This is a genomic window from Ruegeria sp. CDSC045 (genome assembly GCF_059610725.1).
Genome location: NZ_JBXWOE010000012.1, coordinates 1 through 57671 on the forward strand (window position 1 = coordinate 1; position 57671 = coordinate 57671).

The window sequence follows — 57671 nt, forward strand, 5'->3', positions numbered from 1 at the left end:
CCAATCTCCTGAATCGGCTTCTTCTTCGCCTCACGCGCAATTTCGATGTCAGATTTATAGCTCATTGGGTTTCGGTCCCTGATTGAATTCCGTGCAAACCCGACGCAGAACGCCGGCGCTGCTCACTCCATACCGTTGTGTACCAAATTGGTGGCTATGGATTCCGACATAATTGCGCCTTGAAACGTCGTAGCGTCACATCGGCGCCTTCCGATCGGAAATTGCGGTCCCTTATGGTGTCCAGGCTCTCTGATCGGGGACAAACAGTGTAAGCTCATCGGCTAGCTTCAGCTCTCCGGGTCTTTCGACCCAAGCCGTGACTCCCCGCCGTCCTTGCGCTGCAGGCTTGAAGGCCGCACCATATCCGGGCAAGTCAGCCTCGATCTCGCGCCCTGGCAGGATACAGGGCCGGTTTTCCATGTCGATCGTCAGCGTCAGGCCATTTTCCACCTGCAAACGAGACGAGGGCGGAATATGGGTGAAATCCGGAATGCCGCGCAAGACAATGCTGACACCCAGATGGGACGGGTCCAGCTTACCCAAGCCCATTTCCTGCGCGATGGCATCAAGTTCTTCTGCGGACAGGATCGATAACTGTCGCACATTGCGAATTTCGGTGCCCACCGGGTACAGGTTTTTGACCCGCACGCAAGAGGTACGATTCACGCCTTCGTGACGCGCGCCTTGATCACCCGAGAAACCCAAATCCAGACTGTCCACGGAATTGGCCCGGAGAGTTTTACCTGCTGGTACGTGGCCCAACCAAACAACTTCGCCCGTGAATTCGGTTTCGCGCAATACCGGCATATTTATCCCTTTTTCAGAACTGACATCTGATGCGGAATAAAGGGCAAACCTTCGCGATTGAAAAGAAAAAAGACCCGGGACAGGCCCGGGTCTTTGAAAGTTTAAGCCGTTGGTTCCGGCTCCATCCCGCCATCGGGCGGAGTTTTCTTAACCTTGGTTTTCGGAATGGCTGTCACGCTGGGGGCGCTGCCCTCATCAGGTTTGTCGCCCTCGTCATCGCTTTCGCTGGGCGGCTCGCCATTCATGACGCGTTTGATCTCGTCACCGGTCAGGGTTTCATATTCCAGCAGCCCCTGGGCCAGACGTTCCCATTGCTCGTTCTGTTCTGACAGGATCTGATGCGCACGCTCATATCCTTGCTGGATCAGGCGCTTGACCTCTTCCTCGATCAGTTCCTTGGTATGGGCCGAGACCGAGAACCCGGCAGTGTTGCCCGAATAGCCATCATGCGCTTCGGCATAGTCGATATTGCCGACCTTGTCCGACATGCCCCAGCGCATCACCATCGCCCGCGACAGTTGGCTGGCCTGCATGATATCGCCCGCCGGACCGTTCGAGACATGGTCCTCGCCATATTTGATCACCTCAGCCGCCTTACCGGCCATGGTCATGGCCAGCTTTTGCTCACACTCATCGCGGTGATAGTTCAGGCGGTCCATTTCTGGCAGTGACACCACCATGCCCAGCGCACCACCACGCGGAATGATCGTTGCCTTATAGACCGGATCACACAACGGCAGCGTCATACCAACTACGGCATGCCCTGATTCGTGATAGGCAGTCTTTTCCTTCTGGTCCTGGGTCAGCACCATCGAGCGGCGCTCGGCACCCATCATCACCTTGTCCTTGGCATTCTCGAAATCTTCCATGGTAACAAAGCGGCGACCGACGCGGGCGGCCATCAGCGCGGCCTCATTCACGAGGTTGGCCAGATCAGCACCCGAGAAGCCCGGAGTCCCGCGCGCGATGATGCGCAGATCGACATCAGGTCCGAGGGGCGTCTTGCGTGCGTGAACGCCCAAGATCTTCTCGCGGCCTTTGATGTCGGGGTTGCCGACAGTCACGTTGCGGTCGAAACGGCCCGGACGCAGCAGCGCAGGGTCCAAAACGTCCTTACGGTTGGTGGCCGCCAGGATAATCACGCCCTCATTGGCCTCGAACCCGTCCATCTCGACGAGCAACTGGTTGAGCGTTTGTTCACGTTCGTCATTACCCCCGCCATAACCGGCACCACGATGGCGGCCAACGGCGTCAATCTCGTCAATAAAGACGATACAGGGAGCGTTTTTCTTGGCCTGTTCGAACATGTCGCGGACACGGGATGCACCGACACCGACGAACATCTCAACAAAGTCTGAACCCGAAATGGTGAAGAAGGGCACACCCGCCTCACCCGCAATGGCGCGGGCCAGCAGCGTTTTACCTGTCCCCGGAGGGCCCACCAACAAAGCGCCTTTTGGGATCTTGCCACCCAGACGACTGAATTTCTGCGGATTGCGCAGGAATTCTACGATCTCTTCCAGTTCTTCCTTGGCCTCGTCGATGCCAGCGACATCATCAAAGGTTACACGGCCATGCTTTTCGGTCAGCATCTTGGCCTTGGACTTGCCAAAGCCCATCGCGCCACCTTTGCCGCCACCCTGCATCCGGTTCATGAAGTAGACCCAGACACCGATCAGCAGCAGGAAAGGAAGAAGAGTGACCAGGAAAGACTGAATGCCCGATTGCTGTTGTTTCACAGCCTGAACCGGGATGCTTTCATCGATCAGCAGTTTGGTCACCTCGGCATCGCCGGGCTTGATCGTGACATAGCTTGCGCCGCTTTGCGTGGTATAGCGAATTTGCTCGCCATCCAATGTCACGTTTTTGACTTCGCCGCCTTCAACAGCGGTCACGAAATCAGAATAGGTTCTTTCATTGCTCTGAAGCGTTCCACCTGGTCCGCTGAACAGATTGAACAGTGCAAGGATCAGCAAAAACAGAACGACCCAAAAGGCGATGTTACGAGCGTTGCCCAAGAAAAATCTCCCAAAAGATTTCGGCAGATGGGGATCTGCCGGGTTGCTCTTTAAAATAGAGATGATTCAAGCAGGTTCAATGCGATAAAACCGAAGAGTGAAACTCGGGCTCTTCTGGCGTCAGTTCTGCAAGCCAACCATTTGAGAAACCCACCATAGGTGCAGATACCAAGACCTCTCCACTCCAGACGGACGGAGACGCCAGAAGCGCGGCGCGCGGTTTTCCAAGTGCACGCCAATCTGGCACGGCCTGCAAACCAGCCGCACCTAACGGGTGAACCTGCGCGTCGGGAATCGCCGGGCCAGACAGGATCCACCGTCCATCCCAAATCTGACCGGGTGCGCCGGTTTCGCTCTCAACGGCATTTAGCTCTCTGCAAATCCACATTTTATCGGCTTTTGGGATCAAGAGGCATCCACCAATCGTTGCCGCCTCACCCTGATCAATCGCCAGCAGCGCCCGGTCTGTTGCAGCCTGACGCGGTGGATATCCGCGGCCCGCAATCCAGCGGACACAACCTGTAAGAAGACGACGTCGGATTTCCGCAGGCAGAGTGGAAAATTGCGCGCGATCGACACAGATATCGCCGCCATCGACATTCAGGACCTGACGGGCGGATTCCTGCGTAATCTGCTCTAATGCTTCACGGGCTTGAGCAAGGTTTTCAGCAACGCGGGACAGAGAATGCGCCGAAATCCCAATTTCGGACAAGCCGGTCAACGCGTCGCGCGCCTTGATACGATCAAACCGCCGGTCGTGATTCGATGGATCCTCTATCCAATCTGCCCCAATCTCGGCAAGATAATCGCGCAGTTGTTGCCGGGTAATCCCCAACATCGGTCGCAGCAGCATGATCCCTTGATAGCTCCGCATTGCGGGCATGCCGGACAATCCCGTCACACCAGCAGCGCGCGCCAATCGCATCAGCATGGTTTCGGCTTGATCATCGGCGGTGTGTCCCAGGGCAATCGCGCCGATCTGCTTGTCACGCGCCCAGTCTGACAGCAACTGGTACCGGGCCTGCCGCGCCCTATCCTGCAGGTTACCTGTCTGGTCCCACCCCTGCCAGTGCAACGTCTCATGTGGAAGGCCCAGACCCTGGGCAAGCTGCGCCACCCAATTTGCCTCCGCAACCGCTTCGGGGCGCAGATTGTGGTTCACCGTGGCGACAAACAGCTCAACCTGTTCCTCTTGGGCGATGTGCTTCAACAAACTCAGCAAAGCAACCGAGTCACCGCCACCGGATACCGCAACGCCTAGACGGCGCGGAAGGTTTTCCGGCAATCGCGCGCGGAGTTCGGATTTCAAGAGTGTGCCTTGTGTGGTCAAGTACAACCTAGTGACGTCATTTCCTGCGTAGCGCTGGAGACCAATGCCGAAGCCGGGAACCGGACGCTGACCTCGCTCAGTGTTACACACGCCTGTTCGGTCTGTCCCAGACGACCCAGCGCAGCACCCAGTTCGAACAAAGCCTCAGGCGCATAGGCGCCTTCGGAATCACCCGTGAAGCTGGCCAGAAAAGCCCTTGCAGCTTCGCGGGTGTCGCCAATGCCTTCCAACGCCTGCCCGCGCTTTAGGTGTGCTTCGGGCGCAAGCGGGCTTCCGGGATATGATGTATCGAATACTGCGAACTGATCCGCGGCGGCCTGGAAGTTTCCATCGGCCAGCGCCTGAGCAGCAGCATTGAAATCCGCTTGCTCGCCTACTGCCAACTCACCCAGGTCGGAATCGGTTGGCGCTTTCGGAGCAGCAGGGGCTGCGGATGTGATGTCCGTTTCTCCGCCCAGAGTTGTTGTATCACCGAGCGTACTCAGGTCGCCGCCTTCCAGTTCGACCAATCGAAACTCAAGATCACCGATCCTGTTGGTGCCGTCGGTAACAATATTCTGTACACGCTGGTTCAACTGCTCGGTCTGGCGCGTCAGGCGCTGCAATTCGGCCTCTATGGCATCAACGCGTTCAAGTATCGAACTGCCGGACAGGTTCGGGGCCGGAGAGCCGGTTGTTGAAAACTCACGCTTGAGCCGCTGAATTTCCACATGCAGCACCGTCAGTTCCTGCCGGATATCCGCCAAGGTTTGCTGATCCTGTGCTTGTGCCAAACCGGCGGTCGCCAAAACTGCGGCCAGAACCCATCCTGCTAGTTTCATCGTCTTATCCCAACGTTGATCCGGTCAGCACCGTCACTGCACGACGGTTTTTCGAATAGCAGTCCTCGGTGCTGCAAATCTCGATCGGACGCTCTTTGCCAAAGCTGACAGTTGTCAGCCGGTTGCCTGCTACTCCGCGGGAAATCAGGAACTCGCGGGCGGCATTTGCCCGGCGCGCACCCAGTGCGAGGTTATACTCACGCGTGCCCTGCTCATCCGCATGGCCTTCGATCGTTGCCACAAAGTCGGGGTTGGCCATCAGCCAGTCGGCCTGCCCCTGCAGCACTGACTGCGCCTGCGGAGTAAGCGTCGACTGATCGACCGAAAACAGAACCCGGTCACCAACAGTTTGCTGGAAATATGCAGGCGAGCGCGGATCACTTGGAGAGCCCGCGGCCAGCCCGCCATTTGCGCCATTGCCAAAGCCGCCGCCCAGCGCAGACGGATCGTTATTGGTGCAGGCCGCCAACGCGCCAAACACACCTAGTGCTAGGATTTTGCCCAATACGTTCATCTCAGGTGCCTCGTTGTTTTTTCTCTTTATTGCCGTCTCTGTAGCATAGTGCAGGTTCCTTGTGAACTTTTCCTGCCAGCAGCCGTGATCAATTCTGCAGTGGGCCCCATGACGGATCGCTGCCCCCATCCGGGGTGCGGATCGGGCGCAGGTTGCGTCCCGAGATATCAACCGAATACAGCGTCGCCCGGCCACTTGCGCCCTGGGTTTCTCGGGTGAACATGATCACGCGACCATTAGGGGACCATGTCGGTCCTTCGTCCAGAAACGACGAGGTCAGCAAACGCTCTTCGCTGCCATCTGTTCGCATGACACCGATATGAAATCGGCCTTTGTTCTGCTTGGTAAACGCAACCAGATCGCCACGGGGGGACCAGACCGGCGTTCCATAACGGCCCTGACCAAAGCTGATCCGCGTCGCCTCGCCCCCGTTTGCGGGCATGATGTAAAGCTGTGGCGTGCCCGAACGGTCGCTTTCAAACACGATCTGGGAACCGTCCGGCGAATAGCTGGGGGCGGTTTCAATCGCGGGCGTATTGGTCAGCCGCACGCTTTGCCCGGAAGCCAGATCCATTTTCCACAGGTCCGTATTGCCGCCCTGAATAAGCGAATAGACGATCGACCGTCCATCCGGCGAAAACCGGGGCGAAAAGCTCATCGTGCCGCCCTGAGTGTTCAACTCAGTGCGCCTGACCCGTTCAATATCCAGAACATAGATGCGCGGCTGACCGGATTCGTAGCTGGTATAGAGCAATTGATCACCGGCAGGTGAAAAGCGTGGTGCCAGAACAATGGCGGCGCTGTCGGTCAGGTACTGCACATTCGCACCATCATAATCCATGATCGCCAGCCGTTTCAGGCGCTGGTTTTTGGGGCCGCTTTCCGAGACAAAGGCAACGCGACTGTCGAAATAGGCGCCCTCGCCCGTTACACGGCTATAGACTTGATCCGCCACTTTATGGGCCATGCGCCGCCACCCTTCAGTCGTCCCGGCAAACTGCAGACCGTTGCCCAGTTCCTGCCCCGAAAACACATCCCAGACCCTGAACCGCACCGTCAGGCGATTGCCCGACACATTCACAGCACCTGTCACCAAAGCCTCGGCATTGATGGCTTTCCAATCCGCGAACCGAACGGGATCTTCAAAGCTGGCCACTTGGCTGATGAAAGCATCAGACAGAATTTCGCGGAACAGCCCTGTTCCGGTTAGATCGGCGGCCACAACCCGCGAGATATCCTGGGCATATTGCGCAGCTGCTGTGCTGTCCGGCACAAAATTCGGAACCGAAAAGGGCAAGGGTTCGATAATCCCCTGATCCAATTCCAAGCGAAGCGGTCCACTTTGGGCGTGAACAGGTGCCGACACCAGTGTCAGGCCAAGCAACAGGCTGGTCAGAAATCTCATCATTTGATCCGCATCCTCTCGGGATTGAATGTAATCTCAATATCCTGCCAATGCTCGTATTTATCGGTTGGCAGGTCATAACCTTTGGCTCCACAGCGCAAAATGGCACGTCGAGCGGCCTCATAGGCTTGTCTGGCTGCGCCGTCGGAACCGCCTGAGCTGTCGATCATGCGCAAGCTGCCGCCAACCACCTTGCCATCAGGGGTCAACGAAAATCCGACAACAACAACTGTCTGCAGAGCATCCGTGGACAAGGACCCGACGTTCCAGCATTGGGAAACGGCCAATCGCATCGCGTCCTTTTCGCCGCTGGTCAAGGGCGGACCAGAGGGTTCACTCCCTTGTCCCAACGCCTCGGCCAGCGCATCGTTGATGGCTGTTTCCGTCTGCGCGGGCTCTGTGGGTTCGGGCTCGGGCGTCTCCGCCACTTCGGGCTCGACCGGTGGCGTCGGGCGGTTGGGACGGATCCGCGGGCGCGGCGATGTTCGGGGAGCGTTTTCTTTGGGCTCTTCCGCTTCGGTCACAATCTCGTCAGCCTTTTCCTCGGGGGCGGTCTGATCCTGCTGTTCCTGCGGGTTCTCGGCTCCCTCGTCCAAAGATACGGCCGGGGTTTCGATTTCATCAGGCGCGGCCTCGGGCGGAGGCGGCGCAACCGGCACCGGCGCAACATTCTCGGCCGGGCTGGGCTGTGCTTCTGGCCCAGAAGGCACCGTAAGGTCGACGATCTCGGGGGCGGGAGTGTCCAACACCGGTGGCTGTTCAATCACCACCGGCTCTGGCGGCGGCTCAACCGGTTCAGGCTCAGGATCCGGGTCCGGGTCGGATTCAGCAGGTTCCGCCTCTTGCAACGAAGGCTGCTCTTCCACTACCGGTTCCGACGCTGGATCCTCTTCTGTTGAGGCCTCAGGCGGCTGCAGCGCTGTTGGCGTCGGCACTTCGGGCGCATCCCGCTGAGCGGTCATTGCCGCAAATTGCTCAGCCGAAATGACCGAGACATCCTGCACAGCCATAGGTAATGGTTCGGACCGGAAGGTGCCGCCGAAAAATGCCCAACCAATCAGACTGACATGGGCAATCGCCGAGATCTTGGTGCCGGTATCCACCGTGCGGCCTCACTCTCCACCGTCGTCCAGTGTCGGGCCGCCCGTATCGGTCACCAGCCCCACATTGGAGAACCCACCCGCATTAAGCGCGCCCATTACCTGCATCACCTGCGCATAAGGGATCGCACCATCCGCGCGCAAAAACACTCGGTCGCTACTGCGTTCTGCTGCGATGGCGCGCAGTTTGCCAATCAGCTCTTCGCGCAGAATATCCGTGGTTTGGATTTGCACCCTGCCATCCGCGGTCAGCGTGACGGTCAAAGGTTCCTCGTTATCGCCGGGCAGCGCACTGGCCGCCGTTTTAGGCAGATCAACCGGGACACCAACAGTCAGCAAGGGCGCAGCCACCATGAAGATGATAAGCAGCACCAGCATAACGTCCACAAAGGGTGTGACGTTGATCTCAGCCATCGGCTGCGCGCGACCGCGACGCCGACCCCGCCGGCGTCCATTCCCGCCCGAGGATTGCTGAACCGCAGCCCCCATCTCAGCTGTCCAGTTGGCGCGACAGAATGGTGGCGAACTCATCGGCAAAGGCTTCATAGCCTCCAACGATCCGGTCACTATCTGCGCTGAGTTTGTTATAGAAAATCACCGCAGGAATCGCGGCCAACAGGCCCAGGCCGGTGGCCAGCAACGCCTCGGCAATACCGGGGGCGACAACAGCCAGGTTGGTGTTCTGCTGCTCGGCAATCTCGATGAACGCATTCATGATACCCCAAACCGTTCCGAACAGACCAATGAAGGGTGCAGTTGAGCCGACCGTGGCCAGAATGGGCAGGCCCTTTTGCAGCGCCTCGGCCTCTTTCGCGATGGCCACATCCATCGACCGATCAATGCGTGCGGTGGCACCAGCTATCAGACCGCCATCAGTGCGGTGCGAGCGGCGCCATTCGATCATGCCCGAGGCAAATATCTTCTCCGAACTGCCATCGGGTTGGGTACCGATCTGCTCGAACAGTTCATCCAGGGGGTTCCCGGACCAGAAAGCCTCATCAAAAACCTGAGCTTCACGCCTTGCAGCACGGTAATTGATCAGTTTCTGGATGATGATCCCCCAGGACCAGACTGATGCGCCAATCAGCATCAGCATTACCAGTTTAACGATAAAAGTCGCGCGGGCAAAAAGCCCCCACATGGAGAAATCGATCTCCTGCGCCAGCGCCAGCGTTTCAGCTTCCATGAACCTGCTCTTTGTTTTGCCTGACAGCCTTACGGCCTTGTTTTGTCAAACGCTAACGCAGATGGGGGCGAATTGCCAACAGAACCACCCGGGCCCTGCAAATTGTTACAACAATGCGCGAATCTCTGCCGGAAGGCGTACGGGCTTGCCCTGCGCATTCATACAGACGGCGGTAACGATGGCGCGAAAAATCTCCTCTTCGCCCCGTTTGACCACTTGCGCCATGATCAGACGGACACCGGACAGAGATTTGATTTCGGTCTCGATCTCCAGATTGTCGTCAAATTTGGCCGGGGCCAGGTATTCCGCCTCGATCCGGCGCACGACCCAAACGATACCTGCGTCACGCATGGCATTCTGGTCATTGCCCAGGCGCCGCACATAGTCCGACCGGGCGCGTTCGATGTATTTCAAATAGTTAGCGTGATAGACCACGCCGCCCATATCGGTGTCTTCGTAATATACTTTAGCGGAATAGACGTGCTTCATTGCGGTTGATCCAATCTGGCAAACAATCTCAGCGCATGAGAGGCATCTTGCGCCGCGCCCGGCAGGACAGGATCGTATGCCGCCCGGATCAACCCGGCAATGTCTGGTCGCAATATCGTCGCGTCACCCGCCACTGCCAAAGGCGACTGGTTGCGAAAAGCGGTATCGGACCAGAGCAGCACCGTTTGCACCACCTGGCTGAGCGCAAGCGTTTCAGCGGGGACTTGCGACAATTCATTGTCCATCCGCAAAAACACAAAGGCCGCACGAATGGCGCCGTCTTCTTCAAAACGGAATATCCGGTACTGGTTGGCATCGGCCGCGATCAACCGATCAACCAACGGCCCCAGATCAGGGACCAAACGGTCCAGATCGGGCACTTCTGTCAGTTCTTTCCAGTCGCGGAAGAAAAAGACCATGCAGTTGGCGCCAAGCTCGGGGTCGGTTTCTGCCATCTGATGCCCTGCCAGTGTTACCACTGCCTCGAACGCGCCTTTAACCGTGGCCAAACTTTCATCTTCGACCCCAAAGACGATCGGCACGATGGGGCGGCCCCAGCGCGCAAACAGGAACTCTCCGCTTTCGCGAGTGAACAAGGCTTGAATGTCTTCGGGTGTCACGCGCAATCCTCGGCAATCGGACATTGTTTGGCGGAACCCTTAAAAGCTCGCACGCGCGGCTTCAACCAAACAGATCATTTTGCCCCTTGGGTGCGGCCATGCCCAGATGCGTCCACGCCTTCTGCGCCAGCATCCGGCCACGCGGTGTGCGTTGGATCAGGCCTTGCTGCAAGAGGAAGGGTTCGATCACCTCCTCCAGCGAGTCCCGGCTTTCCGACAGAGCTGCCGACAAGGTTTCGATACCTACCGGCCCGCCCGCGTAATTCTCGGCGATCAGCTTCAGATACCGGCGGTCCGCGCCGTCCAGCCCCAGATGATCGACCCCCAGCCGCGTCAACGCCCCATCAGCCAAATCGCGGGTGATCCGTCCATCGCCTTCGACGATTGCGAAATCCACCACCCGCCGCAGCAGGCGCCCGGCGATCCGAGGTGTTCCGCGTGACCGGCGCGCGATCTCTCGGGCACCACTGTCATCAGCCGGTGCTCCAAGCTTGCGCGCGTTGCGGGTGACAATCTCGTGCAATTCATCAACGGTATAGAACTGCAGGCGTGTCGGGATGCCAAAGCGGTCGCGCAGCGGCGTGGTCAGCAGCCCCATCCGGGTTGTGGCCCCGACCAGAGTAAACGGCTGCAACTCGATCCTCACCGTGCGCGCGGCCGGGCCTTCACCAATCACCAGATCCAGCTCGAAATCCTCCATCGCCGGGTACAGGACCTCTTCGACCGCTGGATTCAATCGATGGATTTCGTCAATGAACAGCACATCGCGCGCTTCCAGATTGGTCAGGATCGCCGCCAGATCGCCCGCCTTTGCCAGAACCGGGCCAGATGTCATCCGAAAATTCACGCCCAACTCACGCGCGATGATCTGCGCCAGCGTGGTCTTGCCCAGACCGGGAGGGCCATGGAACAGCGTATGATCCATTGCCTCACCCCTTTGGCGAGCGGATTGGATAAAGATACGCAGATTGGCGCGCGCCTCGGCTTGACCGATGAATTCGTCCAGTCCCTGCGGGCGCAAGGCGCGGTCATTGTCTTCCGGCAACGGCTCGGGGCGCAGGGTGGGATCGGCATCTACCATTCAATCACCCTTTCGGAGCCAATAGTTTCAACGCAGCGCGGATCAGGTCCGCCTCACCCGCTTCGGGCAAGCTTGCCGCGGCTTCGGCCACGGCTGACGCGGCCTCGGACGGGCCGTAGCCCAGATTGGAGAGTGCCGACAATGCCCCGGCAGATGCTGCTGCATTACCTGATGCGCTTATGGTGGGCCGCTTTGGCACAGGTGTCGGTTCAGTCAGTTCCACCACATCCAGCGCGGGGCCATCCATTGCCTCGGTCACCGTGCCGCCCATGGCCATAACGCCGGGCGCCTTGTCTTTGAGGTCCAGCACGATCCGCTGCGCGGTTTTTGGGCCCACGCCCTTGGCTGCCTTGACCGCCCCCCAATCGCCCAGAGCAATCGCCCGGCTAACACCATCGGGGCCCAAGGCGCTGAGGATTGCTAGCGAAACCTTGGCCCCGACCCCTTGCACCGAGCACAGCAGGCGATGCCACTCCTTCTCGACCAGCGAAAGGAACCCGTAAAGCTGCATCAAATCCTCGCGCACCACCATGTCGGTGTAGATCGAGATCGCCTCACCCACGCCCGGCAGCGCAGCCATCGTACGGTCCGAGCAATAGACCAGATAGCCGACCCCACGCACGTCGATCAGCACGTGATCCGCCGCGCGGTAATCCAACCGGCCTGTCAGCTTGCCAATCATGCCCGCACCTGTTTCATCCGCGACTGTGGCGTTGCCCCATAAAAGGAATGACAGATCGCTATCGCCAGCGCATCCGCGGCATCCGCGCCCTTGGGCTGACAGCCCGGCAGTTGCAACTTGACCATATGAAGAACCTGTTCCTTTTCGGCATGGCCCACGCCCACAACCGTTTTCTTGACTCGATTGGGCGCATATTCCCCCACCGGCAACCCGGCCTGCGCCAGCGTCAACAGTGCCACACCTCGTGCCTGACCCAGCTTAAGCGTACCGGCTCCGTCCTTGTTCACAAAGGTCTGTTCGATGGCGGCCTGATCGGGCTGATGCTCGGCAATCACTTCGACGATCTGATTATGGAGCGATAGCAACCGCTCTCCCAGATCATCCCCGTCCGATTTACATAACCCATTGGCAACATGACTGAGACGGCTGCCATGTGATTCGATGACGCCCCATCCCAGGGTCCGTAGCCCCGGATCAATGCCCAGAATTCGCATATATAGCCTCGGCCTGCTCGGGTTTGTGTGTTCTTTTTTACCGACTAGCACGAAACAAGAACATTTTCCAAGCGAATTGACTGATGGTCAGATTGCGACACGGTCGTCCTGTCTCCGACAGAATGAGCTGATTGCGACTGAAAAATGTCGGGTTCCGACCAGCTTGATGAAGGCAAAATTGCCAATAAATTAAGGCGTTTCCATGTTTTTCGAGCATTGCAAAAAACGCATAGGACACATGCAATTTCTATGCTTGTGCAGTCAGAAAACCATCCCTAAATGCCCGTCAGATCGCAAGATCAGAGTTTAACACAAACCGGAAGGAAACAGGATATGGCTGCACTGGACACAACCCGCACCACCACTGGCTCATTTGGCCTCGTCGGCCGTATCGGCGCGACTTTCGCAATGGTCGTAAACGCCGTTGTCGAATGGAATGATGCCCGCGTTACACGCAACGCGCTGAGCGGTCTGTCGGACCGCGAGCTGGAAGATATCGGCCTGTGCCGTGGCGACATTGAAATCGTCGTGGAAGGCCGCCGCTAAGGCAAAGCAAACTTACCGTTGATTTTCCCCTTCTCCCTCGGGGCAAAGAAGAACGCCGCGTATCCCCGGATACGCGGCGTTTCTATTCAAAACGGAAGAAACTTAGCGGAGAACTTTGCTGAGTTGAGACGAGAGGGCCTGTGATACCGGGTCGATCTGCATGATCCATGCCCCCGCCTTCTCCACTTCGGTCCCTTGCGCAAGGCTATCGACACGATACTGGTAGGCCGACGACCCCAAGCTGGTCAGCAAAAGCGTTTTGAATGCGAACAGCCCAGCCAAGCAGATCAGCAGAGCCTTTGCAGGCACCGCGGACTGAACCCGCTGTGGTTTCATTACAACCAAGCCATCTTTGCGCATAGTCGCACGATAACCACGGGTCATCTTCGAATGTTTCTTGTTCAGCCGATGAACGCGCTGATCAAATTCAATTTGTTTTCCAGTCATGGCAGCCTCCAAATCAACCGCCCCCCAATTCCACGTCATTGACGGTAAAAACAGATTGCGACAAAAAAGAGGCGAAACTCCACAAAACTCCTGCAAATGGCCCGATTTTAGCCCTGTTTGGTTAAGACTAGCGACGTCCATTCACCAATTTGGTCATTTCTAGAGGCATTGAAACCATTTTGGAGATAAACGGAAACAACATCCTCGGCTTGCTCGTTAAGGATTCCCGATAGAATCGCCTTACCCCCAACCCGCAGATTCGCTGAAATTTCGGGCGCCAGGGCCACCAATGGGCCCTTGAGGATGTTGGCGAATACCAGGTCATAGGGCGCAAGAGATTTCAGCTCCGGATGATCGAACCCCGCAGCCTCGACACATTGAACCTTCCCTGACATGCCGTTTGCCTTCAGGTTGGCTTCAGCAACTTCGACAGCAACCTGATCAATATCGCTGGCGATGATGTCCCCCTCCCAAACACGAGCGGCGGCCATCGCAAGAACGGCGGTGCCGCAACCGATATCTGCAACTTTTGTCGCGGTAAAACCCTGATCGAGCAGAAAATCCAGAGCCTTGAGACACCCAAGGGTGGTGCCGTGATGCCCGGTACCGAAAGCCATTGCAGCCTCGATCAACAAAGGGATACGGCCTTCGGGCAGCTTGTCGGCATCGTGACAGCCAAAGACGAAAAAGCGGCCAGCCTCGACAGGCGCCAATTCACGGCGGACATGGGCGACCCAATCTGTCTCGGGCAGTTCCGAGATCACAAAGGGTTTGGATCCGAACGCAGCCGCCAGAACCGCCAGTGCCGTTTCATCCGGCGCTTCGGTGAAGTAACCGCCAATCTCCCACAGGCCCGAGCCATCTTCGACTTCGAATACGCCCACGCCCGTGGGTTCGGGATCAAGACGCTCCATGGCTTCGCCCAAACCATCGGCTGATTTTTTGCCGGTCAGGGTGGTAAGCGCGGTGAAAGTGGGCATGGGGGCCTCCTGTGTCAGCTGACACAGCGCCTAGGGTGCGGGCCCGCGAAGGTCAAGCATTGGCAGCTATTCCGCCGGAGCGGGTGCGTATTTCGACAGTATCGTCTCATTCCCAAGCTCTGGGTGGCGCGGGATCAGCAGCGACAGCGATAACGAAATCAACGCCATCGCTGCAGCCACTGCAAAGACCGCTCCGGGCGAGTACACCCAGAGCAGGCCCAGAAGCGCTGGTAGGAATACCGCGGCGATATGGTTGATCGTAAAGGCAACCGCTGCGGTTGGCGCAATATCTGCCGGATCGGCAATTTTCTGGAAATAGGTTTTAAGCGCCAGAGCCAGAGCGAAAAGCACATGGTCAATCACATAGAGAGTAGCGGCCAGAACAACGCCCCAACCGAACCAATAAATGCCGCCATAGGCTGCAAATACAACGGCCAGGCCTGCATATTCGAAAATCAAAGTGCGACGTTCACCGAATACGGACACAGCTTTGCCCAGCATCGGCGCAACCGAAATGTTGATAACCAGGTTGATCAAGAAAAGGCCGGTGAGTTCGTGGACCTCAAACCCGAATTTCTCGACCATCATGAAACCGGCGAAAACGACAAAGATCTGACGACGCGCGCCCGCCATGAACTGAAGCGCATAGTACAGCCAGTATCGGCGGCGCAGCACAATTTTTTTGGTTTGCGGAGTCGGCGCGTCGAACTGCGGATAGGCGACCAGACAGAACAACGCCAGCAAAGCCGTCAGCCCGCCCGCAGCCATGAATACAGTGTTATAGGACAGATCGAACCGATCCCACGTCAGGACAATCAACCCATAGATAACCAATGTCGAAGCTGATCCCATGGCGACCATCCAGCCCAGAAATTGCGGCGCTCGGTCCTTGGGCAACCACTGCAGCTGAAGGGATTGGTTCACGGTTTCATAATAGTGGAACCCGATCGAGCTCAGCAGTGTGACGAACAACAAGCCGCCAAGGCTTGGGAACCACGCTGTCACCGCAGTCGCAACACCCAGCATGATCAGCGAGATCATCGCCAGCACCTGCTCCCGAACAAACAAGATCACGGCAATTACGCCTACAGCCAGAAAGCCTGGGATCTCGCGCACGGTATGCAGCAGGCCGATGTCGGCACCGTCGAAATTCGCCACTTCAATAACGAAATTGTTCAACAACGCGCTCCATGCGTTGAAAGCAATGGGCATGGTCAGTGCCATCACGAATAAAAGCGTGATGGGACGGCGCCAGAACGGAAGGCTTTGCGCCTCGGAAAGTGGCATGGGTTTCAGCATGAGAGTCCCTCTACGCCCATTTTCAGGTTTTGGCGAGTGGGAAGAAGGGCACGCACATTAGCTCTGCATGAATGCAGAGGTCAGTAGAAATTTTGCGGGTCAATATCAACGGTCAGCCTGATGTCACCCTTCAGCCGCAGCGGTGCTATCCAACGGGCGATGGCATCCTGAATTGGTGCCCCTTTGGGGGCTTTGACCAGCAGCCGCACCCTGTGTCGCCCGCGGATACGCGCAATGGGCGCAGGCGCTGGACCAAAGACCTGGGCACCGATCTGCCGCAACGGGGCGTCGTTGCGGGCCATGGCGTTGCCGATGTCAAAAACGGGACCGACCTCGGGGCCAGACAGAACGATACCGGCCATGCGTCCATAGGGGGGAACACCGGCGGCCAGCCGCCCGGCGGCCTCGGCTTTCCAGAATCCTTCTTCATCGCCCGAAAGGATGGCGCGAATGACGGGATGTTCCGGTTGAAAGGTCTGCAACAGCGCCTGTCCGGGCTTATCCGCGCGCCCGGCGCGGCCAGCCACCTGCCGCATCAGCTGGAATGTGCGTTCGGCGGCGCGCAGGTCCGCCCCATGCAGGCTGAGATCGGCGTCAATGACACCCACCAATGTCAGTTTCGGAAAATTGTGCCCCTTGGCCACCAGCTGCGTACCAATGACGATATCGGCGTCACCGGCAGCAATCTCTTCGATCTTTGCTTTCAATGCGCGCGCCGATCCAAACAGATCGGATGACAGCATGGCAATATTTGCCTCGGGAAATGTTGCCTCAGCCTCTTCAGCCAGCCGTTCGATCCCCGGCCCGACCGGGGCCAGCTTGCCCTCGACCTGACAGGAGGGGCAGACCTCGGGCATGGGTTTGGTCTCACCGCATTGGTGGCACATCAGACGCTTGAGAAACCGGTGTTCAACCATGCGCGCATCGCAGTGATCACAGGCAATCTGCTCGCCACAAGCCCGGCACAGGGTGACCGGCGCATATCCCCGGCGGTTAATAAACAGAAGGGATTGTTCACCCCGCTCGATCCGCTGATGGACGGCCTGCCGCAGCGATGGAGAAATCCACGTCCCCGGCTGCATCTTCTCGGCCCGCATGTCGATGGGCTTCATCTCGGGCAACACCGCATCGCCAAAGCGCGAAGTCAAATCGAGCCGCTCATACTTGCCTGCTTCGGCATTGGCCCAGCTTTCCAGTGACGGCGTCGCACTTGCCAGAATAACGCGCGCGCCGCAAATGGCGGACCGCAGCACAGCCATGTCACGGGCGCTGTAATGCACACCATCTTCCTGTTTGTACGAAGTGTCATGTTCTTCATCGACCACGACCAACCCAAGATTGCGAAACGGCAGAAACAGGGCCGAGCGCGCGCCGACAACAAGCTGTGCATCGCCCTGCCCCACCATGCGCCAGACTCGTCGGCGTTCGGTCATCGTCGCGCCCGAATGCCACTCTGCCGGGCGCGCGCCGAAACGTGCCTCAACGCGCGTCAGGAATTCGGCGGTCAGGGCAATCTCGGGCAGCAGAACCAGCGCCTGCCGCCCCTGGCGCAACGCTTCGGCGACGGCCTCAAGATAAACCTCGGTCTTGCCCGACCCGGTGACGCCTTTCAGCAAGGTCGTGCCATAATCACCCGTTCGCAGACCAGATTGCAGGGTTTCCACTGCTGAGGCCTGATCATCGGTCAACGCCTTGCCCGGCAGATCCGGATCCAGATGTGGATAGGGCAGATCGCGCGGGCTGTCTTCTTCGCGAACCGCACCGAGTTTGACCAACCCCTTCACGACTGAAGAGGTCACACCCGCCTGTTCGGCCAGTTCCTTCAGCGTAAAGGCCAACCCGCCGTAGTCGCGCAGCAACTCCAACACACGGGTCCGCGCGTCGGTCACCCTGTCAGGGTCCCTGTCGCCAAGCCGATAGACCTTGCGCATCGAAGGCGGATCGCCCAATCCGGGTGCGCGCGTAGCCAATCGCAACATCGCAGGCATCGGAGTCAGCGTGTAATCGGCGACGCGCCCCAGAAACAGGCGCATCTCTTCGCGCATCGGCGCGACCTCCAGAACCCGGATCACCGAGCGGGCCTTGGCAAGGTCAAAGCCACCCTGCCCCGGCCCCCAGACCACGCCCAAGACCTTGCGCGGGCCCAGCGGCACCTCGACAAAAGCTCCCAGAAAGCACCCGCCCTCGGGCGCCTTATAGTCAAGCGTCCGGTCCAGCGGTTGAGCGGTCAGCACCGCCACCAGCTCACCTTGGTCGAAAAACTCCTGAGTGCTCAATGCATATCCTTGGCAAGGGGTTCCAGCATGGGTCTCTTTGAGGTAAAGCCATCCGCGACCAAGGCCAACCCATCAAAGGACTGCCCGCATGAAATTCTTCGTAGACACAGCCGAGATCGACGCAATCGCCGAACTGAACGATCTGGGCATGGTGGACGGTGTCACCACCAACCCTTCGCTGATCCTGAAATCGGGCCGCGACATTCTGGAAGTGACCAAGGAAATCTGTGATCTGGTTGACGGACCGGTCTCGGCCGAGGTCGTGGCAACCGAAGCCGACGACATGATCGCCGAAGGTCGCAAGCTGGCCAAGATCGCCCCGAATATCGCTGTCAAAGTGCCGCTGACATGGGCGGGCCTGAAAACCTGCAAAACGCTTAGTGACGAAGGCCAGATGGTCAATGTGACCCTCTGCTTCTCGACCAATCAGGCGATTCTGGCCGCCAAAGCCGGCGCAACTTTCATCTCGCCCTTCATCGGACGTCTGGATGACATCAACCTAGATGGCATGGACCTGATCGCTGATATCCGTCAGGTCTATGACAATTACGGATATGAGACCGAAATCCTCGCCGCCTCGATCCGCACCGTGAACCACGTGACCGACAGCGCCCGCATCGGTGCCGACGTGATCACCGCACCACCCGCCGTGATCAAAAAGCTGGCCGATCATCCGCTGACCGATAAAGGCCTTGAAACTTTCCTGTCCGATTGGGCCAAAACGGGTCAGAAAATCCTCTGATTCTGCGCGAACCCGCGCGGCGCCCCTGGCGCCGCGCTCGGCCCAGCTGCATTGAATCTGATCTCGGATCAGATCCCTGCAGACGGGAGTTTTCCCGACCACATTCCCCGCGAAATTCAAATTGACGCTCATTTTTCCCGAGGCAGATCCGGCAAGCCGTGCTATAAGGCCGAAAAATAAAAAAGACCGGACAGGACATGAGCAGCAACACCATACTCAAGGACACCTTGCGCGAGGCGATTCTGGCCGAACCAGATGCCATTCTGGATGACAAGGACCTGATGCAGGCCCTCGTCACCGCAAATGAGCAGGCGCGCGGGAATAACGTCATCGACCTGCGCGGCATAGCCATGCAACGGCTCGAGGCCCGGCTGGACCGGCTGGAGGATACGCACCGCTCGGTCATTGCGGCAGCCTATGAAAATCTGGCCGGCACAAATCAGGTTCATCGGGCCATTCTTCGGCTACTTGAACCGGTCGGATTTGAGGAATTCTTGCATATACTTGGTGCAGATGTGGCTGACATACTGCGTGTCGACCGCATTACGCTGGTTCTTGAAACGACGGCAGTCCAGAAAGACCCGGCAATCTCAAGACTGGCAGGCGTGCTGGCCATCGTCGAACCCGGTTTCGTCGACAACTATCTGACCTTTGACCACAGCGGCCCAGCACGCGAGGTCGTCTTGCGTGAAATCATCCACCCCGCACACAGGATATTCGGCAGTGATGCGGATCACCTGCGCTCCGAAGCTTGTCTGAGGCTGGATTTGGGCGAAGGCCGCCTGCCTGGCATGATCATAATGAGCGCAAAAGACCCCAGGCACTTTACGCCAAAGCTGGGCACGGATCTTCTGACTTTCTTTGCTGGTGTCTTCGAACGGTCGATGCGCCATTGGCTGTCGTGAGCCTTATTTCTCCGGCTTGTCGTGACGCACTGCAAAACTGGCTTGATGGCCTGGGGGCCTTGTCAGGCCGGTCCGAAAACACGCTTACCGCCTATCGGGGGGATGTGTCCGAATTTCTGTCCTTCATGACACTGCACCATAGCGAAAGTCAGGGGATGGCGACGATTGCACGGATTACAATCTCGGACATGCGGGCATGGATGGCCGATCAGCGCGCATCCGGCGTTGGCTCACGCTCGCTTGCGCGCAAACTTTCCGCCGTAAAAACCTTCTACCGTTGGCTTTCGGAGCGTGAAGGGTTTGAGCCGACCGCAGTTCTGTCGACCCGCGCCCCCAAATTTACCCAAAAACTCCCTCGTCCCATGGCCGAGGATGCCGCACGTGCGATGATTGAAACGGTCGAGATGCAATCCGCCAGCGACTGGGTTTCTGCCCGCGACGTTGCGGTCGTTACTCTTTTATATGGCTGCGGTTTGCGTATTTCCGAGGCTCTCTCACTGACCGGAGCGGATACCCCTTTGCCCAACTCGCTGCGGATCACCGGCAAGGGAAACAAGGAAAGGGTCGTCCCGGTGCTGCCGGTCGCGCAAACAGCTGTAGATCAATATGTAAAGCTGTGCCCCCACCCCCAATCCAGGGAGAAGGCACTGTTTCGCGGGGTTCGCGGAGGCCCCCTGAACCCCCGAGCCATTCAAGGTGTGATGGCCAAAGCGCGCCAGCAGCTTGGGCTGCCCTCCACTGTAACACCCCATGCCATGCGCCACAGTTTCGCGACCCACCTGCTGTCTGCGGGCGGTGATCTACGCACCATTCAGGAATTGCTGGGCCACGCATCGCTGTCCACCACCCAAGCATATACTGCGGTCGACACGGCGCGCCTGATGGAAGTTTACAACCGCACACACCCAAAAGCCTAAGCAAACGCTATCCATATTGACCGGGCTTTTGGTTTGCATCTGGCCCGCGCATCATTCAAGAGACACCATGACACACAGATTCAAAGCTCTTTCCGTACATCTATTCACCGCGACCGGCGCCGTATTTGCAATGCTCGCCATGCTGGCCGCCGTCGAAGAGAAGTGGAGCCTGATGTATCTGTGGCTGGTCGTCTCGTTTATTGTGGACGGTATCGACGGCCCCTTGGCGCGGCACTATCACGTCAAAAAGAACGCCCCGGAATTTGACGGCGTGCTTCTGGATCTGATCATTGATTACCTGACCTATGTGTTCATCCCGGCCTTTGCCCTGTTCAAATCGGGCTTGATGGACGGCTGGACCGGCTGGTTCGCCATCATTGTCATCACCTTTGCCAGCGCTATGTATTTTGCCGACACTAGGATGAAGACGAAGGACAATTCCTTTTCCGGCTTTCCGGGCTGCTGGAACATGTTCGTCATTGTGATCTTCGCGCTCGAGCCCAATTTCTGGGTTATCCTGCTGCTGGTGACGCTGCTTTCGCTGGCGATGTTCCTGCCATTGAAGTTCATCCACCCAGTGCGCACTGAACGCTGGCGCAACGTTTCATTGCCGATGGCATTTGCCTGGACCTTCTTCGCCGGATGGGCTGCCTGGGTCGATTTCCACCCCGAAAGCTGGGCCCATTGGGGTCTGGTGATCACCAGCTTGTATCTGGTGTTCGCAGGAATTGCCCAGCAGGTGATCCCGCCGCGCAAAGCTTAAGGTCATAGGACCTCCTGCACCTCGAACTCGGTTCCGTTATGGGCGAACACATCACCCTGTTGCAGGCCTGCCATCGCCAGGTAAATCGGGCTTTGGGTTGAGATGCCCATATAGGTTTTGCCGTCCACTTCGAACCGCGTGGTCGAGACGCAGACCACAAAGCGCCGGTTGTTGAACTTGACCACCGCACCCGGTTGCACCCTGTCGGTCAGATCAAAACCCGTATTCTCGATCACATCGATCTTGGCATGATGAGCATGAACCGGCGCATCGAAGGCTGCTGCCAGATCGGCATTCTCACGCGAGGCCGCGATGTCATCCTTGTCATGCCCTTCCCGGTCATCAAGCTGCGAATCTTTCAGGAAAGCGTCGTAATGCGCCTGTGCGGTCGCAAGCTCTTGCTCTTCAAGCGACATAAGGCGGTCGATGATGGCCTTTTTACGAGCTGCCAGGTCTGGTTGATCGGTCATACCATGCGATCCTTTGAAATCTCTATTTGAAACAAATTGGGCATCAACCAGCGGGATTGCAACAGAATTCCGCTTTCTAGATCAGCAGACCGGCGGCGCGTTCATGGCGCAACAGCGCGACTTTGGTTTCAATCCCGCCATCACCTGAAAACCCGCCCAGCCCGTTTGCGGCCAGCACCCGGTGGCAGGGGATAATCACCGGAATGGGATTGGCGCCACAGGCCTGCCCCACCGGTTGCGGGGGCTGACCGAGTTCCTTCGCGAGATCACCATAAGTTCTGGTTTCGCCCAGCGGAATGGCAAACATCAGGTCGCAAACCTGACGCAGGAATTCCGACCCCTCGATACGGTAAGGCAGATCGAACCTGTCCAACCGCCCCTGATCATAGGCGCGCAGCTGCGCGGCGGCCTCCTGCAACAGGGGCGTGACTTCGCCCTGATTGCCGCCATTCCAGATCAGACGCGTCACCGCGCCATCTGTTCCTTCAACACCCAAAGTCCCGAAACGGGTCTCAACCGCAATCATTCCCATGCGAACAGGCTGACAGAAACCGCGCGCATCACAACCCGAATTCTGCGGATCCGGATCTTCATCTGGCCAAAAATACCTCGGAGCGCGAGGCAGAGCCTCGCAAAAGACTCCGCCTCAGCCGCAGAACACTGATTAGCTCAGCGCGTCGTTACAACGCCCGCACACGCCGTCATGCGCATGGCGCCCAACATCAGGCAGGATTTTCCAGCAGCGCTGACATTTCTCGCCCTCAGCCTTTTCGAACACCACGGCCACGCCCTCGATTTCCGGCAGGCGGAACGCCTCGGCCGGGGCCGGATCTCCGGTGACGGTCAAACCGGACGTGATGCACATGTCATCGACGTCAAACGTTGCCAGAAGATCGCGGGTTTCACCATCTTCGACATGCACGATCGGTGCGGCCTCAAGGCTGGAACCGATGACCTTATCCTGTCTCTGAACTTCGAGCGCGGCAGTCACAGCGCGGCGGACCCGGCGGATCTTGGCCATGCCAGCCTCAAGCTCGGTATTGCGCCAGTCGGCAGGCGTCTCAGGGAAGTCCACCAGATGGACCGAGCTGTCGTCATCCGGGAAACGCTCCAGCCAGACCTCTTCCATAGTGAAGACCAGAACTGGGGCCAGCCATGTGGTCAGACGGTGGAACAGTATATCCAGCACGGTGCGCGCGGCACGACGGCGCAGATTGTCGCCGTCGCAATACAGCGCATCCTTGCGGACGTCGAAATAGAAGGACGACAGATCAACGGTTGCAAAGGTGAACACCGCACTGAACACGCCCTGGAAGTCGAAAGACGCATATCCTTTTCGCACCTGTTCATCCAAATCAGCCAGACGGCTGAGCACCCAGCGTTCCAGGCGCGGCATATCCGCAGGGTCCACCCGGTCGGCCTCAGAAAAATCAGCCAGCGAGCCCAGCATGAACCGCATGGTGTTGCGCAACCGACGATAGCTGTCGGCGGTGCCCTTCAGGATTTCAGGTCCGATCCGCTGGTCAGCGGTGTAATCGGTCTGAGCCACCCACAGGCGCAGGATATCGGCACCGTATTGCTTGATGACCTCTTCGGGCACGATGGTGTTGCCCAGCGATTTGGACATCTTGTTGCCCTTGGCATCGAGCGTAAAGCCATGGGTCACCACGTTGCGATAGGGCGCGCGGCCCTTGGTGCCGCAGGCCTGCAGCATCGACGAATGGAACCACCCACGATGCTGGTCGGTGCCTTCCATATATACATCGGCGATGCCGTCCTCGGTGCCGTCCTCACGGTCGCGCAGCACAAAGGCATGGGTCGAGCCCGAATCGAACCAAACATCCAGAACGTCGAACACCTGATCCCAGTCATCCGGGTTATAGTCATTGCCCAGGAAGCGCTCTTTCGCGCCGTCAAGATACCAGCAATCAGCCCCGTCCTGTTCAAACGCTTCTTTGACGCGCGCATTCACGCCAGGGTCGCGCAGCAGAAAATCGGGATCGGTCGGCAAAGCGCCCTTCTTGGTAAAGCAGGTCAACGGTACGCCCCAGGCGCGCTGGCGCGACAGAACCCAGTCTGGCCGGGCCTCGATCATGGAATACAGGCGGTTGCGGCCGGTCTGCGGGGTCCATTTCACCAACTCGTCGATCGAACGCAGGGCGCGTTCGCGGATGCTATCGCCCATTTCGCCCATGCCGTCGTCCAGTTTGCGGTCGACCGAGGCAAACCATTGCGGCGTGTTGCGATAGATGATCGGAGCCTTCGAGCGCCAGGAATGCGGATAGCTGTGCTTGATCTTTCCGCGCGCCAGCAACCCGCCAACCTCAACCAGCTTATCGATCACGGACTTGTTGGCATCACCCTCACCGCCCTTGCGGGACAGGATGTATTTGCCGCCAAAGAACGGCAGATCAGCGCGGAACGAACCATCGTCCATCACGTTATAGGTGATGACCTGCTCCAGCATGCCAAGATCACGGTAGAGCTCAAATTCCTCCATCCCGTGCGACGGCGCGCAGTGAACAAACCCCGTTCCTTCGGTGTCGGTCACGAACTCAGCCGCGCGGAAGTCACGGATGTCGTCCCATTCGCCATTGCCGCCCTTGGCCCCGGCCAGCGGGTGGGCCAGTTGGACAGATGACAGCACATCGGCTGTGACATCACGGACGCGGGTCCACTGGTCGTCGTTCAAGCGGGCGCGGCCCAGCACGTCAGCGGCCAGATTGTCCGCCAGCAGAAACTTGTCGCCAACAGCAGCCCAGCATTCCTCTGGCGCATCAGTGACTTCGTACAGCCCGTAGGAGATGTCCTTGCCATAGACCACAGCCTTGTTCGACGGCATGGTCCAAGGTGTCGTCGTCCAGATCACAACAAACGCGTCATCCAGATCGCCCGCATTCACAACCTTGAACTTCACCCAGATGGTGAAGCTTTCCTTGTCGTGATACTCGACCTCGGCTTCGGCCAGCGCGGTTTTTTCAACCGGCGACCACATGACTGGCTTGGACCCCTGATAGAGCGTTCCGTTCATCAGGAACTTCATGAACTCATCCGCGATCACAGCCTCGGCGTGATAGTCCATGGTGATGTAGGGATCGGCCCAGTTGCCGGTGATGCCCAGACGCTTGAACTCTTCACGCTGGATGTCGATCCAGCCCTCGGCGAACTTGCGGCATTCCTGACGGAAGTCGACAACGTTCACCTCGTCCTTGTTCTTGCCCTTCTTGCGGTACTGTTCCTCGATCTTCCATTCGATCGGCAGACCGTGACAATCCCATCCTGGCACATAGCGCGCGTCGTGGCCCATCATCTGATGGCTGCGCACGATCATGTCTTTGATCGTCTTGTTCAGCGCGTGACCGATATGAAGGTGACCGTTCGCATACGGAGGGCCATCGTGCAGGGTAAAGGGCGTGCGGCCCTGTTTTTCACGCAGGCGGTCATAGACACCGATCTCTTCCCAACGTTCCAGCCATGCGGGTTCGCGTTTGGGCAGGCCTGCGCGCATGGGGAAATCGGTTTTCGGCAGGTTCAGCGTGTCTTTGTAATCAGGTGTTTGGGTCGTGTCGGCGCACATTGGGGGCGTCCTTTGGATGATCTGGTCGTATTGGGATCGAAGCGGTCGGTGCGAGTTCTCAAACACCTTTGCCCGGCGTCTCAGTGGTCAGAGCGCCGGGGAAATAATTCGAATAATGATGGCCAGACGGGCATACATGGCCGCGCTTATAGGACGCCCACAGCTAATGGTCCAGAGGTTCCGCCCCTTGTGGCGATTGGCGCAGCTTTGCCCAGCGATTCAGCCACGCCAAACCGGCCAGTGCAAGCCCCAGCGCCAGCAGCGAAAAGACCCGGATCAGGCCGCCCAGCCCGGCGATGTCGATCAGAAATACCTTAGCCACGGCCAGTCCGATCACAGCCAGCCCCACTTTGCGCAACAGGTCGGACCGACGGGCCAAAGATTGATAAAATAGCGCCGCGCCTGCAATCAAAAGGGCCAAGGTATAGGTGTAAAGCTCTGGTTGGCTGACCCCAGCCCCGACATACATGCCACCGGGACCCTGCCAGAAATGACGAATAGAAGCACCCAGCCAATATGCTGCAAGCGCACCCGCAAGACCGAAACAGCCCTGCCGCAACCAAACCGGCATCGGTTCAACGCGCCAGGCTGACATGGCAAGGACCCCGGCAGGAAGAAGGTAGGCTATGGCAAGCGTGTTCATCAGCGCAGGCCCCAACACGGGATCACTGTGCAAATAAAGAACCGGATTTGCCTCGGTCAGCGCTTGCGCAAGTCGGAACAGGGCATGGGCGGCAAAGAACGCCGCCAGCCCATAGCGGACATAGTTCAACGGCCCGCCCAAAGCGAACCGCCGTATCTGTGCCGCCGCCAACAGCAGCCAGATCACCGCCATCAGGCCCAACCCCCAATGGCTGTCCTCCATCCCTCCTTGACCGAACCCTTCCAGCCAGCGCAGCAGCAGCAATGACAGCAATATCCCCGCGGTTGCCCAGGATGCACTTTCCAGCAGCAAGATAGCCACGGGGCGGTTCAATCCCCGGATCAGGCCCCAGGCGAGAACATATCCAAGGGTGGCGGCGCCATAGACCAACGTCATTTCACCGACCGGCACCGTATTGGCCCAGTACAGGCCCGGGTTCAGGATCAGCCGCACAGTCACTGTGAAGACCCCGGCCCAGATAAACCAACTGAGCTGAGGCAGGTTGAACCGACGATCCAGCGCGGCAGCGGCTACAACGGTCACAACCAGCGCAATCGTCAAGGCGCCAGAACTCAGCACGATGACACAGGCAAATGCAAGACAGGACAGCGCGGATAACGTGGCCAGCGCAGGACGTATACGTTGTTCACCATCCACGCGCGCATAGCGTTCGGCAAAGACCACCATCAAGGCACCCAGAGCCATAGCGTGCAGCCCCCAGAAATACGCGCCCAAAACCTCGGCCGGGCGCCAAGCGATCTCAAGAGCGATGGCAAGTATAGGTGCGGTTATTACCGCCCCAGCCGCCCAGACCACGCCATGGCGCCCCTGCTGAATCGACCGCCACGCCGCCGCAACCGAAAGGGCTGCACTCAGTGCCACAAGCAATGTCACGACAAAGGGAAAATCCGCCTCAGGGGTTTCGGCATAGGTCTCAGCAAAACGCTGTGCGACTTTGCCCCGATCCCACCCCTGGAGAAATACAAGCCAGACAAGGCCAACAATCGGGAAAACACTGATGTCCTGAAGTGCCCTCGCCCCGCTTGTCCAAACGATCATCGCAAAGGCCAGACCAGCCAAAAGCGTCAGGCTCAACCAGAACTCACCGGCGGAATCCGGCCAGTGCAGCGCCAGGATGGCCGAGCTGACCGCAACCGCACCGAATGCCAGACGCGTCGGAAACTCGGGCCATGCCTCGCCGCTTTGGCGTCGGATCATTTCGCTGACCATCGGGCCGGTGTGATCAGGCCAAATTCGCCGGACCGGAATCGCAATAGTGATGAGCGCAAAGGCGGTGATGCAGGTCAGATAGCCCGGCTCTGTCATCGGTTCCGACAGGACCAGCAGCAGACACGAAGAATAACCTCCGACCAGTGTCAGAACCGAAATCCAGGCCCATCGGCGGACGGTGTCTATGCCCAGGCCCAGAACCGTTATGGTTAGGAAGTAGCCATATAACCAGGTCGGATCATCCGAAGAGCCACCGACCAAGAATGGGGCGGCAAAGGCACCTGTCAGTCCGACAGCTGCCAATAGCGGACCATGGAACCAGCCCAAAACCAGCCCGACAGATGCAACGCCAATCATGGCGACAAGCGCAAATTCAGGGCCGATCAAGCCATATAGTTGCCGCGCCGCCAGAACGCCGCCAAACAGTGTGACCAGCCCCGCGCCTGAGAACACCGAGGGCAAATAGGCGCTCGCGGAGTCCACGCCATCGCCATAGCGCCTGCGAATGACCTCTCCGCTGACAATCAGCGCCGCGCCAAACAGCAATGCGGCAACGACACGTGCCGACGGCGGCAGCAACCCGTTCTCGACGCCGTATTGCACCAAGAAAATTCCGGCCAGTGCCAGCGACAGTGCCGAAACGACATAGAACCAGTTTTCCTGCAGCCATTCCTGCAGCAACGCGAAACGGTAAGAGCTGAAAACCAGTGCTTCTTGAGGAGATTGCGGGGGGATTGGCTGTTCGGTCTCAGGTTGGTCGGCTATCGGCCACACTGGAGGCGCTTTGGTCGGAATATCCTGCGCCTTGGGCTCGGGCTCTGTCGCGGGTTCTGGTTCAGTATTGGTGCCTTGTTTCAGTGACAGGATGTCCGCCTCTAACCGGACGACCCGCCGCCGCAACCGAACCTGACTGACAAGCAGCAGCACAATGGCCAAAGGAATAGCCAGCGCAACCAACGCAAGAAGGACCAGAAGGGATTCCAACCTGTTTCTCCTATCAAATTCTCTGCAGGCTAACCTGATGCATCAGGTAGAAACAGTCCGGAATACCGTCCTGCATACCGCGACATGGCCTGAAATCAAAACAGGTCTATCGAAGGGCGGGAAATCATGAGCCAGACTATGGCCAAAACGGCCAGAAATGCGGGGATCCCACATGCAAACCAAAGCCGGAACAATATGAAATACGAACGCGGCAGAGCAGTATCGCGATCTGCCGCCTCTTGCGCGAGGTTCCGCATCTTTATCTGCATCCAGACGACCGGCAGCCAGAAAGCTCCGGTCAGGACATACAGCAATAGGGACAGCAGCACCCACCCCTCGGTCAGTGACCAACCCAACCTATAAGCCAGCAGGCCCCCAGAAATCGGCTGTACAACAACGGCGGTTGTGGTGAACAGCATATCGGCCAGCACCACGATTGCCGCCGTCTGGGCGATGAAACGCGGGTCGCGTGACCGATGGGCCATCAGCATGAAGAATGCGATTCCGGCCCCGGTTCCCAACAAGACGCAAGCCCCGATCACATGAAACCAGCGCAAGATCAGATCCGGGTCCATCATCGGCTTTTCACCATTGGCAGTGCGACCAGAGACAACATGATCGCGGGCATGACCTTAACAAGCGGTCCAAGCGGGTCGAGCCACAAGGCAGGAGCCGTAATTGAGGCCGCCAATAGGTAGAAAACCGCCACACAAAGTTGAGCGATGCAGGCGCGTTCTGCCCATGGTCGCCAAAGGATCGCAAGCCCCAGACCGATATCGACACATGACCAGAACAGCACGCTGGCCACAGCGGCACCACTGGTCCAGCCTGCGACGGTCAGAACCTGTGTGGCCTGCGACAAGGCCAGCACTCCGAAGACACCTGAGAGGACCCAGAACAGGCTGAGCGCTGCAACCGTCAACGGCATCAGCAACGATATTCGTGCTGCCAACCTGTGTTCGCGTGAACAGGCCATGCTGCGGTAGATCTCGGGCATTGAGCGCATGGATTGACCTGTAACCTTACGATATGGGGCCGGGTCGCCCAGCACGCCGCTAGCCATGACTGTCATTGCGTTGCTGCGCAGGGGCGACCGCCACCCCAAGCGCCCAAGTTGATCGGCGCAACCGGCGGCGAACTTAGCAACCACAGCCGGTGCCGTTATCCGAACACGTGCCTTAGGGAACCCCATCCAACGGCGGGTTTCGTCCAGAACCTCGGACAGCGAATGAGCCTGATCCTCGACCAGGTCATAGGTTCCCTGTGGCAACGTCTCATCAACGGCCGCCGCCACGGCGCTGCACAAATCGGCCATTCCAACACATTGAACGAGCGTCTGCGGATAGGCGATCGGTTGCACAAGCGGAATTGCGGCCAGCATGCGCAACAAGGTCGTTCCACCATAGTCAGTCTGCCCGATCACAAGGCCCGGCCTTAGAATCCACAGCGGCACACCACTGGCCTGCAAGGCGGCATCCCCGGAGGCTTTGGTGCGCATAAATTCTGTGTCGGCCTCCGGGCTACTTCCGGTTGCAGAAATCTGTATCACGGCAATGCCGCGCGCGGCGCAGGCCTGCCCGAGGGCGGCAATCGCAGTGTGATGCACCGCCTCAAGATTGTCCTTTGGTCCGTCCTGCAACGCCCCGGCGCAGTTCACGATACAATCAAAACCTGACAGAATTTCCCGCCAATCGTGTGGGTGCGTGAGCTGGCGCAAATCTCCCTGAGCCAAAGACATCCCGGGCAGGATTTTCTCACCCAGGTTTGTATCGCGTACAAGGCCGCATACATTGGCCCCTCGATCCGAAAGAGACCGCATCATCGCCGCGCCGATAAACCCATAAGCGCCTAGAACGAGTATATTTTTCCCAGAACCTTGCATCGGGCACCTTACCTGCTGAAGTTGCGCCCCAACCTAGCGGGTCGAGCGGCAGCCGTCTGCGGCACCGGGCAAACTGCGACAATTCCGACCGCTAGGGGTGAAACAGTGAACCGACGAAATAGGCGATTGCGGCAGCGGCCCCACCAATCAGCAGCGTTTCGATCCCTGACCGCCACCACGGAGCCAGCGACCAGCGGCTTTTGAGGGCACCAATGGCAAAGAAAACACCCATCGTCATCCAGGCCGAAGCAGCAAATGCCCGGTCCACCGAAAACAGAAACGGCAAAAGCGGGACCATGCCGGCCACAAGAAAAGCAAAAAACGTCGCCACCGCAGCTTTGCGCGGATGCGGATCGACGCTGCCCAGGCCATATTCTCCCTCGATCATCAGGTCGATCCAGTTGTCATGGTTTTCCGTGATCGCATCGGTGGCTCCGTCCAGCACACGGCCCGACAGTCCTTTCTGGGCTAAAATCTCGCGCACCTCGTTCCGTTCACCGTCGGGGTAAAGATGTATATGACGCTCCTCGATCGCGCGAATGCGCCGGATGTTATCCAGTTCAGCCTTGGTGCCCGAGTAATTCCCCGCCGCCATCGAAAACCCGTCAGCCAGCACATTGGCCAGCCCCAACGCTATGATGATGAACGGTGACAGCCCCGCCCCGGCAACGCCCGCAACGATGGCAAAAGTGGTGACTGATCCATCGATCCCGCCGTAAACCACATCACGCAAAACGCCACGCCCCGGCGGCGCGTTGATACGTGCCGCGATTTCTTGCTGGCTGTGTCCATGGTCTGTCATGGGTGCCTCCTGCTTTGTTATGATGCGCGGCTGGCAGGAACGCTTTGTCTCAGGTCAAGTTTTCGAAAACAGCCCCGCCAGCGCACGCTTGATCATCGACCGGGTCGAGGGCTTGTGACGGTCCGAGAACGGTAAAGGACGGCAGACCTCCATCGCGGCCACGCCGACGCGCGCGCTAAGCGCCCCGTTAACCAGGCCTTCGCCAAACCGCCGCGACAGTTTGCTTAGGACAGAGCCGCCCAGCACCGGTTCCAGCAAGTCGTCGCCCATAGCCACGGCGCCGGTTGCAACCAGATGCACAAAGACCGCCCGGGTCAGGCGCCAACTGCCCAGAAAACCGGCCCGTCCACCATAGATCTCGGCAACGCGGCGGATCATCCTCAGCGAAGCGGCCAAAGCCGTCGCCACATCCGCAAGAGCCAAAGGAACCAGAGCGGTCACCGTCGCGACCTGACGCGCTGCGGCCTCGACTTCTCGACTGGCCGCGGCATCCAGAGGGGCCAGCAGCTCGTCCTCGGCCAGAGCCATCAGATCCGAGGCATCGAAAGGCTCGGCGATACGTTCGGCCAGCCTATCGCGGCCCCATCGAACGTCCTCGCGCCCGTTGTAAAATGCCAACAACCGGTTGGTTACAGCGCGGGCTTGCGTCAGATCCGCTTCTGCCAACGCGGTGTCTGCGGCGCGACGGATGCCATCCACACGCGAAAGCCGCCCGATCGCAGCAAGTTCCCGCAAAGCGATGATCAGGGCAACCAGCAGCAACGCGCCAATCAGGCCAGTTACGACCCATCCCAAAACCGGCGCGCGCAACAGCAAAGCGGTCACAAAATCCCATGCCGCCACCGAGACAACCGCGCCGATGACCGCTGCCGCCAGTCCCCAAAACCAGCGTGACAGGGCCGACGGTTTCCGTGCAGCCAGACGCGCGGCGGCCTGCATCGCCTTCCCCTGTGGTTCGCCCGCATCCGGAACGGGCGGTGCCAAAGCGACATCCGCAACAGGTTCCTCTGGATCAAGATCGATCAGAACTGGACCCTTAGCCATCAGAAGCCCTTTCTCTGTTCCAGACAAATTTGATGTCCGGCAGGTTTTCGTCATTATCGGCCCCGTCACCGCGGGCAATCTCGGCAAATCCGTTGCGCTCGTAGAATCTTCGCGCGCCATGGTTGGCCTGAAAGGCGAACAGGGACAGCTTTTGTCGGCCAGATTTCGCCTGATCCAACAGGCGCTGCCCGATGCCCTGATTGCGCGCTGACGCACGCAGGTAAAGCGAATGGACCTCTGAACCATTCAATGCCAGAAAACCAACTACACCATCCTCATTTTCAGCAACGGTGATCCAGTCGCGATCAATCATCACGCCGCAAAAGGCGATGGTTTCGGCGCAGGAATGCAGCTCTGGCATCCACTCATTTTCACAAGCAAAACCATGCAGAATTTTCCCCGTCGCGCCAGCATCGGTGCTGCGCGCAGGGCGGAGCGTTACAGTCATAGCCGGTCTCCGATCAGGAACTGGGCCGCGCGATCAAGCCGGATATGGGGCGGGCCGTCACCCGATCGCAGGGTCAGGTTCGCAGGTGCAAAACTCATGAACCCATAGTCTTCGCCCAGCCAGCTTTCTGCTCCGCTGCGGGCTGGCCCCAACAAATGAGCCGGGTCTTCGGGCAACTCACCGGGGTAGAAGGCCGCCTGCTTGCCGTCAAGCAAAGTGCCCCGCACGCAGGCAAGCGGCACTCCTTCATGGGTTCGCATCTCTTCGGTTGTTGCCCGCAAAGCCGCCAGTGACACAGCCGAGGTCTCGGCCCCGGCAAAACTGGCGCGGTCACGGGCGTCGCGTGTCAACGCCTCCATGATGCTGGTCAGACGTGGATGCTGCAGGTGGTGCAAATGATCGGCCTTGGTGGCGGCAAATAAAATGCGCTCGACCCGTTTGCCCAGAAGATACTGGCTGAGCCACGCGTTGCGCCCCGGACGGAAGGCCGACAGAATATCTCCCATCGCCCGGCGCATATCCTCAACCGCTTTCGGCCCTTTGTGAATCGCACCCAGCGCGTCGACCAGAACAACCTGTCGATCGATCCGGGCAAAATGTTCGCGAAAGAACGGTTTGACCACGCGCAATTTATAGGCTTCGTAGCGCCGTGCCATTTCGCGGTGCAGGCTGTTACGGGTGGCGACCCCTTCGACTGGCAGCGGCGCGAAGGTCAGAACCGGTGATCCCGCCAGATCACCCGGCAACAGGAACCGCCCCGGCGTACAATCGTAAAACCCGGCATCGCGCGCCGTGTTCAGATAGCCCGAGAACGCCTGCGCCAAAGATTGCGCCACCGGCTCATCATGTTTTGCCTCTGGCGCGACCGCTTTGGCCTGCGCCAGAAAATCTTGTGCCTCGGCCCGCTCTGTGATGCGGTTCAGCGTTTCGGTTGACCAGTCGTCATAGGATTTGTCCAGCAGGGCCAAGTCCAGCAACCATTCGCCCGGATAATCCACAATATCCAGATGCACGGTTCGCGGCCCCTTCAGGCCAGACAGCAGACCGGCAGGGCGAACCTTGAACGACAGGCGCAACTCGGACACGGCGCGGGTGCTTTCGGGCCAATGCGGGTTTGGCCCGGTCAGCGCAGCAAGGTGGTTTTCATAGTCGAACCGGGGCACGGTATCATCCGGCTGCGGCTGAAGGTAAGCTGCGTTGATCCGTCCCTCATGCTGCGCAACAAGGCCCGGCATTCGCCCACGGTCCAGCAGGTTTGCAACAAGCGAGGTGATGAACACCGTTTTGCCCGAACGCGCTAACCCGGTGACACCAAGGCGGATGACCGGCTCGAACAGAGCTTCGGAAACGCTGTCGCCCACGGATTCCATGCCGCGCACAAGACTGTCTGCCATAGATGAGATGACCAAGCCGTCGCCCCGCTTTTATCGTTTCGCTCAAGATAGGTAGCCACCGTCCGACATGCCAGCGCTTTCCGGCCCCTTGCCCGCCGCCGCGCAGCACGGTACCAGCAGCCCATGCCCAGATACGCGTTGAAAGTCGAATATCACGGAAAGCCGTTTGCCGGGTGGCAAAGGCAGAAAGATCAGCCCTCGGTTCAGGGGGCGATCGAAGAGGCATTGTCGCGGATACAACCGGGGGATCACACGATCGCTGCGGCGGGTCGCACCGATGCCGGTGTCCACGCGCTGGGACAGGTCGCCCATTGCGACCTGATCAAGGAATGGGACCCTTTCCGACTGTCCGAAGCGCTGAACTATCACCTCAAGCCGCAACCAGTGGCCATCGTGAAAGCCGCACGGGTGGACGATGATTGGCATGCGCGGTTCTCGGCGCTTGAACGGCAATATCTGTTTCGCATCCTGATGCGCCGCGCGCCTGCAACCCATGACGCGGGGCAGGTTTGGCAAGTCAGTCACCCGTTGGATGTTGATGCGATGCAGGCCGCGGCGGACATGCTGACCGGACGGCATGATTTCACCACGTTCCGGTCCACGATCTGTCAGGCGGCCAGCCCGGTCAAAACGCTGGATGAGTTGCGGGTGGAACAGGTGCAGGGCTTTTCAGGTCCCGAGGTTCATTTCCACGTCCGGGCACGTTCGTTCCTGCACAATCAGGTGCGCAGCTTTGTCGGCACTCTGGAACGTGTCGGCGCCGGGTCCTGGACGCCCGAAGATGTGCGCGACGCGCTGCAAGCTGAGGATCGTGCCGCCTGCGGGCCGGTTTGCCCGCCACAGGGGCTGTATCTTGCGCGGGTCGGCTATCCGGACCCGGTGTTCGACTAAAGCGCGCTCAGCAACAACCCGCCAGCTATCACCGCTATCAACAACCCGGCGACCAACTCGATGGTTGGGGCCAGCACCTGTGCAAACCGCGTCGCTGAGGCCGAGGCCAGCATCCCCCCGCGCAGACCGAATGAGGTCCACCCTACCAGAGTGGTGACAGTCGCCGTGCCCAGCGCCATGCAGAACGCTCCGGCGATGCCGACCATGGCGATGCCCATCTGCCAGGTCAGGATCAACACAAACAGCGCCCCGGTACAGGGGCGTGCGGCGATTCCAGCGATCAGCAACGCCGCCTCGCGCAGGCTACCGACCTGCGCCACCTCATCCGCAGACGGACCATGCCGGTGGCCGCAATCCGAACAGGTTTCGTGATCGTGGTGATGATGATCTGCGCCGTGATCCCGGCTGCGTTTGGCAAAGCTCCGCAAGGCGCGAAACACTAGCCAAAGCCCGATCGCAGTGATCGCCCCATAGCTGACTGGGGCCATGATTTGCTCCGTTGTGTCGACCAGTCTTTCCCGAGACATCTGGAACACCAGCACACCGGCATAGACCAGAACAATCGCGGTTACGGCCTGTCCAAGGCTGGACAACACACTGATCGCTGAAAGCCGCCAGAACGCCACACGCCGACCAAGCCCATAGCCACCGATCAGGACTTTGCCATGCCCAGGACCGATGGCGTGGAAGAACCCGTAAGCGAAGCACACCGTCAACAAAGTCATGACCGCCTGAGGTTGTTCGGCGCGGGCAGCGCGCAGAGACCGCGCAATCTGGTTCTGAAATGCACGCTGTTCACCGGCAGCCCATGCCGCAAGTTGGTCAAACCCGCCGCTGAACCAGAACCAGAGCAGAACTCCGACCGCCAGAACAAACGGGACAATTAGGTATTTGGACATGAAATACGGATCTCGGTTGCAAAGTTTTCGCCCACCATCGGGATGTCATTTTCCTCAAGGTCGTAATTGGCATCCAGCGTCAGCAGAAACGCCTGCATTTGGGCAAGCTGTCCGTCGACATCCGGCTCGAAGCGGTCAATCTGGCAGGTCTTACTCCCCGAAACCGTCACTGGGCGCGTCAGGTCATATGCGGTGTAATATGTCTCATCAAACGCCTTCACCGATAAGGCGGTGGCCGGTACAGGCCCCCCTTCGACACTGCGCAGATGCGAGGTCACGATGCGCCCGTCCTCCATCAATGCTTTCGGCTCAAGTGGGCCAGAAAGCGGCAATACCTCAGCCTCGGACCAGACGACCAGATCGCCGTTATAGCCTTGATCCCACTGTGCATCGAACCCGGACAGGAAATCCTGTTCGCTTTCACTTAGAAGACCGTCGCCATCCTGATCCAGCTTCATGTCTTCGAGGACAAGCAATGAGTAGAACTCGTCATAGGCCCAGGTCACACGGACATGGGTCAGCTGCCCGGAATCGTCCACAATGAATTCCAGCCCCGTGTCGATAAAGACATGCGGGTGCGTCATCGCCGGGATCGGCAAACAGCAGGTCACTAGGGTCACAAGCCAGCGCATGGGCGAAAGATAGGGTGTCGGCCTGCGCCCGGCAATCCCATTTGGGCCGGGCGCGCAGAAGCTGGCCGATGGCTCAGGCAGGTGGGAACAACACAAGGGTCTGCAGGGCTGTTCCAACCGGCCCTTCGGTGTCATACAAAACCGATTGCGACATGCCGATACCCGAGGGCTGCCAATGGCAGACAGACTCGGAGGCCAGCCAATCCGAGACCGGCTCGCGGTGCACCTGAATCGTCAGATCGGTATTCATGAACCCCATCTCGGTTGTGGGGGCATTCCACGAAATGCCATTGCCGCAATCAGCCAGTGGACACAGCGCCTGAATCGGAGATTGCACCTCGTCCCCAAGCAACGGAGGCGTGCGCATCCAGATCGTTTTGGGACCGACGCCCTGATTTCCACCCTTGGGATAGAGGACATCGGAATAGGTCGCGAACCCCGGAAGATCGTGCCGAATTTCGCCGATGGGAAATGGGCCGTCCACCGTGTCCGCCAGTTGCGGAGATGAGAGAGCGACATTGGGAACCTGGCCAAGGTCGCGGCGGGCAAGGTGCATAGTTGTGGCTACGGCGCATAAAGTGTTGTCCAGATCGTGCACAGTAACCCGAGTGGTCGCTAGCGTTCTGGTGTGCCGCGTCGTCTCGGCCGCAACCCGCAACCCGGACAGGGGCAGCGGGCGCAGCAGATCGACCGTCAGCCGGGTCAGCATCTTGTCCGGTCCAATTTCAGATTCCGCGGCGCGCACGATCAGACCGCTGACCGGACCAGCATGGCAATGTTCGGCAGACCACGGACCCCGCGCCGGGTCATTGCCGACAAAAACCCCATCCGCGCGAAGTCTGAAATAGGGCAACCTGGACATATCAGATTTCAAATCCACTTGGGACCTCAGACCTTTTCCTGTGTATGCTTTTTCAGCTCGGTCCGTGCGACCTGACGACGATGCACCGCGTCCGGCCCATCGGCCAGCCGCAGGGTCCGTACATGCGTCCACGCGGTCGCCAGCGGCGTGTCCTGACTTACCCCTTGCCCGCCATACATCTGCACCGCCTCATCAATCACCTTCAATGCGACCCGTGGGGCCACGACCTTGATCTGGCTGATCCACGGGGCCGCCGCGCGCGCATCGCCCTGATCCATGTACCAAGCAGCCTTGAGGCAAAGTAGCCGGGCCATTTCGATCTCCATCCGGCATTCGGCTATGATATCGAAATTCGCCCCAAGCTGCGCCAGCTTCTTGCCAAATGCTTCGCGTTGCAGCGAACGTTTGCACATCTGCTCCAGGGCCATCTCTGCTTGCCCAATAGCGCGCATACAGTGGTGAATACGTCCCGGCCCCAATCGACCCTGAGCGATCTCGAACCCGCGCCCTTCGCCCAGCAGGATATTCTCGGCAGGCACCCGGACATTGGTAAAGCGAATATGCATATGCCCGTGCGGCGCATCATCATGGCCGTAGACTTCCATCGGGCGCAGCACCTCGATCCCGGGCGTTCCCGCCGGCACCACGATCATCGACTGGCGTTTGTGAACAGGCAGGTCATCACCGCCAGTCCGGACCATGACGATATAGACCTTGCACCGCGGATCACCGGCGCCTGAGGCCCACCATTTCTCGCCATTCAGAACGTAGGAATCGCCGTCCAGCACACAGGACATCGAAACATTGGTGGCATCAGACGAGGCGACATCCGGTTCGGTCATCAGATAGGCCGAACGGATTTGCCCATCGAGCAGCGGCTTGAGCCACTCTTGCTTCATCTTTTCGGACCCGTACCGCTCGAATACTTCCATGTTGCCCGTATCTGGGGCCGAACAGTTGAAGATTTCGGCACCCAGCGGGGTCTTACCCATTTCTTCAGCAAAAAAGGCGTATTCCACAGTTGTCAAACCCAGCCCTTTTTCACTGTCGGTCAGCCAGAAGTTCCACAATCCCGCCGCCTTGGCCTTGGCCTTCAACCCTTCAAGGATATCCGCCTGCCGGTCGGTATATTGCCAGCGGTCACCTTTGTTGATTTCAGCATGGAACTCTTCTTCCAGCGGCATGACTTCATTTCGGATCATCTCTGTTACGCGGGTCAGCAGTTCGCGGTTTTCCTCGCGCAGGCCGAATGACATGTTCATGAGTTTTCTCCTCCGCCCCGACACACGGGCATTACCTTTGGGCCGAGAATGACTTAGCCACCGTCATGATGTCCAGTTGGGTGACGGGACGTCACCCACCCCATATGAGATTAAACGGGTGCAGTAGCCGGAGACTGGCGACCGTATAGCCGTCAATAACCTGCGTCGCGCGCGGGTATAGCAACCCAATTAGGGTGTGAAAATCCAGTTACCATTGGCATCCTGGCACCTGCGGGTTCTGATCTCACGGGTCTGCTCGGCACTCGGAGGTCGGATAAAATGCTGCAGATGCACGCAATTATCGCGGACCTCGCGCACACGGACGGTGCCCTTGGCCCCGGTCTCGGTGCTGATCCATTCACTTTCGGCACCAACCTGCGGCAAACCACTGCCCAGCATGGTGTCTGTGGTTGCACTCAGCAATGTGAAATCATCCGGGCTCAACCCCGACTCTGCGATGATGCGAGACAGCGGTTTCGCGCTGCCGGCAACACCAATGCTCAGCACCAGAACACCTGCAACTAATAGTGATCCCCAAATTCTCATACCGCCTCGCAATTCTGCAACCAATTTACATTCAAGGATATACCCGGGAAGGCACAGGGCCAAGCCCTAGTCTGCAACCTTCAAATTATCCCGAAGAAACCTATTGCAACTCTGACGCTAGGCCATGCCGAGCGTCCCTCGCATAGTGCACGAAACACGAACCAGAGGCATTTGATGGCACACCCGACTTATTATGCGCCCCATGGCGGACACCCCGGACAGGACACCCTGTTAACAGATCGCGCCATGTTCACCGAGGCCTATGCCGTTATACCCAAGGGTACGATGCGCGACATCGTCACCAGCTATTTGCCCTTCTGGGAAAACACCCGCCTGTGGGTTTTGGCACGCCCCCTTAGCGGGTTCGCCGAAACCTTTTCGCAATACATCATGGAGGTCCAACCCGGTGGCGGTAGCGATACGCCCGAAACGGACCCCGCAGCGCAGGCGGTGTTGTTCGTTGTCGAAGGGGCGGTCACATTGACGCTTGAGGGAAGTGTTCACGTTTTGGAAACTGGTGGATATGCCTATATCCCCGCTGGTTCCAAATGGGCGTTGCGCAACCATACGGAGCAGCCAACGCGGTTTCATTGGGTTCGAAAGGCTTATGAGGCAGTGCCCGGCCTGCCCAAGCCGGACCCGATCATCACCAATGAGCAAGAGGTCGCCCCGATCGAAATGCCGGGTACCGAGGGTCGCTGGGCCACAACACGTTTCGCGGATCCGCAGGACCTGCGCCACGATATGCATGTGAACATCGTGACTTTCGAACCGGGTGGCGTGATCCCGTTTGCCGAAACCCATGTCATGGAACACGGGCTGTATGTGCTGGAAGGCAAAGCCGTTTACCGGCTGAATCAGGACTGGGTCGAGGTCGAAGCCGGAGACTTTATGTGGCTGCGCGCCTTTTGCCCTCAGGCGTGCTATGCGGGCGGTCCCGGGCGGTTCCGGTATCTGCTGTACAAAGATGTGAACCGCCAGATGCCTCTTTCACCAGGCGGGCGCTAGGATAAATTCGGCCTTGGCGGAACTCGGCAAGCGCGGTAATCTGATGGAATAACAAACGGTTTTAGTTCAGGAGATTGTACGATGGCACTGCGCAATGTAACGCTGGCACTGGCGGCTGCAATCGGCCTGACGGCCCTGGATGTGACCCCTGCAACCGCCAAAGAGACGAATACCGTCAACGTCATGAGCCGTACCTGGGCCATTACCCAGGTTTCGGAAGCTCCGGTCGTATACCGTGCCACACGTGATAACAACAATCTCAACCCATTCGGCCCCCCGCCCCGGCTGCGCACTATTCAGGCCATCGCGGCGATTCAGCAGGCAACCGGGTGCAAGCCGATTGTGGCCAGCATGTACCAGAACATCTCGGGCCAGTTCTTTTCACAGGTCAGCTGTAACTGACCCGGACAGGAAACTGGCATTGAGGTTAATTCAAGCCACTGCCATAGCTTGCGCATGAAACTCGCAATTAACGGATTCGGCCGCATCGGCCGCACGATTTTGCGGCAGCTTCTGGCCATGCCGCTCGGTCACGACATCGAACTGGTGCTGATCAACGACATCGCACCGCTAGAGACCTGCGCCTATCTGTTCAAGTACGACAGCACTTTCGGGCCCTATCCGGGCAAAGTGGAACAGGGAACTGCACAACTGGTTGTCGATGGGCACGCTATTCCTGTTACACACAGCCCCAACCTCAGCCGGGTTGATCTGTCCGGTGTAGATGTCCTGATGGACTGCACCGGCGTTGCCCGGACATCGGATGTTGCTAGTCAGGGCCTGACCGCAGGGGCAAGGAAAGTACTGATTTCCGGCCCATCGCCTGCGACCGAGGCCACAATCGTTCTGGGTGCAAATGAGGATCAGCTGGGCAATGCGCGGATCGTGTCAAATGCCTCTTGCACCACCAACGGGCTGGCTCCGCTGGTCAAGGTTCTGGACGGGATCGCTGGTGTCGCGTCGGGCCATATGACCACCATCCACTGCTACACCAACAGCCAGCCGATGATCGACGCTCCGCGTGGTGATCTGGCACGGTCACGCGCCGGAGCGCTGTCGATGGTCCCTACCACCACCAGCGCTATGCACCTGATAGACGAAGTCCTGCCCCATCTGGCCGGGCGCATCTCGGGCGCGGCAGTCAGGGTGCCGACCGCAAGCGTCTCGGCAATCGATCTGATCGTGACATTGGAACGCGGGATGAGTGCCGAGGGTTTTGAAACCGCCCTGCGTGCAGCCGTTGCAGAGTCTCCCGTTCTGGGTTGGACGGATGAGCCGCTTGTGTCATCCGATTTGCGGACGCGGCCGGAATCTCTGATCATTGCAGGGCCAGAAACCCGGCAGATCGGGGAAACTCAGGTTCGTGTTTTTGGCTGGTATGACAATGAATGGGGGTTTTCAGCCCGCATGCTGGATGTCGCTCGTATGATGGCCGACACATAGGCGGATCGCGACCTAACGCGATCCGCCGGTTTTCTTTCCGTTACTTGCCGGGAAGGCTGCCCGACCCGTGCCCCGACATGCCGCCCGAAACCTCTTCGGTTGCCTCATCGGCCAACTCATCCGGCAGGATCAGATTCAGCACGATGGCGATCAGAGCCGCAGGCAGCAGCCCGCTTTTCATCAGGATGCCCAGAGTATCGGGCAAGTGTTGCACCGCACCCGGCTCGAGCTGCAGGCCGAACCCGATTGACAGCGCGATGGCAAAGATCACCATGTTGCGCCGATTCCAGTCCACATCGGACAACATCGAAACACCCGCGGCGACAACCATCCCGAACATGACGATGACGCCACCGCCCAGTACTTCGATCGGAACGGTGCGAATGATAGCGCCAACCTTGGGCACCAGGCCGCACAGGATCAGAAACAAGGCGCCGATGGTGACGACATTTCGGCTCATGACGCCGGTCATTGCGATCAGCCCGACATTCTGGCTGAACGACGTGTTGGGTAAGCCGCCGAACACGCCCGCCAGGGCCGAACCGAAGCCGTCAGCATAGGTTGCACCGGTGATTTCCTTGTCCGTGGCTTCGCGCCCGGCTCCGCCTTTGGTCACACCCGACACATCCCCCACCGTCTCAACTGCCGAAACAAAGGCCATCAGACAGAACCCGATTATGGCGGCGAATGAGAACTCGAACCCATACTTGAAGGGCACAGGCAGGGCGAAAGTTGCAGCGCGGCTCCAGCTTGTTCCGATTGCCTCAAACGTGATCATGCCAACCATCAGGGCATAGACATACCCAACCGCAAGACCAATCAGAACGGCAGAAACCGAAAGCATTCCGCGGGTAAAGAACTTCAGCCCCAGCGTTACCACAACCACGACCAAAGCAGCCGACCAGTTCAGCGCCGAGCCGTATTCAGGCGTTCCAATGGCCGGAACCCCTCCGGCGGCGTATTGAATGCCGACCTTGACCAACGCCAGACCAATCATCGTCACCACAAGGCCTGTGACCAGAGGTGGCAAGGCAAAACGGATCTTGCCAATCACCGTGCCCAGCAGGGCATGGAACACCCCACCGATAATGACACCGCCAAACAATGCGGCCAGACCATCGACGCCTTTGCCAGCAACCAGCGGGATCATGATCGGCAGAAACGCAAAGCTGGTGCCCTGAACAATAGGCAAAGCCGCTCCTACCGGGCCAATCGTCACCGTTTGCAGCAAGGTCGCGACGCCGGCAAACAGCATCGACATCTGGATCAGGTACAGCAGTTCGGGAAAATCGGGGGAGTTCGAACCGAACCCGAACCCGGCGGCCCCTGCAACGATGATCGCAGGCGTCACGTTCGAAACGAACATCGCCAGAACATGTTGAATGCCCAGCGGAACTGCCTTGTGCAGCGCCGGGGTATAATTTGGATCCCGAAGTTGTTCGGGTGTCCCTATTGAAGTGTCAGCCATGAGTTACAGTCCTCTCTGTCAGATTCACGGGGGTCTTACCGCTTATGCTGCGGCTTCATTTGGCTACGACACCACCTGATAAGGGGTATCGAACCAGTATTCTTCCAGGTTGGGCCCATCGCCGATCCGATCAACAACGGCGAACAATCCAGGGCCATGCAACGGTGTCAAAACGCCGTGCCAAGTCCCACGATGGTAATTCACCGCCTGACCGGGCCGGGTGACAAAGGCACACGGCTCGCCCGGCTGCCCGTCAACATCTCGTGCTACAATGACCAGAAAGGGTTGATGGGTCATGGGCACAAAGGCCTGACTGCCATCAGGATGCCGTTCAACCATATCCAAATGGTACGGCAGGGTTCGGGGGTTGGCGTTAAACAGGCTGATCCCGGCGCGGCCGCCTGAAAATTCAAGAGCCGCCCGGTCATGAAACCGCCCGCACTGGCCCTGGTTGATGATCTTGTCCGGGTCGCCCGATGCCTCGATCACATCTCCGAACGGGGCAAAAGCGTCAGGCGTTAAAGGAACAGTCCGGATCTGTTTCATGAAGGCAGCACATCCCTCAGGCGGAATTCGGCAATACGCTCGACCTGTCGGCAGGCCTCGGCGAATTCTGTGTCCCGGTCCTGATCTATCCGCCGCTGAAACGCCTGCTGGATAGAGGCTTTGTCATGATCACGCACAGCGATAATGAAGGGAAATCCGAACTTGTCGGTATAGCGCCTATTCAGATCGGTGAAGGCATCGCGTTCGGCATCCGTCAACGCATCCAGCCCCGCCGAGGATTGTTCCGCCGTGCTTTCCTGCGTCAGTCGCTTGGCCTGTGCCAGCTTGCCTGCCAGATCCGGGTGCGCGGTCAGCACGCCCAACCGCTCCTCATCAGAGGCCGAACGGAACATGCGCGTCAGTGCGTTGTGCAACCCGCCGGCAGTATCGTGAGCCGCGCCGAGTTCCAGCCCATGGGCGCGCTCTGCAATCCACGCCGAATGTTCGAAGATCCCGCCATAAGCGGCTACGAAAGCGTCCCGCGCCATTTCTGACGGCTTTGGACCTGATACAGGCGGGTGCTGCGCTGCCCAATGCTGGGCGATCTCCAGACGGGTCGCGAACCAGACATCCGAGTGCCCACGCGCATAATCCAGAAACCGCTTCAGCGCCATGACCCGACCTGGACGACCGATCAGGCGGCAATGCAGACCAATCGACAACATCTTGGGCGCACCGGCTTCACCCTCGGAATAAAGCGCGTCGAAACTGTCTTTGAGATAGGAATAGAACTGATCGCCCGAATTGAAACCTTGCGGCGTTGCAAAGCGCATATCGTTACAATCGAGCGTATATGGTACGATCAACTGGTCCCGGCCAGAGACCTGCATCCAATAGGGCAGATCATCCGCATAGGTGTCCGCCACATAGGCAAAGCCCCCCTCTTCGGCCACCAGACGCACGGTGTTCTCGGAACACCGGCCGGTATACCAACCATAGGGACGTTCCCCCACGACCTCGGTATGCAGGCGGATAGCCTCTTCTATTTGAGCGCGCTCTTCCGCCTCAGACATATCCTTGTGTTCGACCCATTTCAGGCCGTGACTTGCGATCTCCCAACCTGCGTCTTTCATGGCGGCAACCTGATCGGGCGACCGTGCCAGCGCCGACGCAACACCGTAAACGGTTATGGGCAAGTCCTTCATCAAGCGGTGCAGACGCCAGAACCCTGCCCGCGACCCATATTCATAGATCGATTCCATGTTCCAATGACGCTGGTCTGGCCATTGCGCTGCGCCGACAATCTCGGACAGAAAGGCCTCGGACGCGGCATCACCGTGAAGCACGCAGTTCTCGCCACCCTCTTCGTAGTTCAGCACAATCTGAACGGCCAGATTTGCTCCGCCAGGCCACTGGGCGTTTGGCGGGTTGGCTCCGTATCCGATCATGTCACGGGGATAGCGAGGGGGCTGCATGAATGTTCCGTCTCAGTTGTGTTACACTACCTACGCTTTACCGCAGAATTGGATGCAGTATTATCAAATCAATCCGAACGCTGTTTCCTTTTCTTTCGGCATTCCCAAAGTCTCGGGTTTCGCCCCAGACTGCGTCAATCAATGCTCGATTGCAGTTTGCGGTTTTCAACAGCCACTCGTTGCGGTGATCGGAATATGAGGAGAAACGCGTGGCAGGATATCTGACAACCCATGTTCTGGACACCGCCAAAGGCTGTCCCGCAGAGGGGCTGAAAATTGCTCTGTACGCGATTACCCAGGACGGACGCCACAAACTGGCTGAGATGCTGACCAATGCAGACGGGCGAACAGACAGCCCAATACTACCGCAAGCAAACTTTGAAACCGGGGAATACGAGCTTGTTTTCAGCGCGGGTGACTATCTGCGCGCCTCTGGCCAGGCGGATGACGAACTGCTGTTCCTGGATGAGATTCCAATCAGGTTTGGTATGTCTGAAGCAGACGCCCACTATCATGTGCCGCTCTTGCTATCGCCATACAGCTACTCCACGTATCGCGGCAGCTAACAGACCGGGCGAACCTTCCGACCGTCGATCGCCCCTGCCGGACCTCCTCCTGTTGAGCCGGGCGCCGCACCCGTTGGGCGCGGTGCGGATAATGACGGATACAGCTCTTCGAGAAAATTTACGCGCGGCCGGGAGCCTTTGCTAACCGTTGATGTCCGAGTTTTGCACAACCTTGCCAATTCGCGCGATCATGAAATCCATGAACAAACGCGCCTTGGGATCCTGGTGACGTCGATGGGTATAGAGACACGCCATCTGAACAGAGACAGGAGGTGTCTCCTTTGCAACCACCACAAGACGTCCAGCCTTGAGATGTTCCGCTGCCTCAAACACAGGTTTCATCGCGATCCCCTGCCCTGACAACGCCCAATCGGTCAAAACATCTCCGTCATCGCATTCAAACCGGCCCGACACGGCATAACGTCTTGGCCCGTCTGGAGTTTCCAGCATCCACTGAAACTCTGCGGCGCCGGGATACCGCAGGTTAAGACACTCGTGCTTGTCGGACACAAGATCGGCTCCGTTTTGCGGCATCCCCCTGCGTTTTACATAGTCCGGTGCGGCACACAGAACCCGCGCGCAATCCGCGATCTTGCGAATACGCAGGGTGCTGTCCTCGGGCTGACCAATGAAAAAGGCCAGATCCAATCCTTCGGTCGTCAGGTCCACTGACCTGTCGGTCAGGCGCAATCGCACATCAATTTCGGGGTATTCCGAGAGAAAATCCGGCACATGTGGGGCTAATAACCTGCGCCCGACGCCCAAGGGCGCGGCTACGAATAGTGACCCGCGGGGGGCTTCGGTCAGGTGAACAACCTGCGCCTCGGCTTCATCTACGGCATCCAGGACCGCAACCGCTCCGGGGTAAAACGCACGTCCCTGCTCGGTCGGGCTTAGGTTACGTGTAGTCCGCTGAAACAGACGCACGCCCAAATGATCCTCAAGCTGTGATATTCGCGCCGAAGTCACCGCCGGTGAAACACGCAAATCCCTCCCGGCAGCAGACATGCTGCCCAGATCATAGACACGAACGAAGGTGCGAATATTGTCGAGATAGGACATCTTATCGTTTTTTTTGATACAGTTTGACAATATACGGGAATACCGAAGAAAAGCCAGTTTGCCTAGGGTGACTATAACCTACTGGAGAGAACTCTCATGTTTGAATTCGCCGTGTTCTGGGATTGGATGGCATTTGCTGTGCGCTGGCTGCACGTAATCACTGCTATCGCCTGGATCGGATCATCCTTTTACTTCATCGCTCTGGACCTTGGCCTGAATCGGGATATCCCCGGCCCCGCCGACGGGGAAGAATGGCAGGTACATGGCGGCGGCTTTTACCATATTCAGAAATACCTCGTCGCACCCGAGCGGATGCCGGATCATCTGACCTGGTTCAAATGGGAAAGCTATGCCACCTGGCTTAGCGGAGCTGCGCTGTTGATGATCGTCTACTGGGTTGGTGGAGAGCTTTATCTGATTGATGCGCAAAAGGCCGATCTGGCGCTGTGGCAGGGCATTCTGATCTCGGCGGCCTCGCTGACTATGGGCTGGCTGATCTACGACTTCCTGTGCAAATCCGGTCTGGGTGAGCGCCCAACATTACTGATGGTGCTGCTGTTTGTCCTGCTGGTGGTGATGGGCTGGGGGTACAACCAGATATTCACCGGGCGCGCGATGATGCTGCATCTGGGCGCATTCACCGCCACGATCATGACAGCGAATGTATTCTTCATCATCATGCCGAACCAGCGCATCGTCGTAGACGACCTCAAGAATGGCCGCACCCCGGACCCGAAATACGGCAAGATCGCCAAGTTGCGTTCGACTCATAACAACTATCTGACCTTGCCTGTGGTTTTCCTGATGCTTTCGAACCACTACCCGCTGGCCTTTGCCACCCAATACAACTGGATCATTGCGGCGCTGGTATTTCTGATGGGTGTCACAATCCGTCACTACTTCAATACACGCCACGCCCGCGCCGGTGATCCGACCTGGACCTGGCTGGTGACCGCTCTGCTATTCATCGCCATCATGTGGCTGTCCACGGCGCCTATGTACAAACCTCTGGAGGAGGCCGAGGCGCAGCCGCTCACCGCATTTGAACAGAAATACGCAGCAGCAGACGGGTTCGAACAGGCACATGATGTCGTTCTGGGGCGCTGTTCCATGTGCCATGCGCGCGAACCGGTTTGGGACGGCATCCTGTGGGCGCCAAAGGGCATTCTTCTGGAAACCCAAGGTGACATCGCCCGCAATGCGAAACAGATTTACCTGCAGGCCGGCGTCAGTCACGCCATGCCACCCGCAAATGTCACCTATATGGAACCGGAAGATCGCGCGGCGATCATTCGCTGGTTCCGCAATGCTGGCCTTTGAACTGGCACTGAGCCATCACTTGTTCCGCTAATTTTCTTGGCCAAACGATAAACGCTTCCCCTACACGATTACAGATGTTCTAACTATCCTTAAGGGGCCGCCACATCCGAAAAGGCGCCGAAATTAATTTCTAGTTGGGGCAGCTGGAGCCAATAGATGCAGCGAATAAGACAATGCAGCTTTGTGAGAAATTGTCTGTTCGGAATAGTCGTCGCCACATTACCCACATCGCTGGCCGCATTGGAAACCGTCCTCACGGCACCGGGCGCTCCGAAAGCGCTGGTTGAACGGATCGAAGATACCGCATCGGTGACAACCGCAGAATCCCGCGGGCTGGACACACCGCTTGAACTTTTGTCAGCGGCCCTGTCGGACTATACCACCATTGTTCAGATCCTTTATGACGAAGGCTATTTCAGTCCCGTCGTCAGCATTAAACTGGACGGGAAAGAGGCGGCGGAACTCAGCTCACTCAACGTGCCCAATCAGATCAACAAAATCGTGATTGCTGTTAAAACCGGCCCAACCTTCACATTTGGCCAGGCGGTGGTCCGGCCGATCGCGACCGAAACGGTTCTTCCCGAAGACTATGCGACGGGCAAACTGGCCACCACCGGCGCCATTCAGCAAGCCGCGTCAGCAGGCGTGCAGGGATGGCGTGACGCTGGTCATGCCAAGGCCGAGGTCAGCGGCCAGAAAGTCATTGCCCGCCACGCCCAGGCAAAGCTGGATTCCCGCATTGACCTCGCCCCGGGACCGCGTCTGAGCTTTGGAAAAATGTACATCAAAGGCGACAGCGATGTTCGCCACAGGTCCGTCGAACAAATCGCCGGCTTCCCAACCGGAGAGGTGTATTCCCCCCAGCAGGTGCAAAAGGTCGGAACCCGGCTTCGCCGCACCGGCACGTTTAATATTGTCTCGATCGAAGAGCACGACACTCCCAACCCTGATGGCTCCCTGGATTTCGATGTCTATCTTGAAGACATGCCCAAACGCCGCCTGACCTTTGGTTTGGAAGTGGCCTCGCGCGATGGGATGGAGCTGTCGACAACCTGGACGCATCGCAACGTGTTCCGCCGCGCCCAACGCCTGCGGTTTGAGGCATCGTTGCGCAATATTGGCGGGGCCGAGGATCTGGACGGGCGCATCGGGCTGCGGCTGGATCAGCCCGACCGGCTGGGCCCCGATGACAGCACGTTCTGGAGCGCCCTTCTGGAACGTCGCAACACCGACAATTACAACGTGACGGTGACGTCTCTGGCCTATGGTGCAAGACGCACATTTTCAGACCGCCTATACGCCGAAGCATCCGCCGGGTTTCAGTGGTCGGATGCAGATGACGCCTATGGCGACGGGCGTAAGTTCCGCTATTTTATCATGCCGTTCCGATCAGAATGGGATGAAAGGGACAGCAAGGTCAGCGCCACCAATGGCTATTACCTGGATGCCCGTGTGATGCCATTTGTCGGCCTGTCCGACACAGAAACAGGCCTCAGGATGTTTGCGGACGCGCGTGCCTATACCAGTCTGCGGACGCAAGGTCGTCTCGTGCTGGCAGGACGGGTCCAGATTGGGTCAATTGTAGGACCCGCCTTGGACGGGGTCACACCCGATTTCCTGTTCTTTTCGGGCGGTGCGGGCACTGTGCGCGGTCAGCCCTATGAAAGCCTCGGCATCCCTGTTGGCAATGAGGTTGCTGGCGGCAAGTCTTTCCTCGGGCTGTCCGGCGAAGTTCGCGGCAAGATCACCGAGACAATATCGCTGGTCGGGTTTTATGATTATGGTGTTGTCGACACGTCCTCTTTTGTCAGCAGCGCCGCTGAGAGCCATTCCGGCGCCGGGCTTGGGATCAGATACGACCTTGGCGGCTTTGGCCCGCTTCGTCTGGATCTGGCCCTTCCCGTTCAAGGCGACACCGGAGATGGTCTGCAGTTTTACATCGGAATTGGTCAGGCATTTTGACACATCGTTTCTCATATCCAGTTTTGGCGGCTGTTCTGCTGTGGGTGCCCTACCCCGTTTTGGCGCAGGACGAAGGCGGCAGTATGCTAGAGCAGTTTCTGCAGGATACCCTGTCCGGTGATGATCAGAACGTAACCGTCAAAGGCTTGCAAGGCGCCCTCAGCGCACGGGCCACAATCGCAGAGATCACGGTATCGGATGATGAGGGCGTCTGGCTGACCATCAAAGATGCCGAACTGGATTGGAACAGACTGGCCCTGATACGGGGGCGGTTCTCGGTCAATGCGCTGACAGCGCAAGAGATCGACGTAGCCCGTGCGCCGGGCACCACAACCAAAGATGCCCCTCCTCCTTCTGCGGAAACCCAGACATTCCAGCTGCCCGAGCTGCCTGTCGCAGTTGAAATCGGCGAAATCCGCGTGGATCAGTTGTCGCTGGGGCAGCCGCTGATTGGGGTGGCCGCCGACTTATCCGTCACCGGAAATCTGTCGCTTGCTGATGGAACGCTGGACACCAATCTCGACGTGGTGCGGCTGGACCGTGCCGGAGATGAGATCACATTGACCGCCGGGTTCGACAACTCGACAAGCGAGATCAATCTGGACCTGAACGTGGCCGAGGCATCCGGCGGGCTTATTTCGACCGCTTTGAACATTCCCGACAGCCCAACGATCGAGCTGACGGCAAAAGGCGCCGGACCGCTGACGGATTTCACCGCCGATATCGGGCTGAGCAGTGACGGGCAGCAGCGTCTGGCCGGGCAGGTTCGGCTTGGTTCGACCCCTGACGACACTGCGGAAGGCATAGCATTTACCGCCGATCTGAACGGAGACCTGACACCTTTCGTCGGCCCTGCCATCGATCCGTTTTTCGGGACGGACTCGCGGCTGTTCGTGCAGGGTCAGACCCTGCCCGAAGGGGCGCTGGACCTGTCCGATCTTCAGCTTGCAACGCAGGCCCTGAACCTTGAGGGGAAGTTGGCCCTTGCCGAAGGTGGCACATTGCAGTTTGCCGCCTTGCAGGGACGCATTACCCCGCCGCAGGGACAGGCGGTCACGCTTCCGGTTGGCGGTGGTGACAAAACGATCAAGTCCGCGCAGATCTCGACCTTGTTTGATCAGAAGAACGGCAATCTCTGGGATCTTAGCCTGACAGCAGATAAGTTCAAATCCCCCCAGGCCGAACTTGAGAGCATGCAAATTATCGCGCAAGGCGTGCTCGATCAGACCCTTGGATTTACGGTGAACGGCGATCTGCAGGCCAGCGTCACTGGCATAGATCTGACCGATCCGAACCTGAACACAGCCGTCGGAGACCGCATCACGCTGGACGGGCAATTTGAGTTTGGCGATGACCAGTCGCTGACATTGTCCGGTTTCGAACTGGTCGGGTCGGATTACACTCTGGCCCTGGACACGCTGATTAGCGGATTAACCAGCGGATTGGCTGTTGATGGCAAAGCAACGCTGGACGCTACCGACCTGTCCCGGTTCTCTGGCCTTGCCCAGTTGGAACTGGCAGGGTCGGCGTCGGCAGAGGTTCAGGGCAAGGGCTCTCCGCTTGAGGGCAGCTTTGATGGCAAAATTGTTGTTCAGGGCAACAACCTGTCGACCGGTCGCGACGATATCGACCCCGTGATCGCAGGCCAGACCACCATCGCTCTGGATGCTCGCCGTGGGGCGGATGGAATATCCATACGCGAGTTCAAACTGAACAGTCAGGCCGCGCAGGCACAGGCAAGTGGCGAAGTGACCACGCCTGATGGCAATCTGACAATCGACGGTCAGGCCAGCCTCAACGCGCCCGACCTCTCGGTATTCTCCGGGCTGGCCCAGCGGCAGCTGGGCGGGTCGCTCAGCGCACAAATGGACGGCAAAGGCACCCTGCAGACGCAAGAGTTTGATGGCACGGCCAGCATTACGACGCAGGATCTGCAGACAGGTATGTCCGAAGTCGATCCTCTGCTGGCAGGCAAAACCGTGATCGCCTGGGATGGTGCGAAAACGGGAGACCTTATCGACATACGCAACGCCACGATCAACGGCCAGGCGCTGACCGCGCAGGTGAGCGCGTCGATTGATGACCCAACCGGGAATCTAGTTCTTGATGGTCAGGCACAGGTGACTGTCCCTGATCTTTCGCTATTTTCGGATCTCGCGGGCCGGGATCTTGCCGGGTCGGTTACCGCGGATATCAATGGCAACGGAGCTTTGTCCAGCCAGACCTTCGACATAGCCGGCGATGTCGATGCGCAGGACGTCCAGATTGGCATCAGTCTCGTCGACAAACTGATCGAAGGTCGAACGACGCTGCGTGTCGATGCCGAGAACAGTGATCAGGGTCTGAATGTCCAAAACTTCAAACTGCGGGGCACCGCCTTGACCGCAGACGCTTCGGGTCAGGTCAGCAAAGAGACCGGCGGGCTGAGCTATTCGGTAAAGCTGGACGATCTTGCGAGGATTTCCAAGACGTTGTCAGGACCACTCACATTGGAAGGCAACGCCGCGCCAACAGCTTCAGGCCTTGAAGGAAGAGTCAGCTTGCGTGGGCCGGACAGTTCATACGCGTCGCTGACGGGGTCTGTCGGCTCTGACGGATCGGCAGACTTGGACTTTGACGCCGAGCTAAACAAGGTCGAGCGTTTCGCCCCAGACTTTCCAGGTACAATCACCGCCAATGGGACCGCAAAGCGCAAGGCAGGCGTCTGGACCATCAACTCTTCGGCGCAGGGTCCGGCACAGATCACCGGCGAAATCTCGGGCACGTTCGATGAAACCACAGGAAACGCCGATCTGAATGCGCAAGGCGGGGTTAATATCGGTATCGCAAACCTGTTCATCACCCCCAACCAAATCGACGGGACTGCGCGGTACGACCTTAGCTTGAATGGCCAACCCTCGCTTGAGGCGCTCAGCGGGTCGATCACGACCTCTGGAACCTCGTTGGCGATACCGGGTGCCGGTCAGACCATTACCGGCATCAGCGGCGCGGTCGAGTTGGCCAACAACCGCGCCAACATCTCCCTAAATGGTGGAACCCGCGCCGGGGGTAATTTCACCGTCGCGGGCCCGATTGACCTGACGCCTCCGTTCAATGCGCAAATTACGACCACGCTCAATCGTCTCGTGCTGACGGATCAGCTTTTGTACGAGACGATCCTGAACGGGCAAATCGCAATGACCGGAGCTTTGGCGGGCAACAGCACAATAGTCGGGCAAATTACATTCGAGGAAACCAATATTAACCTCGCCGCCGCCTCGGGTGCGGTTGGCGCTGCGCCCATACCAGAGATCGAACATATCAACGAAAACGCGGCCAGCTATAGGACTCGGGAACGTGCCCGTTTGGTAAAACAGGACGATGCCACCCAAAGCGATTCCCGTATTGCGCTGGACATCGCTCTGCTCGCCCCCAAAGCCGTGTTTGTCCGAGGTCGAGGCGTGAATGCCGAACTCGGCGGACAGCTGTACATAGGCGGTACAACAACCTCGATCATTCCTTCGGGTCAGATCGCTCTAATCCGAGGCAATTTCGACATTCTGGGCCGCAGGCTGGCCCTGACAAAAGGTATCGTGACCCTACAAGGCGACTTGACACCCTATATCGAATTTGAATCCTCAAACAGCACCTCGGACGGGACCGCTACAATCGAAATCGCCGGGCCGCTGGACGCCCCCGAAGTCAACGTGTTCTCGGATCCGGAACGGCCAGCAGAAGAGGCGCTGGCCATGCTGTTGTTTGGCAATCGTTTCTCTGAGCTGTCGCCCTTTGTCATTGCCCAGATGGCGGCATCGCTGGCGCAGCTCAGCGGTGCAGGAGGAGATGCAACCAAGGGTCTGAGGGAGTCGACCGGTGTCGACACAGTCGATATCGGAGCAACGTCAAGCGGCGGAATTTTGGGCGCCGGGGCGTATCTGGGTGACAATCTCTATACCGACTTTAACGTGAACACCGAAGGAAATACCGAAGTGAACCTCAATCTGGACGTCACCGATAATATCACCATGCGCGGAACCGTTGACGGGCGGGGGGAAACGGGATTGGGTGTCTTTTTCGAGCGCGACTACTAATCCTGCGCGAAACTCTGCATCTGTGACAACAGTTTCGGGCCAAATCACAGGAAGGCAGGGAATTTCATTAACCCCTTAACTATCAACTTCTTAACATGACAGCGAATGCACAAGTCGCTCTATTCATTTCGTGCGACACGAATTTTCATTGCCATTCGTTTCGAATTTTTGACGTTTCGTACCAATTTCATTGCCAGGTCCGTGCCTATGCAGGAAAAGAAGGCAGCGCCTGGTTTTGCGGCGCCTTTATCGAGTGACGTGTTGACCAGTACGACCTGATTATAGAGGGGGAAAAACTCAAAATCGGGGAAAGCAAAAGATCAAAATTCAAGTCTTTTCATTACTAAAAATATTGAACTGTCCACCTTCCCATCCACTGCGTATTCTGTACCCAGTAGCGATGGGAAGGTGGATTATCTAAACGAACCGATAAGCCGGATGTTTCTGCCGAACGATGTCAGGTTTGTTGTGGTGAAGCTTTGACTGTTGCCGGGCTTTCCGCTGACGCCATCTCGGACAGCCAATCACGCACGGCGCCGTGCCGACTACGGGCGATAGCGATCTTTTTGCCGCAGCCCAGAACCAGATATCCGACTTCATTCAGGCTTTGAGCAATATCCACACACCGATTGGCAACCCAAAAGGACCGATGCACCTGTAGGCCATAGCATTCTGGCATTTGCGATAGGATGCCTTTGAACGTTGAACGCACCAGCACTTCTTTTTCATCTACACGCAGGGTGACATAGTGCTGCTGAGCCTGAACGAACAAAATGTCCTTGGCCAAAAAATTTTGCCCATTGGCGGACACTAAACCATTGGCCACAGGAACACGGGATTCCACTCTGCTATCCGGCTCGTCCTCGGGTTGCGGATCGCTGGCGCGCAGGCGGGCCAGATAAGGTGGAAAAACCCAAACGATTACGATCACTTCAATTCCAACGACGAGAAAGTACTGAGGCAGCAAAAGCGGCGAGTTTTCAAAGCTGAAAGACAGAAATGTACTGAAAACCATTGTCGTTGCGAATTGGGCAAACTGCATCGCCCCATACGCAATGGGAAAACATGTCAGCGGGGTGAAAAACCGTTTGATGCCCAGATATCGGCTGCAGAATGCTTCAAAAAGCAACATCAGCACCACCGAGCCCATATACCCCAGCAATCCGCACATCCAATAGATCGTGCGCCCCAGCCCGTTTAGCGGTTCAGCAAACAATGACGGCGTCGCACCAATGAGCAGCAGCATCAAAGCAGGCAGAAACATCAGGAAGTTTCTGGACAGGAAAAAACTAAGGACTTCGCTCAGGATCGCATCAACCGACATACCCGGCAATACGACAAACGAAAGCTTAGCCTGTTTCAAATCGTTATACACGTCTTGCGGTTTCATTCAGCCCTTGTTGCTCTGATCGCACTACTACCATCTATTTCGGCTTCGGCGCCTAGGCCCGACTGCTCACAGGTTCGGGCCCTGCGCAATCGGTTCCCCAATTTCGTTTCCAAACCCAATCAAGACCTAACCTGACGACCGCAAAATGGGCGCTTTGGTGGCGTTTTCTTAGGCTCAAAATTGCTGAAACCAGAGAAATATGGCGCAAATGGCGCAAAGCTGAGTGGGAAATGCCTATTTCCGCGTTGACGTCGCGGAAACCTAAAAGGGCGACCTCGCAAGGCCGCCCTCAAAAATTCTACTCCGACACTCTTACTCAGCCGCGATTGCGTCTTCGATCTTTTCTACGCGAATGGCCGAGAATTTGAACTCAGGAATTTTACCATAAGGGTCGATGGCCGAGTTGGTCAGGATATTCGCCGCCGCCTCAACATAGGCAAAGGGGATGAACACCATGTCCTCTGCAATCGCCCGGTCGGCACGCACCATGATCTCGATCGAGCCGCGACGGGTGGTCAGGCGAATGGTCTCGCCCGGTTCGATTCCCATCAGCTTTAGCTGACGTGGGTTCATCGAACAGTTGGCCTCTGGTTCAACCGCATCCAGCACCGTGGCCCGGCGGGTCATTGACCCTGTGTGCCAATGTTCAAGCTGACGACCCGTGGTGGCGATCATCGGATACTCCTCATCCGGCGCTTCATCCGGCTGGATCACACTGGCAGGAGTGAACTTGGCCCGCCCATCGGCACGAGGGAAGCCATCACCAAACACAATCGCTTGGCCCGGATCGGTCTCAGACAGCGACGGGTAGGTGATTGTTTCGGTCTCCAGCCGCTCCCAGGTGATGTTGTCGAGAGACTCCATCGTCAGCTTCATCTCGGCAAACACTTCGGAAACATCCGAATAAGACCAGTTCAGACCAATGCGCTGCGCAAGTTCGACGGTGATTTTCCAATCCTCGCGCGCCTCACCCGGAGGCGCCACAGCCGGACGCACTCGTTGTACCTGACGGTTGGTGTTCGACACGGTGCCGTTCTTTTCATACAGCGCCGAGGCAGGCAGGATGATGTCGGCGTAGTTCGCCGTTTCGGTCAGGAAGATGTCCTGCACAATCATCAACTCCAGCTTGGCCAGCGCGTCCCGCGCATGGCCTACATCGGGGTCGGACATGGCTGGGTTTTCACCCTGAATATACATGCCCTTGATATTGCCCGCATATGCTTGATCGATGATTTCAGTGACGGTCAGGCCTTTTTCGTTCGAGAAATCCTCAGATCCCCAGACCGAGGTGAACCTTGCCCGGATGTTGTCATCGGTCACCGTTTTGTAATCGGGCAGGAACATCGGGATCAGGCCCGCGTCCGACGCGCCCTGCACATTGTTCTGACCGCGCAGCGGGTGCAGGCCCGCGCCTGGTTTACCAACGTTGCCGGTCATCAACGCCAGCGAGATCAGGCAGCGCGAATTGTCGGTGCCGTGGATATGCTGACTGACACCCATACCCCAGAAAATAAGCCCGGCCTTGGCCTGTGCAAAGATGCGCGCCACGCGGCGCAGCTGATCAGGTTCGATACCGCAGATCGGCGCCATCGCTTCGGGGGTGAAGGCGCGCAGGTGCTCTTTTTCGGCTTCCCAGTTTTCGGTCCAGCGGTGGATGTACTGGCTGTCATAAAGCTCTTCTTCGACGATCACATTCATGATCGCATTCAGCATCGAGACATCAGCACCCGGACGGAATTGCAGCATTTCGTCCGCGAATTTGCGCATGCCGACGCCGCGCGGGTCCATCACGATCAGCTTGCCACCACGTTTGGTGAACTGCTTGAAATAGGTCGCCGCAACGGGATGGTTTTCGATCGGGTTAGCCCCGATGATGATCGCCACATCCGCGTTTTCGATCTCGTTAAACGTCGCGGTCACCGCGCCCGAGCCGACATTCTCGATCAGCGCCGCCACGGACGATGCATGGCACAGCCTTGTGCAGTGATCGACATTGTTGTGCTTGAAACCCTGACGGATGAATTTCTGGAACAGATAGGCCTCTTCGTTGGTGCATTTGGCCGAACCAAAGCCCGCAACATTGCGCGGGTCTTCGTCGCGCAGGGCTTTCAGCCTGGCGGCGGCCAGATCCATCGCCTCTTCCCAGCTCGCTTCGCGGAAATGGGTCGACAGATTCGACGGATCGACATTCAGCCCCTTCGCAGGCGCATCCTCTCGCCGGATCAGCGGTTTGGTCAGGCGGTGTGGGTGGTGGATGTAGTCAAAGCCAAAGCGGCCTTTCACGCACAAGCGGCCTTCGTTGGCCGGGCCGTTGATGCCTTCGACATACTTGACCTTGCCGTCCTTGACCTTCAGCGAGACCTTGCAGCCGACGCCGCAGAACGGGCAGACGCTTTCGGTCTCGGAATCATAATCCTTGCTGTCGCCCTGCTG

52 protein-coding genes (1 of these 52 running past the window's edge) are annotated in these 57671 nt (G+C 58.3%); 13 read left to right on the forward strand and 39 right to left on the reverse strand.

Going from position 1 to position 57671, the window contains the following annotated elements; genetic code table 11:
• Positions 1–231 precede the first annotated feature (231 nt).
• The 14 genes from AC2FH6_RS17910 to ruvC all read right to left on the reverse strand — a co-directional run bounded on the left by AC2FH6_RS17910 (position 232) and on the right by ruvC (position 12547).
• Positions 232–807 carry an MOSC domain-containing protein gene (locus AC2FH6_RS17910; RefSeq protein ID WP_496701055.1) on the reverse strand — a complete coding sequence of 192 codons (576 nt, stop codon included), beginning with the start codon at positions 805–807 and terminating at the stop codon, positions 232–234.
• Positions 808–908: 101 nt separating this feature from the next.
• A complete protein-coding gene (gene ftsH / locus AC2FH6_RS17915) occupies positions 909–2825 on the reverse strand; it encodes an ATP-dependent zinc metalloprotease FtsH (RefSeq protein WP_142640196.1) in 1917 nt (638 codons plus the stop codon).
• A 76-nt stretch (positions 2826–2901) separates the two neighbouring features.
• Positions 2902–4134, reverse strand: a complete 1233-nt coding sequence (tilS, locus tag AC2FH6_RS17920; protein WP_496703803.1) for a tRNA lysidine(34) synthetase TilS — start codon at positions 4132–4134, stop codon at positions 2902–2904.
• Positions 4135–4151: 17 nt separating this feature from the next.
• Complete coding sequence (gene ybgF, locus AC2FH6_RS17925) at positions 4152–4976, reverse strand: tol-pal system protein YbgF (RefSeq protein ID WP_496703804.1); 825 nt, start codon at positions 4974–4976, stop codon at positions 4152–4154.
• A gap of 4 nt (positions 4977–4980) precedes the next feature.
• On the reverse strand, positions 4981–5490 hold the full coding sequence (gene pal / locus AC2FH6_RS17930; RefSeq protein WP_281973807.1) for a peptidoglycan-associated lipoprotein Pal: 510 nt from the start codon (positions 5488–5490) through the stop codon (positions 4981–4983).
• Between the two features lie 88 nt (positions 5491–5578).
• Positions 5579–6898, reverse strand: a complete 1320-nt coding sequence (gene tolB / locus AC2FH6_RS17935) for a Tol-Pal system beta propeller repeat protein TolB (protein ID WP_496679242.1) — start codon at positions 6896–6898, stop codon at positions 5579–5581.
• Positions 6895–7998, reverse strand: a complete 1104-nt coding sequence (gene tolA / locus AC2FH6_RS17940) for a cell envelope integrity protein TolA (RefSeq protein WP_496703805.1) — start codon at positions 7996–7998, stop codon at positions 6895–6897. Before tolA ends, tolB begins: the two co-directional genes overlap by 4 nt.
• 9 nt (positions 7999–8007) lie before the next feature.
• Positions 8008–8484 carry a protein TolR gene (gene tolR, locus AC2FH6_RS17945; protein ID WP_142640204.1) on the reverse strand — a complete coding sequence of 159 codons (477 nt, stop codon included), beginning with the start codon at positions 8482–8484 and terminating at the stop codon, positions 8008–8010.
• A gap of 1 nt (position 8485) precedes the next feature.
• A complete protein-coding gene (tolQ, locus tag AC2FH6_RS17950; protein ID WP_142640185.1) occupies positions 8486–9181 on the reverse strand; it encodes a protein TolQ in 696 nt (231 codons plus the stop codon).
• Positions 9182–9286: 105 nt separating this feature from the next.
• Entirely contained in the window at positions 9287–9670 is a 384-nt protein-coding gene (gene ybgC, locus AC2FH6_RS17955; protein WP_281996066.1) for a tol-pal system-associated acyl-CoA thioesterase, read from the reverse strand.
• Positions 9667–10290, reverse strand: a complete 624-nt coding sequence (locus tag AC2FH6_RS17960; RefSeq protein ID WP_496703806.1) for a hypothetical protein — start codon at positions 10288–10290, stop codon at positions 9667–9669. The genes ybgC and AC2FH6_RS17960 overlap by 4 nt, the downstream gene beginning before the upstream one ends.
• 61 nt (positions 10291–10351) lie before the next feature.
• Positions 10352–11371, reverse strand: coding sequence for a Holliday junction branch migration DNA helicase RuvB (ruvB, locus tag AC2FH6_RS17965; protein WP_142640179.1), 1020 nt, complete (start codon positions 11369–11371; stop codon positions 10352–10354).
• Positions 11372–11375: 4 nt separating this feature from the next.
• On the reverse strand, positions 11376–12053 hold the full coding sequence (gene ruvA / locus AC2FH6_RS17970) for a Holliday junction branch migration protein RuvA (protein WP_271952277.1): 678 nt from the start codon (positions 12051–12053) through the stop codon (positions 11376–11378).
• Positions 12050–12547 carry a crossover junction endodeoxyribonuclease RuvC gene (gene ruvC / locus AC2FH6_RS17975; RefSeq protein WP_142640175.1) on the reverse strand — a complete coding sequence of 166 codons (498 nt, stop codon included), beginning with the start codon at positions 12545–12547 and terminating at the stop codon, positions 12050–12052. The genes ruvA and ruvC overlap by 4 nt, the downstream gene beginning before the upstream one ends.
• A gap of 333 nt (positions 12548–12880) precedes the next feature.
• On the opposite strand from ruvC, the gene AC2FH6_RS17980 reads away from it, so the two are divergent.
• The gene (locus AC2FH6_RS17980) at positions 12881–13093 is read left to right on the forward strand and encodes a DUF1127 domain-containing protein (protein WP_142640173.1); all 213 of its coding nucleotides are present in this window, start codon (positions 12881–12883) and stop codon (positions 13091–13093) included.
• A gap of 102 nt (positions 13094–13195) precedes the next feature.
• Here AC2FH6_RS17980 and AC2FH6_RS17985 read toward each other — a convergent pair whose 3' ends face one another.
• From AC2FH6_RS17985 to AC2FH6_RS18000, 4 genes are all read right to left on the reverse strand, one after another.
• On the reverse strand, positions 13196–13540 hold the full coding sequence (locus AC2FH6_RS17985; protein ID WP_142640171.1) for a hypothetical protein: 345 nt from the start codon (positions 13538–13540) through the stop codon (positions 13196–13198).
• Positions 13541–13647: 107 nt separating this feature from the next.
• Positions 13648–14520 (reverse strand): 50S ribosomal protein L11 methyltransferase, encoded by an 873-nt coding sequence (locus AC2FH6_RS17990; RefSeq protein WP_496703807.1) that lies wholly within the window; start codon positions 14518–14520, stop codon positions 13648–13650.
• A 66-nt stretch (positions 14521–14586) separates the two neighbouring features.
• Positions 14587–15819, reverse strand: coding sequence for an MFS transporter (locus tag AC2FH6_RS17995; RefSeq protein WP_271952281.1), 1233 nt, complete (start codon positions 15817–15819; stop codon positions 14587–14589).
• A gap of 80 nt (positions 15820–15899) precedes the next feature.
• Positions 15900–18095: a primosomal protein N' gene (locus AC2FH6_RS18000; protein WP_496703808.1), complete on the reverse strand. Its 2196-nt coding sequence runs from the start codon at positions 18093–18095 to the stop codon at positions 15900–15902.
• A gap of 88 nt (positions 18096–18183) precedes the next feature.
• Between AC2FH6_RS18000 and fsa the strand changes: the two genes are divergently transcribed.
• The 4 genes from fsa to AC2FH6_RS18020 all read left to right on the forward strand — a co-directional run bounded on the left by fsa (position 18184) and on the right by AC2FH6_RS18020 (position 21422).
• Entirely contained in the window at positions 18184–18837 is a 654-nt protein-coding gene (gene fsa / locus AC2FH6_RS18005) for a fructose-6-phosphate aldolase (protein WP_142640163.1), read from the forward strand.
• Positions 18838–19034: 197 nt separating this feature from the next.
• Positions 19035–19742: a DUF484 family protein gene (locus tag AC2FH6_RS18010; protein WP_496692329.1), complete on the forward strand. Its 708-nt coding sequence runs from the start codon at positions 19035–19037 to the stop codon at positions 19740–19742.
• Positions 19739–20659, forward strand: a complete 921-nt coding sequence (locus AC2FH6_RS18015; protein WP_496703809.1) for a tyrosine recombinase XerC — start codon at positions 19739–19741, stop codon at positions 20657–20659. The genes AC2FH6_RS18010 and AC2FH6_RS18015 overlap by 4 nt, the downstream gene beginning before the upstream one ends.
• A 67-nt stretch (positions 20660–20726) precedes the next feature.
• Positions 20727–21422 carry a CDP-alcohol phosphatidyltransferase family protein gene (locus AC2FH6_RS18020; RefSeq protein ID WP_271952286.1) on the forward strand — a complete coding sequence of 232 codons (696 nt, stop codon included), beginning with the start codon at positions 20727–20729 and terminating at the stop codon, positions 21420–21422.
• A gap of 2 nt (positions 21423–21424) precedes the next feature.
• Here AC2FH6_RS18020 and AC2FH6_RS18025 read toward each other — a convergent pair whose 3' ends face one another.
• From AC2FH6_RS18025 to AC2FH6_RS18070, 10 genes are all read right to left on the reverse strand, one after another.
• Positions 21425–21892: a hypothetical protein gene (locus AC2FH6_RS18025; RefSeq protein ID WP_496703810.1), complete on the reverse strand. Its 468-nt coding sequence runs from the start codon at positions 21890–21892 to the stop codon at positions 21425–21427.
• 76 nt (positions 21893–21968) lie between these two features.
• Positions 21969–22424, reverse strand: coding sequence for a methylated-DNA--[protein]-cysteine S-methyltransferase (locus AC2FH6_RS18030; protein WP_496692328.1), 456 nt, complete (start codon positions 22422–22424; stop codon positions 21969–21971).
• Positions 22425–22556: 132 nt separating this feature from the next.
• On the reverse strand, positions 22557–25469 hold the full coding sequence (gene ileS, locus AC2FH6_RS18035) for an isoleucine--tRNA ligase (protein WP_496703811.1): 2913 nt from the start codon (positions 25467–25469) through the stop codon (positions 22557–22559).
• Between the two features lie 163 nt (positions 25470–25632).
• On the reverse strand, positions 25633–28326 hold the full coding sequence (locus AC2FH6_RS18040; RefSeq protein ID WP_496703812.1) for a DUF2339 domain-containing protein: 2694 nt from the start codon (positions 28324–28326) through the stop codon (positions 25633–25635).
• 95 nt (positions 28327–28421) lie between these two features.
• Positions 28422–28901, reverse strand: coding sequence for a DUF2269 family protein (locus AC2FH6_RS18045; RefSeq protein ID WP_496701455.1), 480 nt, complete (start codon positions 28899–28901; stop codon positions 28422–28424).
• Positions 28901–30208 carry an SDR family oxidoreductase gene (locus AC2FH6_RS18050; RefSeq protein WP_496703813.1) on the reverse strand — a complete coding sequence of 436 codons (1308 nt, stop codon included), beginning with the start codon at positions 30206–30208 and terminating at the stop codon, positions 28901–28903. Before AC2FH6_RS18050 ends, AC2FH6_RS18045 begins: the two co-directional genes overlap by 1 nt.
• A gap of 91 nt (positions 30209–30299) precedes the next feature.
• Positions 30300–31010, reverse strand: a complete 711-nt coding sequence (locus AC2FH6_RS18055; protein ID WP_496703814.1) for a VIT1/CCC1 transporter family protein — start codon at positions 31008–31010, stop codon at positions 30300–30302.
• Positions 31011–31064: 54 nt separating this feature from the next.
• Positions 31065–32054, reverse strand: coding sequence for a YcjF family protein (locus AC2FH6_RS18060; RefSeq protein ID WP_496696951.1), 990 nt, complete (start codon positions 32052–32054; stop codon positions 31065–31067).
• Positions 32047–32502, reverse strand: a complete 456-nt coding sequence (locus AC2FH6_RS18065) for a GNAT family N-acetyltransferase (RefSeq protein WP_271952301.1) — start codon at positions 32500–32502, stop codon at positions 32047–32049. Before AC2FH6_RS18065 ends, AC2FH6_RS18060 begins: the two co-directional genes overlap by 8 nt.
• The gene (locus tag AC2FH6_RS18070; RefSeq protein WP_496703815.1) at positions 32499–33911 is read right to left on the reverse strand and encodes a YcjX family GTP-binding protein; all 1413 of its coding nucleotides are present in this window, start codon (positions 33909–33911) and stop codon (positions 32499–32501) included. The genes AC2FH6_RS18065 and AC2FH6_RS18070 overlap by 4 nt, the downstream gene beginning before the upstream one ends.
• A 108-nt stretch (positions 33912–34019) precedes the next feature.
• Here AC2FH6_RS18070 and truA point away from each other — a divergent pair, with 108 nt between their 5' ends.
• Positions 34020–34787: a tRNA pseudouridine(38-40) synthase TruA gene (gene truA / locus AC2FH6_RS18075; RefSeq protein ID WP_496703816.1), complete on the forward strand. Its 768-nt coding sequence runs from the start codon at positions 34020–34022 to the stop codon at positions 34785–34787.
• Here truA and AC2FH6_RS18080 read toward each other — a convergent pair.
• The 5 genes from AC2FH6_RS18080 to AC2FH6_RS18100 form a co-directional block, all read right to left on the reverse strand.
• Positions 34784–35686, reverse strand: a complete 903-nt coding sequence (locus tag AC2FH6_RS18080) for a nickel/cobalt transporter (RefSeq protein WP_496703817.1) — start codon at positions 35684–35686, stop codon at positions 34784–34786. The genes truA and AC2FH6_RS18080 overlap by 4 nt on opposite strands.
• Complete coding sequence (locus AC2FH6_RS18085) at positions 35671–36306, reverse strand: DUF1007 family protein (RefSeq protein WP_282022398.1); 636 nt, start codon at positions 36304–36306, stop codon at positions 35671–35673. The genes AC2FH6_RS18080 and AC2FH6_RS18085 overlap by 16 nt, the downstream gene beginning before the upstream one ends.
• Positions 36307–36391: 85 nt before the next feature.
• A complete protein-coding gene (locus AC2FH6_RS18090; RefSeq protein ID WP_496703818.1) occupies positions 36392–37198 on the reverse strand; it encodes a thioesterase family protein in 807 nt (268 codons plus the stop codon).
• 8 nt (positions 37199–37206) lie between these two features.
• Positions 37207–38442 carry an acyl-CoA dehydrogenase family protein gene (locus AC2FH6_RS18095; RefSeq protein ID WP_496690484.1) on the reverse strand — a complete coding sequence of 412 codons (1236 nt, stop codon included), beginning with the start codon at positions 38440–38442 and terminating at the stop codon, positions 37207–37209.
• A gap of 189 nt (positions 38443–38631) precedes the next feature.
• Positions 38632–38988: a hypothetical protein gene (locus AC2FH6_RS18100; RefSeq protein ID WP_496701077.1), complete on the reverse strand. Its 357-nt coding sequence runs from the start codon at positions 38986–38988 to the stop codon at positions 38632–38634.
• Between the two features lie 174 nt (positions 38989–39162).
• Between AC2FH6_RS18100 and AC2FH6_RS18105 the strand changes: the two genes are divergently transcribed.
• The 3 genes from AC2FH6_RS18105 to AC2FH6_RS18115 all read left to right on the forward strand — a co-directional run bounded on the left by AC2FH6_RS18105 (position 39163) and on the right by AC2FH6_RS18115 (position 41439).
• A complete protein-coding gene (locus AC2FH6_RS18105) occupies positions 39163–39996 on the forward strand; it encodes a bifunctional allantoicase/(S)-ureidoglycine aminohydrolase (RefSeq protein ID WP_496703819.1) in 834 nt (277 codons plus the stop codon).
• An 81-nt stretch (positions 39997–40077) separates the two neighbouring features.
• Positions 40078–40398, forward strand: a complete 321-nt coding sequence (locus tag AC2FH6_RS18110; protein WP_142640120.1) for a hypothetical protein — start codon at positions 40078–40080, stop codon at positions 40396–40398.
• 54 nt (positions 40399–40452) lie between these two features.
• Positions 40453–41439: a type I glyceraldehyde-3-phosphate dehydrogenase gene (locus tag AC2FH6_RS18115; RefSeq protein ID WP_496703820.1), complete on the forward strand. Its 987-nt coding sequence runs from the start codon at positions 40453–40455 to the stop codon at positions 41437–41439.
• Between the two features lie 40 nt (positions 41440–41479).
• Here AC2FH6_RS18115 and AC2FH6_RS18120 read toward each other — a convergent pair whose 3' ends face one another.
• The 3 genes from AC2FH6_RS18120 to puuE all read right to left on the reverse strand — a co-directional run bounded on the left by AC2FH6_RS18120 (position 41480) and on the right by puuE (position 44868).
• Positions 41480–42907 carry a nucleobase:cation symporter-2 family protein gene (locus AC2FH6_RS18120; RefSeq protein ID WP_142640116.1) on the reverse strand — a complete coding sequence of 476 codons (1428 nt, stop codon included), beginning with the start codon at positions 42905–42907 and terminating at the stop codon, positions 41480–41482.
• Between the two features lie 63 nt (positions 42908–42970).
• Entirely contained in the window at positions 42971–43453 is a 483-nt protein-coding gene (locus AC2FH6_RS18125; RefSeq protein ID WP_496703821.1) for an ureidoglycolate lyase, read from the reverse strand.
• Entirely contained in the window at positions 43450–44868 is a 1419-nt protein-coding gene (gene puuE / locus AC2FH6_RS18130; protein ID WP_496703822.1) for an allantoinase PuuE, read from the reverse strand. The genes AC2FH6_RS18125 and puuE overlap by 4 nt, the downstream gene beginning before the upstream one ends.
• A gap of 209 nt (positions 44869–45077) precedes the next feature.
• Between puuE and uraH the strand changes: the two genes are divergently transcribed.
• Complete coding sequence (uraH, locus tag AC2FH6_RS18135) at positions 45078–45434, forward strand: hydroxyisourate hydrolase (RefSeq protein ID WP_496703823.1); 357 nt, start codon at positions 45078–45080, stop codon at positions 45432–45434.
• A 141-nt stretch (positions 45435–45575) separates the two neighbouring features.
• Here the strand turns inward: uraH and AC2FH6_RS18140 are convergent, their stop codons facing one another.
• Positions 45576–46496 (reverse strand): LysR family transcriptional regulator, encoded by a 921-nt coding sequence (locus tag AC2FH6_RS18140; RefSeq protein ID WP_281973831.1) that lies wholly within the window; start codon positions 46494–46496, stop codon positions 45576–45578.
• A gap of 96 nt (positions 46497–46592) precedes the next feature.
• On the opposite strand from AC2FH6_RS18140, the gene AC2FH6_RS18145 reads away from it, so the two are divergent.
• From AC2FH6_RS18145 to AC2FH6_RS18155, 3 genes are all read left to right on the forward strand, one after another.
• Positions 46593–47816 carry a urate hydroxylase PuuD gene (locus tag AC2FH6_RS18145; protein WP_496692314.1) on the forward strand — a complete coding sequence of 408 codons (1224 nt, stop codon included), beginning with the start codon at positions 46593–46595 and terminating at the stop codon, positions 47814–47816.
• A gap of 156 nt (positions 47817–47972) precedes the next feature.
• Positions 47973–49778, forward strand: a complete 1806-nt coding sequence (locus AC2FH6_RS18150; RefSeq protein ID WP_496692313.1) for an autotransporter assembly complex protein TamA — start codon at positions 47973–47975, stop codon at positions 49776–49778.
• The gene (locus tag AC2FH6_RS18155) at positions 49775–53848 is read left to right on the forward strand and encodes a translocation/assembly module TamB domain-containing protein (protein WP_496703824.1); all 4074 of its coding nucleotides are present in this window, start codon (positions 49775–49777) and stop codon (positions 53846–53848) included. The genes AC2FH6_RS18150 and AC2FH6_RS18155 overlap by 4 nt, the downstream gene beginning before the upstream one ends.
• A 457-nt stretch (positions 53849–54305) precedes the next feature.
• Here the strand turns inward: AC2FH6_RS18155 and AC2FH6_RS18160 are convergent, their stop codons facing one another.
• Together AC2FH6_RS18160 and fdhF are read right to left on the reverse strand one after the other, a co-directional pair.
• Positions 54306–55238, reverse strand: coding sequence for a LytTR family DNA-binding domain-containing protein (locus AC2FH6_RS18160; RefSeq protein WP_142640101.1), 933 nt, complete (start codon positions 55236–55238; stop codon positions 54306–54308).
• Between the two features lie 312 nt (positions 55239–55550).
• Positions 55551–57671 carry the 3' portion of a formate dehydrogenase subunit alpha gene (fdhF, locus tag AC2FH6_RS18165; protein ID WP_496701090.1) on the reverse strand. 663 nt of this gene lie beyond the right edge of the window, so the window shows 2121 of its 2784 coding nt (coding positions 664–2784); its start codon lies beyond the right edge, outside the window; the stop codon is at positions 55551–55553.

Coding starts and splice junctions, on each gene's coding strand:
- ybgC (WP_281996066.1), bottom strand. CDS start 9,670: ATGAAGCACGTCTATTCCGCTAAAGTATATTACGAAGACACCGATATG.
- pal (WP_281973807.1), bottom strand. CDS start 5,490: ATGAACGTATTGGGCAAAATCCTAGCACTAGGTGTGTTTGGCGCGTTG.
- AC2FH6_RS18080 (WP_496703817.1), bottom strand. CDS start 35,686: ATGTCCAAATACCTAATTGTCCCGTTTGTTCTGGCGGTCGGAGTTCTG.
- AC2FH6_RS18045 (WP_496701455.1), bottom strand. CDS start 28,901: ATGGACCCGGATCTGATCTTGCGCTGGTTTCATGTGATCGGGGCTTGC.
- AC2FH6_RS18060 (WP_496696951.1), bottom strand. CDS start 32,054: ATGGCTAAGGGTCCAGTTCTGATCGATCTTGATCCAGAGGAACCTGTT.
- ruvB (WP_142640179.1), bottom strand. CDS start 11,371: ATGGTAGATGCCGATCCCACCCTGCGCCCCGAGCCGTTGCCGGAAGAC.
- AC2FH6_RS17995 (WP_271952281.1), bottom strand. CDS start 15,819: ATGCTGAAACCCATGCCACTTTCCGAGGCGCAAAGCCTTCCGTTCTGG.
- AC2FH6_RS17980 (WP_142640173.1), top strand. CDS start 12,881: ATGGCTGCACTGGACACAACCCGCACCACCACTGGCTCATTTGGCCTC.
- tolR (WP_142640204.1), bottom strand. CDS start 8,484: ATGGGGGCTGCGGTTCAGCAATCCTCGGGCGGGAATGGACGCCGGCGG.
- AC2FH6_RS18055 (WP_496703814.1), bottom strand. CDS start 31,010: ATGACAGACCATGGACACAGCCAGCAAGAAATCGCGGCACGTATCAAC.
- AC2FH6_RS18095 (WP_496690484.1), bottom strand. CDS start 38,442: ATGAACATGTCATTCGGCCTGCGCGAGGAAAACCGCGAACTGCTGACC.
- tolB (WP_496679242.1), bottom strand. CDS start 6,898: ATGATGAGATTTCTGACCAGCCTGTTGCTTGGCCTGACACTGGTGTCG.
- AC2FH6_RS18105 (WP_496703819.1), top strand. CDS start 39,163: ATGGCACACCCGACTTATTATGCGCCCCATGGCGGACACCCCGGACAG.
- AC2FH6_RS18115 (WP_496703820.1), top strand. CDS start 40,453: ATGAAACTCGCAATTAACGGATTCGGCCGCATCGGCCGCACGATTTTG.
- puuE (WP_496703822.1), bottom strand. CDS start 44,868: ATGCAGCCCCCTCGCTATCCCCGTGACATGATCGGATACGGAGCCAAC.
- AC2FH6_RS18160 (WP_142640101.1), bottom strand. CDS start 55,238: ATGAAACCGCAAGACGTGTATAACGATTTGAAACAGGCTAAGCTTTCG.
- truA (WP_496703816.1), top strand. CDS start 34,020: ATGCCCAGATACGCGTTGAAAGTCGAATATCACGGAAAGCCGTTTGCC.
- AC2FH6_RS18120 (WP_142640116.1), bottom strand. CDS start 42,907: ATGGCTGACACTTCAATAGGGACACCCGAACAACTTCGGGATCCAAAT.
- AC2FH6_RS18145 (WP_496692314.1), top strand. CDS start 46,593: ATGTTTGAATTCGCCGTGTTCTGGGATTGGATGGCATTTGCTGTGCGC.
- AC2FH6_RS18020 (WP_271952286.1), top strand. CDS start 20,727: ATGACACACAGATTCAAAGCTCTTTCCGTACATCTATTCACCGCGACC.
- AC2FH6_RS18110 (WP_142640120.1), top strand. CDS start 40,078: ATGGCACTGCGCAATGTAACGCTGGCACTGGCGGCTGCAATCGGCCTG.
- ileS (WP_496703811.1), bottom strand. CDS start 25,469: ATGTGCGCCGACACGACCCAAACACCTGATTACAAAGACACGCTGAAC.
- AC2FH6_RS17985 (WP_142640171.1), bottom strand. CDS start 13,540: ATGACTGGAAAACAAATTGAATTTGATCAGCGCGTTCATCGGCTGAAC.
- AC2FH6_RS18140 (WP_281973831.1), bottom strand. CDS start 46,496: ATGTCCTATCTCGACAATATTCGCACCTTCGTTCGTGTCTATGATCTG.
- AC2FH6_RS18030 (WP_496692328.1), bottom strand. CDS start 22,424: ATGGGAATGATTGCGGTTGAGACCCGTTTCGGGACTTTGGGTGTTGAA.
- AC2FH6_RS18050 (WP_496703813.1), bottom strand. CDS start 30,208: ATGCAAGGTTCTGGGAAAAATATACTCGTTCTAGGCGCTTATGGGTTT.
- AC2FH6_RS18100 (WP_496701077.1), bottom strand. CDS start 38,988: ATGAGAATTTGGGGATCACTATTAGTTGCAGGTGTTCTGGTGCTGAGC.
- ruvC (WP_142640175.1), bottom strand. CDS start 12,547: ATGCGAATTCTGGGCATTGATCCGGGGCTACGGACCCTGGGATGGGGC.
- AC2FH6_RS18010 (WP_496692329.1), top strand. CDS start 19,035: ATGAGCAGCAACACCATACTCAAGGACACCTTGCGCGAGGCGATTCTG.
- AC2FH6_RS18125 (WP_496703821.1), bottom strand. CDS start 43,453: ATGAAACAGATCCGGACTGTTCCTTTAACGCCTGACGCTTTTGCCCCG.
- fsa (WP_142640163.1), top strand. CDS start 18,184: ATGAAATTCTTCGTAGACACAGCCGAGATCGACGCAATCGCCGAACTG.
- AC2FH6_RS18150 (WP_496692313.1), top strand. CDS start 47,973: ATGCAGCGAATAAGACAATGCAGCTTTGTGAGAAATTGTCTGTTCGGA.
- AC2FH6_RS18025 (WP_496703810.1), bottom strand. CDS start 21,892: ATGACCGATCAACCAGACCTGGCAGCTCGTAAAAAGGCCATCATCGAC.
- ybgF (WP_496703804.1), bottom strand. CDS start 4,976: ATGAAACTAGCAGGATGGGTTCTGGCCGCAGTTTTGGCGACCGCCGGT.
- AC2FH6_RS17910 (WP_496701055.1), bottom strand. CDS start 807: ATGCCGGTATTGCGCGAAACCGAATTCACGGGCGAAGTTGTTTGGTTG.
- ruvA (WP_271952277.1), bottom strand. CDS start 12,053: ATGATTGGCAAGCTGACAGGCCGGTTGGATTACCGCGCGGCGGATCAC.
- AC2FH6_RS17990 (WP_496703807.1), bottom strand. CDS start 14,520: ATGCCCACTTTCACCGCGCTTACCACCCTGACCGGCAAAAAATCAGCC.
- tolQ (WP_142640185.1), bottom strand. CDS start 9,181: ATGGAAGCTGAAACGCTGGCGCTGGCGCAGGAGATCGATTTCTCCATG.
- AC2FH6_RS18065 (WP_271952301.1), bottom strand. CDS start 32,502: ATGACTGTAACGCTCCGCCCTGCGCGCAGCACCGATGCTGGCGCGACG.